Genomic DNA, 44,900 nt, shown 5'->3' on the forward strand with positions numbered 1-44,900 from the left:
GACTCCATGGTGTCGTCCACGGAGAGGATGAAGCAGGCGCTCACCTGCTGCGGCGAGGCCGTGCCGACGTTGAACCAGACCGGCGAGTTGAAGCTGAAGTACTGGTGCAGCAGCATCCAGGTCAGCTCGTGGGAGAACACCTCGGCGTCGTCCGGGGTCGCGAAGTAGGCGTTCTGGCGGCCGGCCTCGGTGTAGCTGCGGACGACGCGGTCGATGAGCTGGCGCAGGCTCGACTCGCGCTGCGGCGTGCCGACCGCCCCACGGAAGTACTTGCTCGTGACGATGTTGGTGGCGTTCGCCGACCAGGACGCGGGGAACTCGACGCCGCGCTGCTCGAAGTTCACCGAGCCGTCGCGCCAGTTCGTCATGACGACGTCGCGACGCTCCCACTCCACCTCGTCGTAGGGGTGGCGCCCCTCGGTGGTGTGCACGCGCCCGATCGACAGGCCCCGACCCGCGGTCGCGCGGCCGGCCGCTCCGTCCGCGGCACCGTCCGTGCTCGTGTCGGACCCGACGGTCTCCGTCATCCGTTCATCCCCTCGTGCTCGCGTGTGCCGGGGACGCTTCCCCACGACCCGGCATCGATGTTCCCGACCGGCCACTCCTGACGGCGTCCTCGCCGCCGGACCGATCGCTCGTCCCGTCCTCGGTGCTCTCCTCGGACCCGTCCTCGCCGTCCACGGACATCCGCCCGCGCAGGTCGGCGATCTCGGCCTCGAAGTCGGCCACACAGGAGAAATTGCGGTAGACGCTGGCGAACCGCAGGTAGGCCACCGCGTCCAGCTCGCGCAGCGGCCCGAGGATCGCCATCCCGACCTCGTTGCTCGGCACCTCGGCCGTGCCCGACGCCCGCACCGTCTCCTCCACCTTGTGGGCCAGCAGTGCGATCGCGTCCGGGTCGACCGGACGCCCCTGACAGGCCCGGGCCACGCCCCGCACGACCTTCTCGCGGCTGAACGGCTCGGTGACCCCACTGCGCTTGACCACCGCGAGGACGGCCTCCTCGACGGTGGTGAACCGCTTCCCGCACGCCGTGCAGGAGCGGCGGCGACGGATCGCCTGGCCCTCGTCGGCCTCGCGGGAGTCGACGACCCGCGAGTCGTCGTTGCGACAGAACGGACAACGCACCCTCGGCTCCTCTCCCGCGTCGAGACCCGTGCCCCCGGGTGGCTGCACCTGGGGACACACCTGTGGACCGGGCACCTCCGGCCGTGGACCGGGCGGTGCCGCCGGTGGACGGACCACCGACTCCGGTGGACTTCCCTGTGGACAGGGACTCCACCGACATTCACAACCTGTGGACTAACTACAACCATGTAACCACAAGATGTTGGGGCGGAACGCTAGCGACACCCGAGGAATCGAAGCAAGTCCGATCACGCCGTCCGGGGACGCGGGCGACGAGTGGTGCCCACACGCGCCGGGCGGGCGCGTCCCGGGCGACTGGGACGCGCGGTGCACCGGGGAGTGACACGGACGCGACACGCAGCCCTCAGGAGCCCGCGGGCACCACCAGCGGACGCCCCGGGACCACCGCCGAGCCGGAGAGGTGGTTGTCCGCGCGGATACGGGACACCACGGCGTCCGCGTCGGCCGCGGGCGCCGCGCGGTGCGCCACGTCGAGCAGGGACTCCCCGGGGGCGACCACCACGACCGCCGACCCCGCGGGGACCGGGCCGTCCGGCACCCCGGCCACGGCCGGGCCGCCGAGGCGGACCGCGAGGGTGAGCAGCCCGAGCAGCACCACGCCCAGGACGACCGTCGCGCCGGTGCGTCGCCGGCGCAGGACCGTCGCCCGGCTGCACCCGCGTTCACGACCCGCGACCGGATTCACTCGATCGGCCGAAGGCCACGGGCGGACGAGCGGTGTCGCGACCGGGCCGGGGCGCCCGGCCGGACGGCACGCGTCGCGCCTGCCCGCGGGGCGCGCGGGCACGCCGGGAGCCGGCGCGTACGCGGGCCGCACCCGGCCGGGCGACGCGACCGCGCCCACCGCCCCGCCGGCCCGCCCGACCTGGGCCGGGACATCGACCTCCTGGACCGGGCCGGAGGTCGGCCGCGTGCCCGTCACTGTGCTCGTCCGGGTCGTCATCGCCACGCATCTCCCCTCGCACACGCGTTCGATCGAACGCATGTGCGAATGTCTAGCATCGACCCCCGACAACGTCGACGGACCGCGCGGCGTGTCGTTCGAACACGTGTTTGATCCCGTCGGCCGTCGGCGCTACCTTCTGGTTCCGGGAGCACGCAGCGTCACCGGCGCCCCGGCGGCATGCCCGCCGGCCGCGGCGCCCGCTGTCGGGCCGGACGGAGGAGGAACCATGGCTGGACGCAAGCGCGACGGCGGGGCCGAGGAGCCCGCGGACGTCGCGCGGGCCGCGTCGCCCCCGCCGGGTGTCGGGGCCGAGGCAGTCGGGGTCGAGGCAGTCGGCACCGAGGCCGGAGGAGCCGCGCAGGCCGGGATGGTCACCGCGCAGGTGCACGCGTTCCCGGACCGTGAGCCGGAGCCGTCCCCCTCGGGTGCGCCCGCGCTGACCCCGCGCCAGCGCAAGGTGCTCGAGGTCATCCGGGACCACGTGGAGCGCGTCGGCTATCCCCCGAGCGTCCGCGAGATCGGGGACGCCGCGGGTCTCACCTCGACGTCCTCGGTGGCCCACCAGATGAAGGTCCTGGAGAAGAAGGGCTACCTGCGCCGCAACCCGAACCGCCCCCGGGCGCTCGACGTCCGCCTGCCCGAGGAGCTCGACCCCGAGCTCGGCGCGGCGGCCGACACCGAATCGGTGCGCGCCGACCGGCCCACACCGTCGTTCGTGCCGGTGGTCGGACGGATCGCGGCAGGCGGTCCGATCCTCGCCGAGCAGGCGGTCGAGGACGTGTTCCCGCTGCCGAAGGAGCTGGTCGGCGAGGGATCGCTGTTCATGCTCAAGGTGGTCGGCGACTCGATGGTCGAGGCCGCCATCACCGACGGGGACTGGGTGGTCGTCCGGCAGCAGCCGAACGCCGAGAACGGCGAGATCGTCGCCGCGATGCTGGACAACGAGGCCACCGTCAAGACCTACAAGCGCAAGGACGGCCACGTCTGGCTCCTCCCCGCGAATGCGGCCTACGAGCCCATCCCGGGCGACGAGGCCACCGTGCTCGGCCGCGTGGTGGCGGTACTGCGCAAGCTCTGATGCCGGAGGCGGGCCTCGGGGTCAGCGGCGGCGCGCCCTGAGCGCCAGGGCCACGCCGCCGACGACGCCGAGTACCACCACGGCGGCCACGACGACCTCCCCCACCACGACGGGGGGTCCGGAGGGGGCGTCGGCCGAGCCCGGCGTGCCGGGAGCGGGCGCCGCCGTGACCGGTGTCGTCCCGACGAGTCCCGCAGCACCCGGGACCGCGCGCAGCGATGCCCTCCCGCCCGAGTCCCCGGACTCGCCCGCGGAGAGGAGCGTCCCGTCCGCGGTGAACGCGATCGCCTCCCCCTGCGGTTCGCCCGCCAGGGGCACGCCGACGGGCGCGCCGCGCAGCCCGGCCACGACGTCGTCGGCCGTGCCGCCCGCGACGGGATAGAGCCACGCGTCGGTGTAGGTCCGTACCGCGGCGACCCGCCCGTCGGCCGAGAGCGCGCCGCCGGTGAACAGACCGCGACCGAACGGCCCGATCGGCCCGCCCTCGGTGCTCGAGAGCGGGACGACCAGCTCGCCTGCCCGCCGCAGCGGGGTCGGTGCCGCCCCGGCCGGCGGCGCGTCGGTGGTGTAGACCCCGCTGCGGCCGCCGAGATCCTTGGTGACGATCACCGGTCGGCCGTCCGCGGGCAGCAGCAGCGTCTCCGCATCGTGGGGCCCGTCGGGATAGGCCAGCCGGAGCACGGTGGCGGGCCCGCGGACCGGGAGCCGGATCAGGGCGATGCTCGCCCGACGGCGGTCGTTGTCGCCGATGTCGGCGAGCCACAGGGTGCCGTCGGAGCCACGCGCGAGGTCCTCGACGTCGCGCCCGGTCACCCCGACCCGCCGGGTCGCCGCGACCGAGCAGTCCGGGGCGAGGGTGTAGACCACGGTCGCGTTCCCGCTGTCGTTCACGACGGCGGGTCCCGTGGGCGTCACGGCGAGGCCGGACACCTCGTCGAGCCGCGGGTCATCCAGCGCGCACCGCGTCACCGGGGCGACGGGTGCTGCCACTGCCACCGGTCCGACCCCGGCGAGGACGGCGGCGGCCGCCGCGACCAGGAGCACCGTCCGCAGGCGACGGTTCACGCCGCGGACACCGGTGCGGCGAACCTCCGGGTCACGACACCGGCACGTCCGCCGACACCGACGCCCGGCCGACGGCGGCCGCGAGCTCGGCGCGGACCCGCGCCTGCAGCACCGTGCCCTGGGCGACGTGCCGTTCGGCGAGCACCTCGCCCTCGGCGTGGACCCGGGCCACGAGCGCGCCCTCGGTGTAGGGCAGCACGACGTCGATCTCGACCTCGGGCCGCGGCAGCGCCTCGGCGATCCGGCGCCGGAGGAGCTCGATGCCCTCGCCGGTGCGCGCCGAGACGAACACCGCCCCCGTCAGCGTCGCGCGCAGCTGGGCCAGGGCCATCGGATCGGCGTCGTCGACCTTGTTGACGACGAGCAGCTCCGGCGGCGCCTCCGTCCCCGAGCGCTCCGGGGAGATGTCGGCGATCACCTCGCGCACGGCGGCGATCTGATCGATCGCGGCCGGGTCCGAGCCGTCGACGACGTGCACGACGAGGTCCGCGTCGCCGACCTCCTCGAGCGTCGAGCGGAACGCCTCGACGAGCTGGTGGGGCAGGTGGCGGACGAACCCGACGGTGTCGGTCAGCGTCGCGTCGCGCCCGTCCGGGGTCTGCCAGCGGCGGGTCGTCGGGTCGAGGGTCGCGAACAGCGCGTCCTCGACGAGGACCCCCGCGTCGGTGACCGCGTTGAGCAGCGAGGACTTCCCGGCGTTGGTGTACCCGGCGATCGCGACGGCCGGGACCTCGCGACGACGCCGACGGTCGCGCTGGGTGTCCCGGACGGTCTTCATGCCCTCGAGCTCGCGGCGCAGCTTGGCGATCCGCTGGTGGATGCGCCGGCGGTCGGTCTCGAGCTTGGTCTCACCGGGACCGCGCGTGCCGACCCCGCCGCCGCCCGAACCGCCACCGCCGCCGGCGCCGCCGCCCTGGCGGGACATCGACTCGCCCCAGCCGCGGAGCCGTGGCAGGAAGTAGCGCAGCTGGGCGAGCTCGACCTGCGCCTTGCCCTCCCGGGAGCGGGCGTGCTGGGCGAAGATGTCGAGGATCAGCGCGGTCCGGTCGACGACCTTGACCTTGAGCTTCTCCTCGAGCTGGCGCAGCTGACCGGGCGAGAGCTCGCCGTCGGCGATCACGGTGTCCGCCCCGTTCGCGGACACCGTCTCCCGCAGCTCCGCGACCTTGCCGGAGCCGACGAACGTGCCCGGGTCCGGGTTGGACCGCCGCTGGACGAGGCCGTCGAGGACCTCCGAGCCCGCGGTCTCGGCCAACCGGGCGAGCTCCACCATCGAGGCGTCCGCCGCGGCCGCGCTGCCCTGGGTCCAGACGCCGATGAGCACGACGCGCTCGAGGCGCAGCTGCCGGTACTCGACCTCGGTGACGTCGGTGAGCTCGGTCGAGGCCCCCGTGAGACCCGGCACCCGTCGGAGCGAGGAGCGCTCCTCGAGGTCCAGCGTGCCGGTGGTCGGGTCGGGACCGTCGGGGGCCTCGTCGTCGTGGACCGTCGGATCGATCTCGATACGGCCACGAGCAGAGCGGCTGCCACGACGGCCGGAGATGCCGGTCTCGGACGGGGCGGAACGATCGGATGCGGGTTCTGTCATCGTGCGCTCCACTGTCCCACGGGTGACGCGCCGTCACCACGCCTTTCGGGAGCGCCGCCCAGGACCGGATCGCCCATCGTCACACGCCCGCCGTGTCCCGCAGACGGACCAGTGCCCTCATCTCGCCGGCCGAACCGGGGTCGATCGCCAGCTCCACCTCGCCGCGGGCGACCAGCACCGCGGGACCGGTCAGCGTCGTCGTCGACCCGGGCGCGGAGCCCAGGCCCGGACCCACCCCGACCCGCAGCACCCCACCGGGCGTCGTCACCGTCACGGTCCCGGAGTCCAGCTCGGCCGCGCGCAGCCCGGCGACCGCACCGGCCACCGTCCCCGTGCCGCAGGAGCGGGTCTCGCCCGACCCGCGCTCGTGCACGCGCAGCCGGGTGACTCCCTCGGGCGACAGCGGCGTCAGGAACTCGACGTTCACCCCGCCCGGGAAGAGGTCGACGTCGTGACCGGGGGCGACGGTGAGGTCGAGGGCGTCGAGGTCGGCCGTCGTCACGCAGGCCAGGTGCGGGTTGCCGACGTCCACGGACACCCCCGGGAAGGACGTCACCGACCCCGCGGGCCCCGCCGGGGACGGCACGATCGCCATCGAGTCCTCGCCCAGCCGCGCCGGGCCCATGTCCACGGAGACCTCGCCGTCGGGGTCCTCGGCCAGCTCCACGGCCCGCAGGCCCGCGCGGGTCGCGACGGCGAAGGTGCCGGCCCGGGCGAGGCCTGCCTCCACCAGGTAGCGGGCGAACACCCGCACGCCGTTGCCACACATCTCGGCGAGCGAGCCGTCGGCGTTGCGGTAGTCCATGAACCACGCCGCGCCCGGGTCCGGCGACGGTGCCACCCGCAGCACCCCGTCCGCGGCGAGCCCGCGACGCCGGTGGCAGAGCGCACGCACGGCCGCCGGGTCCAGGTCGAACCGACCCTCGAGGTCGGGCAGCAGGACGAAGTCGTTCTCGGTGCCGTGGCCCAGGACGAACTCCATGGCCCCCAGCCTACGAAGCGTCCGCCGTGTCGCGCGTCAGGGTGACGACGTCGTCGGCGAGCGTGGGCGACGACGCGTCGAACCACGTCACACGGGCGTCGCGGCGGAACCACGAGCGCTGCCGGCGCACGAGTCGGCGCGTCGCGACGACGATCCGGCGGCGGGCCTCGGCGAGCGCGTCCGGGTCGGGGTCGGTCCCGGAGTCGCCGAGGACCTCGAGCAGCTCGCGGTAACCGACGGCGCGTGACGCGGTCTCCCCGTGGGCGAGGCCCCGTGCCGCGAGCTCCCGCACCTCCTCGACGAGACCCGCCGCGAGCATCCCGTCCACCCGGGCCTCGATGCGAGCGTCGATCTCGGCGGTGTCGCGGTCGATCCCGACGAGCACCGTGCCGCGCCGTGGTTCCCCGGGCCGGGGCAGGCTCGACGCGAACGGTTCCCCGGTGATCTCGACGACCTCGAGGGCGCGCACCACGCGCCTGCCGTTGCTGGGCAGGATGCCCGCGGCGGCGTCCGGGTCGATGCGGGCGAGCCGGGCGTGCAGCGCGGCAGGTCCGTGGGCGGCGAGGTCGACGTCGAGGCGGGCACGGACGGTGGGATCGGTGCCCGGGAAGCGCAGGTCGTCGACGAGCGCCTGCACGTACAGCCCGGATCCACCGACCGCGACCGGTGTCCCGCCGCGAGCCAGGACGTCGTCGACGGCGGCGCGTGCGTCGCGCTGGTAGGCGGCGACGGTGGCGGTCTCGGTGACCTCCAGGACGTCGAACAGATGGTGCGGGACGCCGCGCCGGGCGTGCGGCGGCACCTTCGCCGTCCCGAGATCCATCCCGCGGTAGAGCTGCATGGCGTCGGCGTTGACGACCTCGACCCCGTCCAGCCGCTCGGCCAGGTCCAGCGCCAGGTCGGACTTGCCCGTGGCCGTCGGCCCGACGAGGGCGATCGGTCGCGCGCTCACGGCCCCGAGGCTAGCGGCGCGGGCCGGGCGAACCGGCCCCGCCGTCGGATCGGGATCAGCGCTCGAGCAGGGTCGCCGTGCTCGAAATGACCGTGATTGGCCGTCTCGGAGGAGGACACTGGGCGAGTCGTCGCAGGTCGGGGGTGCGACGCTGACCGCGAAGCTGTTTGAATGCCCGGACGATCCGAGCGGGAGGTGTGCGGCGCATGGCCGACGAGCAGGCCACGGGGGTCGCCGGCGCGATCCCGGGAGCGGTCGGGACGCGATCGGATTCCGCAGCGACCCAGAACGGTCCGGAGGCCGACGACACCGTGAACGGCGTGACGACGGAGAACGGTCAGCAGGACCTGCAGGTCGACGGCGGGTCCGACGACGAGGTGGCGGACGGCCACGACGGGGCGACGAACCACGTCGGGGCGACGAACCACGACGGCACCGGGGGATCCGCCACGCCGCCGGCGGACGAGCACGTCCCGGACCCGGAGCCCGACCCGCTGCCGACTCCGCCCGACGTCCCGCCGACGCCCGCGGACGAGCACGTCCCGGACCCGGCGCCCGTCCCGGACCCGGAGCCCGACCCGCTGCCGACTCCGGCGGACGTCGCCCCCGTCCCCGCACCGGCCCCGGCCCCCACGCCGGCTCCACCCGGCCCGCCCTCCGAGGCACCCGCGGCTCCGGCACCCGCGGCTCCGGGCCCCGCCGCGGCGACCCCCGCCCCGGACATGCCCGACCTGCCGACCGTCACCGCTGCCGCCGACGACCCCGACCGCTGGGGCCGCGTCGACTCCGACGGCACCGTCTGGACGGCGGCGCCCGAGGGTGAGCGCGCCGTCGGCTCGTGGCAGGCGGGCGACTCCGCGGAGGGCCTCGCCCACTACGCCCGACGGTTCGACGACCTGCGCACCGAGGCCGACCTGCTGGTCAGCCGCCTGCAGTCGGGGCGGGGCGACGCGGCAGGGGTGCTGCGCAGCGCGAGCGTGCTGCGCGAGCGTCTCGACGTGGCCTCCGTCGTCGGTGACGTCCCCGGCCTCGTCGCGCGGCTCGACGCCGTCATCTCGGCCGCCGAGCACAGCGGGCGGGCCGAGAAGTCGGCGAAGGCGGGCGCGCGCGAGCAGGCGGTCGCGCACAAGGAGGCCCTCATCGGCGAGGCCGAGACCCTCGCCGAGGAGACCACGCGCTGGAAGCACGCGGGCGACCGCTTCTCGGCGATGCTCGAGGAGTGGAAGACGATCCGGGGGATCGACCGCAAGACCGACGACGCCTTGTGGAAGCGGTTCGCCAAGGCCCGCGAGACCTTCACCCGCCGTCGCGGTGCCCACTTCGCCGAGCTCGACCGCGCCCGGACCGCCGCGAAGACCCGCAAGGAGGAGCTGGTCACCGAGGCGGAGTCGCTGCAGGAATCCGAGGACTGGGGGCCGACCGCGGGGCGCTACAAGGAGCTCATGGTCGAGTGGAAGGCGGCCGGCAGGACGTCGAAGGACGCCGACGACGCCCTCTGGGCCCGTTTCCGCGGCGCACAGGACCACTTCTTCTCGCGCCGGTCGGCCACGTTCGACGCCCGAGACGCCGAGTTCACCGACAACGCGAAGGCGAAGGAGACGCTGCTCGCCGAGGCCGCGGCCATCGACCTGTCCGACGTCGACGCCGCGCGGGCCGGGCTGCGCTCGGTCCAGGAGCGCTGGGACCAGATCGGCAAGGTGCCCCGCGAGCGCGTCCGCGAGTTCTCCACCCGCCTCAAGGAGGTCGAGGACCGGGTGCGGGGAGCGGTCGACCGGCGCTGGTCGCGCGTCGACCCGGAGAAGGAGGCCCGCGTCGGCCAGTTCCGAGAGCGTGTCGCCCAGTTCGAGGCGCAGGCCGCGAAGGCGCGGGCCGCCGGGGACGAGCGACGCGCGAAGGACGCCGATCGCCAGGCCGAGCAGTGGCGGGAGTGGCTCGCCGCCGCGGAGCGCGCGACCGGCTGACGTGGCGGCGACCGGCCGGGGTCGGGCTCACTCGCCGAGTGGGTCGGGCACCGTCGTCGCGGCGGCCGCCTCGCGGAGCAGGCGCGTGTCCTCGCCCAGGAGGGCGGGCCCGTGCCCGAAGCAGACCGCGCTCGCGCCGAGCCCGCCGAGCAGACGGAACGACTCGCGGGCCCGTGCCCGGTCGGCGTTGAACGGTCCGAGGATCACGGCGCCGTCGTGGCTCGCCGCGGTGTCACCGGTACACAGCACGCCCGAGTCGGGGAACCAGAACGCGGCACTGCCGTCGGTGTGTCCCGGCGTGGCGACGACGTGCGCTCCGCCCAGCACGGCGGCGTCGTCGAACTCCCGGTCGACCCGGGCGGGCGGCGCGTCCGGCAGCCCGGCGGCGACCTGTGCGTGCAGCACCTCCTCGGCGGGCGTGAGCACGGGTGGGTGACCGGGCTGCGTGCCGCGCACGACGGGCGCGTCCGCACGGTGGACCGCCACGTCCACACCCGGCCACCGCCCGATCTCGGCGGCGGAGCCTGCGTGGTCGGCGTGCCAGTGGGTGATCAGCACCAGTCGCAGCGCGCCGCGATCGAGCCCCCAGTCGCGCAGGGCCGCCGCGACGGACTCCCCGTTCCCGACCGCTCCCGTGTCGACGAGGACCACCCCGCGCGGGGTGCGCACCAGGTAGGCCTGGCCGGGAGCGCCCACGAGCATCCGCAGATCGGGCCGCAGGTCGACGACGTCCATGGCCGGGGAGCATCGTCTCTCCCGACGCCGGGTGTCGCCCCCTGTTCGCTCTGAGCAGGACCGAACGAACGACTCGTTCGTGCATCTAGAGGCCACGAACGAGTCGTTCGTTCCGGAGCCGTAGCCGCCGGATCGGTGGGATCGGGTCGGTGACCGTCATCGGGCCCGCCCGGCGCTCACGTCCCGGGCGGCGGCGTCACGCGCCGGAACCGGACCGCCGAGCCCGGCCGGAGCTGACCCGCGCGGTCGGTGTCGACGTCGAGGACGACGCCGATCACCGGGTACCCACCGGTCACCGGATGATCGGCCAGGAACACGGTCGGGCGACCCGACGGCGGCACCTGGACGCTCCCCCGGATCACGCCCTCGCTGGGCAGTTCGGCGCCCCGCAGCTCCGGCACGCGCTCCAGCTCCGGGCCGTCGAGCCGGAAGCCGACCCGGTTGGCGTCATCGGTCACCGTCCACGCGGTGCGCAGGAACGCGGTGACGGCCTCGTCGGCGAACCAGTCGTGGCGCGGGCCCATGACCACGCGCAGGGCCGCGACTCCCGCGATCCCGGGGGCCACGTCGACCGCGGGCACCGGCGAGGCGGGCGGCGGTCCCAGTGGAAGCTCGTGGCCCGTGCCCACGACCGGAGGGCCCAGCCCGGCGACGGTGTCGGTGGCCCGGCTCCCCAGCACCGGATCGACCGCGATCCCGCCCCGCACCGCCACGTAGGAGCGCAGGCCGCACGGCGGCGTGCCCAGCCGCACCTCCGCCCCGGCCGGCACGACGACGGCCCGGTGCAGGTCACCGGGGCACCCGCCGATCCGCACCGGTGACGGCGCCCCGGTGACGGCGACCAGGGTCGTCGTCGCCACCCGGAACGCCAGCCCGCCGAGCGTGACCTCCAGGCCCGCGGCGGCCTCGTCGTTCCCGACGAGCCGGTTGGCCAGACGCAGCGCCGCCCGGTCGGCCGCCCCGGACACCCCGACACCGAGGTCGGCGCGGCCCGGGCGCCCGTCGGGGTCCTGGACGGTGGTCAGCGGACCGGTCGCCGTGACCGTCAGCGACCCCCTCATGTCGCCCGGAACCGGATGCGCGCGCCCGGGACGAGGACGGCGGGAGGGTCGCGGTCGAGGTCCCAGAGCACGTGCTCGGTCCGCCCGATGAGCTGCCAGCCCCCGGGCGACTCCCGCGGATAGATCCCGCTGAACTCGCCCGCCAGCCCGACCGCCCCCGCCGGGACCCGGGTCCGCGACGACGTCCGCCGAGGCACGTGCAGGCGGTCGTCACCGTCGCTCGCCAGGTACCCGAACCCGGGCGTGAACCCGGCGAACGCGACCGTCCAGACCTGGCCGGTGTGGGCCGCGACGACGTCCTCGCGCGACAGACCGGTGTGCGCGACGACGTCGTCGAGGTCCTCGCCGTCGTACGTCACCGCGATCTCGGTGACCTCGCCGTCCGCCTCGCGCGCCGTCGACGACGCCGGCTCCCTGGCCCACACGTCGGCCGCGACGGCGGGCAGGTCGGCGGCCGAGCGCACGCGGAGCAGCACCGTGCGCGCGGCCGGGACCAGGTCGACGACGCCCTCGGGCGGCGCCGCGGCCAGCGCCGCGTGCAGGGCCAGGACCTCGGGGAGCGTCTCCACCTCCACGAGCAGGCCGGTGTCGCCGCAGGGCCGCACGGTGCGGGTCACGGCCACCATCCTCCGCGAGACCGACCGGCGGGGCTCATCCGAAGATCGCCGGGATGGCGGCGATCGACTCGATCCCGGCGTAGACGGTGAACGCGAAGGCCGTCACCCCGATGATCAGCAACCACACCGGCTGGCGGATGCCGGCGAGCAGGTCGCGCCGTCGCCAGGCGATCCAGAGCAGCAGGCCGAGCCCGAACGGCAGGATCAGCCCGTTGAAGGCGCCTGCGAAGACCAGCAGCGACGACGGCGCCTTGCCGATCACGAGGAACGCGATCGTGCACAGTGCGATGAACGCCGAGATCGTCAGGTTGAACCGCCGGTCCACCGCGGACGAGAGGGTGCGCAGGAACGACGCCGAGGTGAACGACGCCCCGATCGTGCTCGTCATCCCGGCCGTCCAGAGCACGACGCCGAACAGGTGCAGCCCGATCGGGCCGAGGGCGAACTCGAACGCCGAGCCCGCCGGGTCGGTCTTCGAGAGCTGCGCGCCCGCGGCCACGGCGCCGAGGATCCCGAGGAACAGCAGGACGCGCAGCACGCCGGTGACGAGGATGCCGTTGATCGAGCCGCGGGTGATCGTGCGCAGGTTCTCGGGCCCGGTGGTCCCCGACTCGATCAGCCGGTGCGCCCCGGCGTAGGTGATGTAGCCGCCGACGGTCCCGCCGATCAGCGTGAGCACCGGCAGGAAGTCCAGCCCGACCGGTGCCACCGTCCGCAGCGCGGCCTCGCCCACCGGGGGTGCCGTGATCACCGCGACGATCGCGATGAGGGCGATCTTGAGGACGCCGAGCACGATCACGGCGCGGTCGATGGTGCCCTCGAGCGCGCGGTAGTTGAACACCAGGATCGCGAGGATCGCGCTGATCACGGCCCCGAGCCGCAGGTCGAGCCCCGTCGCGTCCTGCAGGCCGAGTCCCGCCGCGCTGATGTTGCCGATGCCGAACACCAGCCCGCCGACCACCACGAGGAAGGCCAGGACGTGCCCCGACCACGGGACGACGCGGTTCGCGAGGTCCTGGGCGCGCAGGCCCGAGAGGCCGACGACCCGCCAGACGTTGAGCTGGATCGCGAGGTCGATGAGCACGCTCGCGACGATCGCCGCGGCGAATGACGCGCCGTAGCGCGCAGTGAAGGTGCCGGTCTGCGAGATGAAGCCCGGTCCGGCCGCGGACATGGCCATGAGGAACATCGCCCCGGCCACGGCGACGGACCGCTTCACGTTCACCGTCGGCGGCGAGGGGTCGGGCCCGGTGCCGTCGGGTTCGGCGGTACCGGTGGACTCGTGCGGCTGGGACTCCGGGACGTCGGACATGGGGGCCTCCTGCAGGCCTCGCTCGGCGGCAGGGGCACCGGGCCGGACGTCGTCGCACCGATCGGGCATCCCCGCAGAGTTCGTCCAACGTAGGGATCGTTCAACAATCCGTCAACGATGTGGGTGACGGAGCGGCCCGGAGTCGCTCAGTCCCGGGAGAACGCCCAGCCGGCCCAGCGACCGGCGAGCACCACCACGGCGACGAGCGCGAGCACCAGCCCGAACCCGGGCCCGTTGCCCGGCACCGTGTTCTGCGACCAGATCGCCCAGAGCCCGGTCACGGACGCCACGCAGCACCCCGCCGCCGTCACGAACACGACCACCCAGCGCCGGGTCATCACCGACGCCGCAGACGCGGCGACGCCGAACACGAGCGCGAAGATCGAGAACAGCCGCGGGAGCACGGAGATGCCGGGCGTGCCGAGGACCACCTGCCAGCCGGTGGCGCCCTGCGCGGTCCACGGCAGGATCGCCGCGACCAGCAGCACGAGGATGGCGACCGCCGCGACCAGCACCTTCGGACCGAAGTCGATCTCGCGGGAGACCGAGGGCCGCGGAGCCGGGGCCGACGGGGAGGCGCCGGCATCGTCGAACGGGCTGGGGCGGGTCATGAGCCCGAGTTCCCCACAACGCGGCCGGCCGACACAACGACGGGCTCCGGACGTCCGACGGACGGCAGGCCCAGCCCGACCCGCGGCGTCGTCGGCCGCGTCCCCGCGTCGTACGCGTCGCCCGCCCGCGTCCGGCGGTGGGCCAGGACGTCGGCGTCGGCGACGACGTGGTGCGGGGCGCCGTAGGTGGCGCGGACGGTGACGACGTCGCCGGGGCGGATCGCCTGCTCGACCGCCGGACCGGTGGGAGTGAAGTGCACGAGGCGGCCGTCCCGGGCACGCCCGCTCATCCGGCGGGTCGCGGTGTCCTTGCGGCCCTCCCCGCTCGAGACGAGCAGTTCGAGGTCGCGGCCGACCTGCTCGCGGTTGCCCGCGAGGGACATGTCCTCCTGCAGCGCGACCAGCCGGTCGTACCGCTCCTGCACGACGGCCTTCGGCACCTGGTCGCCCAACGAGGCCGCCGGGGTACCCGGGCGCGGCGAGTACTGGAAGGTGAAGGCCTGCGAGAACCGGGACTCCCCGACGACGCGCAGCGTCTCGACGAAGTCCTCCTCGGTCTCGCCGGGGAAGCCCACGATGATGTCGGTGGTCAGGGCGGCGTCGGGCATCGCCTCGCGGACCTCGGCCACGATGTCGAGGTAGCGCCGCGCGCGGTAGGAGCGGCGCATCGCCTTGAGGATCCGGTCCGAGCCGGACTGCAGCGGCATGTGCAGCTGCGGGCAGACGTTCGGGGTCTCGGCCATGGCCGTGATGACATCGGAGGTGAAGTCACGCGGGTGTGGGCTCGTGAAGCGCACCCGCTCCAGTCCCTCGACCTCGCCGCAGGCGCGGAGCAGGTCGGCGAACGCGGTGCGCCCCGTCGCACGGTCCTCGAAGCCCACCCCGTAGGCGTTGACGTTCTGGCCGAGCAGCGTCACCTCGAGCACGCCCTCGGCGACCAGGGCCTCGACCTCGCCGAGGATCTCCCCCGGTCGGCGGTCGACCTCCTTGCCGCGCAGCGACGGGACGATGCAGAAGGTGCAGGTGTTGTTGCAGCCGACCGAGATCGACACCCAGCCCGAGTAGGCGGAGTCGCGCCGCGCGGGCAGGTGCGACGGGAACGTCTCCAGCGCCTCCAGGATCTCGACCTGCGCCTCGCCGTTGTGCCGCGCGCGCTCGAGCAGCGCGGGCAACGACCCGACGTTGTGGGTGCCGAACACGACGTCGACCCAGGGGGCCTTCCTCGTGACGACGTCCCTGTCCTTCTGCGCCAGGCACCCGCCGACCGCGATCTGCTGGTCGGGGCGGGCGGCCTTGCTCGGGGCGAGGTTCCCGAGCTGGCCGTAGAGCTTGTTGTCGGCGTTCTCGCGGACGGCGCAGGTGTTGAACACGACCAGATCGGCGTCCTCGGGAGCGGCGTCCGACGGCGCGGGCTCCCACCCGGCCTCGACGAGCACCCCGGCCAGACGCTCGGAGTCGTGCACGTTCATCTGGCACCCGTGGGTGCGGATGGCGAAGGTGCGCGGGCCTGCTGCGGTCATCGCCACCAAGAATAGGCGCCCGACCTGGCACGATCCCGGGGTGCACCCCCTCCCGACCCGGCGATCGGTGCTGGCGGGCGCGGGCGGCGTGGTGGCCCTGGGCGGGCTCGGCACCCTCGCCGGATGCGCCCGCGACGCCGGGGGAGCACACGTCGCCCTGGCCACCGGAGCGGCCGCGGGGGTCTACCACCGGCTCGGGGCCGCCCTGGTCGACGTCTGGCGCACCGACCTCGGCGCGGTGACCGAGCTGCTCGAGAGCCAGGGATCGGTCGACAACGTCGGCATGCTCGCCTCCGGGCTCGCCGACGTCGCGTTCTGCGCGGTCGACGTCGCGGCGGACGGGGCCGTCGACGGTGCCCGGCCGGACCGCCCGTTGCAGGCGCTCGCGCGCGTGCACGACGACGCGATCCACGTCGTCGTCCCCGCAGGCTCCGACATCCGCCGGCTCGCCGACCTGCGGGGGCGCCGCGTCTCCGTCGGCGCGCCGAACTCCGGCGTGCTGGTCATCGCTCCGCGCCTGCTCGCGACGGTGGGCCTGTTCCCCGAGACCGATCTGGCCGCCTCGCACCTCGGGCTGGGCGACTCGGTCGCCGCGCTGCGGGCCGGCTCGATCGACGCGTTCTTCTGGTCGGGCGGGGTCCCGACGACGGGGGTGGACGAGCTGGCGCGCCAGGTCCCGGTGCGCCTGCTCGACCTCAGCGAGCAGGTCGACGCGCTGCGCCGGGGCTACCCGGTCTACGACGTCACGACGGTGCCCGCGCGCACCTACGGGATCGCCGAGCCGGTGACCACGGTGTCGGTGCGCAACGTCCTGCTCACCACCGCACGCATGGCGGTCCCGACCGCCCGCGGGCTCACGCGGGTGCTGCTCGACCGGGTCGACGCGCTCGCCGCCGCGGACGCCGCCGGGCGCAGCGTCGACCCCCGGACCGCGATCGGCACCCAGCCCGTCCCGCTGCACGACGGGGCCCGTGCGGCGTTCGCGGACAGCAAGCCGTACTAGATCCGCCCCTCGCTCACGAGGCCGGGGCCCACCTCAGGACCACCCGCAGGCCGCCGTCCGCGGGCAGCTCGAGGGCGAGCTCCGCCCCGGCCCGCTCCGCCCCGCGCGCCGCGATCGCGAGGCCGAGCCCGGACCCGTCGTCGGGCCCCGAGCCGTTCCCGTCCGAGCCCCGCCAGAACCGCTCGGTTGCTCGGGACAGCTCGTCGGGGCGCAGTCCGGGGCCGTGGTCGCGGACCGCGACCTCCACGGCGCCGTCGACCCGGGCCGTCGTCAGCTCCACGGCGCCGCCGGGCGGGGAGTACTTGACGGCGTTGTCGAGGACCGCGTCGAGGACGGTGGTCACGGTGACCGGGTCGGAGTGCACGACGAGGCCCCCCGGCCCCGCGCGCGACAGGCGCAGGCCCTCGTGCTCGGCGAGCACCTCCCAGGTCTCGACCCGCTCGTCGAGCACGGTGTCGACGCGCATCGCGACCGGCGGCGCCACCCGCCCCTCGGTGCGGGCGAGGGCGAGCAGCGCCTCGAGGACGACGGTCAGCCGGTCGACCTCCTCGACGGCGGCCCGGTGGCCGTCGCGGACGTCGTCGGGGGCGGGCAGGTCATCGAGGTCCTCCCCGAGGGTGGCCAGCCGCAGCCGGAGCGCGGTCAACGGGTTGCGCAGCTGGTGGCCCGCGTCGGCGACGAACGAGCGCTGGGCCTCGAGCGTGGCCGAGACCGTCGCGGCCATCACGTCGAAGTGCCGGGTCAGGCGGCGCAGCTCGGGTGGACCGCGCTCCTCCCCCACCGGATCGGCCGGTCGGCCCGCGCGCACCGACGCGGCCACCCGCGCGGTCCCGGCGTCGAGGCGCTCGACCGGGGCGAGGATCCAGCGCACCAGGGGCAGCGCCGCCAGGGCCGCCGCGCCGAACGCGATCACCCCGGCGGCGGCGAGCACCAGCCACTGCGCCAGGACGTCGCGGCGCAGCCCGCCGGTCGGCGAGATCGTCAGCGCCGCGCCGCGGACCTCGCCGCCCACCAGGACCGGCTCGGCCAGCAGCATGGGCCCCGGGTCCCAGGGCCAGATCGTCTCCGGCGGGGGCGAGCGCCGTCCGGCCAGGGCGAGGCCGATCCGCGTGCTGTCCTCCCCGACCTCGGCGAGCGGGTCCGGGCGCGAGGCGACGAGCACCCGGCCCTGCCGGTCCAGGATCGCCGCGGGGGCGCCGAAGAGCTCGTCGTAGCGGGCGATCTCGGCCTGCAGCGCCGAGGTGTCCGAGTCGGTGACGGGGCGCTGGGCGAGCGCGGCGAAGCGCGTGGTGTCCCCGAGCCGGTCGGTGAACATCTCCGCGGTGGACGCCGACGCGCCGGCCACACCCAGCGGCAGGCCGAGACCGACGACGACCGCCGCGACCAGCACGGTCACGACGACGAGCAGGCGGGCGCGCACGTGGTGTCCTCGCCCCGGTCAGGCCCGGGCGAGGCGGTAGCCGACCCCGCGCACCGTCGCGACCAGGTCCGGTCGGCCGAGCTTCGTGCGCAGCGTCGCGACGTGCACGTCCAGGGTGCGGTTGGCGCCCGGCCAGGTCCGGCCCCAGACCTCGGCGACGATCCGGTCGCGGGTGCACACCGCCCCGTCGGCCCGCGCGAGCAGGGCGAGCACCGCGAACTCCTTGCGGCTCAGGGCCACCGGCGATCCGTCGTCGCTGACCTCGCGGCGGGCCAGGTCGACCACCAGGCCGTCGGCGACCGTGACGACGTCGTCGGTGGGCACGTCGGGTCGGCGGCGGCGCAGGACGGTGTGGATGCGCGCGAGCAGCTCGCCGGCGTCGTAGGGCTTGACCATGTAGTCGTCGGCGCCGGAGTGCAGGCCGAGGATGCGGTCGTCCACCTCGCCCCGGGCGGTCACGACGATGACCGGGGTGTCGCCGGCCTCGCGGATGCGGCGACAGACGTCGATGCCGTCGATGTCGGGCAGGCCGAGGTCGAGCAGCACGACGTCGATCCCGGCCAGGTGGGCCACGACCTCACGGCCCCGCGCCAGGCGTTCGACCTCGATCTGCTGGCGGGCGAGCGCGGTGCGCAGGGCCGCGGCGACGCGGTCGTCGTCCTCCACCAGCAGGATGCGCACGTCCGTCACCCCGTCTCGTTCGAGTAAATCCAACCCTAAGCCTTCCTCAAGAGACCTGGTCGGTTCGCGCGGACCACGGCACCGTCTCCCGCCATCAGCTCGATGTGGGGAGGGCCACTGCGATGGACCCGGGAACGACGAGCACGCCGATGGTCCGGATGGCCGGGGTGCAGAAGCACTTCGGTGACCTGCACGTCCTGCGCGACATCGACCTCGAGATCGCGTCCGGCGAGGTCGTCGTCGTCCTCGGCCCGTCGGGGTCCGGCAAGTCGACGCTCTGCCGGGCGATCAACCGGCTGGAACCGATCGACACCGGGACTGTCGAGATCGACGGCACGCCCCTGCCCGCGGAGGGCCGCGATCTCGCCGCGCTGCGCAGCGACGTGGGCATGGTGTTCCAGCAGTTCAACCTGTTCGCCCACAAGACGATCCTCGAGAACGTCACCCTCGCGCCGATCCGGGTACGGAAGGTCTCGAAGGGAGAGGCCGAGAACCGCGCGACGACGCTGCTCGAGCGCGTCGGCATCGCCGACCAGGCCCACAAGTACCCCGCCCAGCTCTCCGGCGGACAGCAGCAGCGCGTGGCGATCGCCCGGGCGCTCGCCATGGACCCCAAGGTCATGCTCTTCGACGAGCCCACCTCGGCACTCGACCCGGAGATGGTCGGCGAGGTCGTCGAGGTGATGGCCGGCCTCGCCCGTGACGGCATGACGATGGTCGTCGTCACCCACGAGATGGGCTTCGCCCGCCGTGCGGCGCACCGCGTGGTGTTCATGGCCGACGGCGAGATCGTCGAGGACTCCACCCCCGCCGCCTTCTTCAGCCGCCCCTCCTCGGAGCGGGCCCGCGACTTTCTCGGCAAGATCCTGACTCACTGAGGAGTGTTCTGATCATGAGACGCGTACGGGTGGTCGGCGTCCTCCTGGCGATCGCGGCGCTGCTGTTCGGTGCCGCCTGCGGTCGCGAGGGCGCGCCGGGCGCGGCCCCGAGCGAGCAGCTGTCGTTCCCGGTCGCCGCGAACGTGACGGTCCCGGGCTCGGCGACCTTCGCGAAGATGCAGCAGACCGGCCGGGTCCGGATGGGCGTCAAGAACGACCAGCCCGGGCTCGGCGTCCAGGACCCCACCACGGGCCAGTACTCCGGCTTCGACGTCGAGATCGGCCGCATGATCGCGGCCGGTCTCGGGTTCGCCCCGGACAAGATCGACTACGTGGTCGTCCCGTCGGCGGCCCGCGAGGACGCCATCTCGCGCGGCGACGTCGACTACTACGTCGGCACCTACACGATCAACGACAACCGCAAGCAGCGCGTCGGGTTCGCCGGCCCGTACTTCCAGGCCGGTCAGGACCTCCTCGTGCGCGCCGACGACCCGTCGATCACCGGGCCGCAGACGCTGCAGAACAAGAAGGTCTGCTCGGTCACCGGCTCCACCCCGATCCAGCGCGTGCGCCAGCAGAACCTGACCCAGCCGCAGAACGTGGTCGAGTTCCAGAACTACTCGCAGTGCGTGGACCAGCTGGTCGCCAACCAGGTCGACGCGGTGACCACCGACGACGCGATCCTCAAGGGCTTCGCCGCCCAGGACCCGCAGCGTCTCAAGGTCGTCGGCCAGGTCTTCTCCCAGGAGCCGTACGGCGTGGGCGTCCCCCGTGACGACGTGGCCTTCCGCAACAAGGTCAACGACCTGATCCAGCAGTCGGAGACCGACGGCACCTGGCAGCGCATCTACGACGCGACGCTCGGCAAGTCGGGCTCCCCGGCCGCGCCGCCCGCGATCCAGAGGTACTAGACCGACGGCCGGGTGGGCGGATGTCGTCGCCCCGGCGACGACATCCGCTCCCGCGGCCCGACGAAGGAGGGCCTCTCCCGTGAACGTGCTCCTCGACAACCTCGGCGAGTTCGGCATCCGCTTCCTCGGCACGATCGAGCTGTTCGTCATCTCCTCGATCGCCTCGCTCGTGCTCGGCACCCTGCTCGCCGCCATGCGGGTCAGTCCCGTACCCGCCATGCGGATCGCGGCCACGACCTACGTGACGTTGCTGCGCAACACTCCGCTGACCCTGCTGATGTTCTTCTTCGCGTTCGGGTTCCCGCGCCTGGAGATCGTCGACCTCGACTACTTCACCCTCGCCGTCATCGCGCTGTCGCTCTACACGGCGGCGTTCGTCTGCGAGACCATCCGGGCCGGCATCTCCACGGTGCCCCCGGGCCAGGCCGAGGCGGCGCGAGCCCTCGGACTCGGCTTCGGCCAGTCGCTCGGCCTGGTGATCCTGCCGCAGGCGATCCGGGCGGTCGTGCCGCCGCTGACCAGCGTGCAGATCGCGCTGATCAAGAACACCACGGTGGCCGCCGGCTTCTCGGTGGTCGAGGCGGGCGGCATCTACTCGACGCTGTCCGAGCGCGGCTACTCCACGCTCGGCGGCCTCCTCTGGGTCGCCCTCGGGTTCCTCGTGCTCATCACGCCGATGACCCTGCTGCAACGGTCGCTGGAACGACGGTGGTCGGCGTCCTCCGGCGGGACCCGGGTCGGGGCGGGTGCCCGATGAGCGCCCCCACGGCCGTCCTGTTCGACGTCCCCGGGCCCCGGGCACGCGCCCGCAACGGCGTGCTCGGCGTCGTGGCGGTGCTCGTCGTCGCCGCCCTGCTGGCGTTCGTCATCGTCCGGCTGGCCGCCACCGGTCAGTTCGACAGCACCGTGTGGGAGTGGATCCTCTACGAGAACATCCAGCTCGCGCTGCTCGAGGGCCTGGTCAACACCCTCCGGGCGTTCGCCCTCGGGGCCGTCCTGGCGCTGATCTTCGGGGCGGTGTTCGCCCTCGGCCGGCTCTCCGAGCACGCGTGGCTGCGCCGGGTCTCGACGGCGGTGGTCGAGTTCTTCCGGGCCGTGCCGCTCGTCGTGATGATGTTCATCTTCTACTTCGGCATGCCCTCGGTCGGGATCACCGTCTCGACCTACGTCGCCGTCGTCGCGGCCCTCACGCTCTACAACGGGTCCGTCCTCGCCGAGATCTTCCGATCCGGTGTGCAGGCGGTGCCGCGGGGCCAGTCGGAGGCGGCCTACGCGCTGGGCATGCGCAAGTCGGCGGTGACGCGGTTCGTCCTGCTCCCCCAGGCGGTCCGCTCGATGCTCCCGACGATCGTCAGTCAGCTCGTCGTCCTGCTCAAGGACTCCGCGCTCGGATTCCTGATCCTCTACCCGGAGCTGCTCTTCCAGGCACGTCTGCTCGGCAGTTCCGGCCAGCTCGGGCGGCCGCTGCTGCCGGTCGCGTTCGTCGTCGCGATCGTCTACATCACGCTGTGCCTGCTGCTCACCGCGCTGGCCACCTACCTGGAACGACGGACGCGGCGGTCCTCGGCGGGCACGCCCGCCCTCGTCGAGGACGGAGCCTGACCCTCCCGACGGCGGGGTGACGGGCAACGCGCTCCCGCTCCCCGGCCGTCAGGGGCACACCACGCATGCGTCCGGCCCGTCCGGCCTGCCTGGTGTGCTCCTGATCTTCCTGGACGGCGGGTACGGGCACCCCCCGACACGAGCAGAGGGCACCTCCGGCCACTCCTGGTGGCCGAAGGTGCCCTCCGGTCGACGGCGAACCCGTGAACACCTCAGCTGCCGATGTGCCCGATCGAGTCCGCGGGCAGCGGCGAGCCGTTGTCGGCGCCCGCGTCGTCGAGCGACAGCTTGCCCGTGGCGTCCCGCTGCTCGAGCTCCTCGCGCTTGAAGATCTTCTTACCGAGCCACACCAGCGGGTCGTACTTGCGGTCGACCACGCGCTCCTTCATGGGAATCAGGGCGTTGTCAGTGATCTTGATGTGCTCGGGGCACACCTCGGTGCAGCACTTCGTGATGTTGCAGTACCCCAGGCCGTGCTCCTCCTGGGCGTCCTCCTTGCGGTTGCGGACGTCCAGCGGGTGCATGTCGAGCTCGGCGATCCGCATCAGGTAGCGCGGCCCGGCGAACTCCGTCTTGTTCTCCTCGTGGTCACGCACCACGTGGCAGGTGTTCTGGCACAGGTAGCACTCGATGCACTTGCGGAACTCCTGCGAGCGCTCCACGTCGACCTGGGTCATCCGGTACTCGCCCGGCGCCAGATCCTCCGGGGGCGCGAACGACGGGATCTCGCGCGCCTTCACGTAGTTGAAGTCCACGTCGGTGACGAGGTCCCGGATCACCGGGAACGTCCGCAACGGCGTGATCGTGATCGTCTCGTCCTCGGTGAACGTCGACATCCGCGTCATGCACATCAGCCGCGGCCGGCCGTTGACCTCCGCGCTGCAGCTGCCGCACTTGCCGGCCTTGCAGTTCCAGCGCACGGCGAGGTCCCCCGCCTGCGTCGCCTGCAGCCGGTGGACGATGTCGAGGACGACCTCGCCCTCCTCGACGTCCACGTCGAAGTGCTGCAGCGAGCCCTCGCCGGTGGAGTCGCCGCGCCACACCTCGAACTTCGCCTGGTAGCCCATGCTCACGCTCCCTGGCCCGCGCGGTGCCCGCCGAGCTCGTCGCCGGTGTAGTACTTCTTCAGCTCGTCGAGCTCGAAGAGGTCGAACAGGTCAGAGCGCATCGCGGTCTGGTCCTGGTGCTTCAGGTCGACCTTGATGCCCTCGGACTCCGGGGCGAATGTGAGGGCCAGCAGCTGCTGGCGCCAGTTCTCGTCCATCGTGGGGTAGTCGTCGCGGGTGTGGCCGCCACGGCTCTCCTGGCGCTCGAGCGCGGCCATCGCGACGCACTGGCTGACCAGCAGCATGTTGCGCAGGTCGAGCGCGAGGTGCCAGCCCGGGTTGTAGGCGCGTCCGCCGACGACGCCGACGCGGGGGATGCGGTCGGTCAGCTCGGCGAGCCGCTTGAGCGCCATCTCCATCTCGTCGGCGCGGCGGATGATGCCGACCAGGTCGTTCATCGTCTGCTGCAGCTCGTGGTGCAGCGTGTAGGCGTTCTCGTCGCCCTGCACCGTGAACGGCCGCTCGGACTCCTCGAGGGCCGAGTCGACGGCCTCGGTGGTGACCGCCGGGGTGCTCGGGAGCGCGTCGAGGTACGCCGCCGCGCCCGCGCCGGCCCGGCACCCGAAGACGAGCAGGTCGGACAGCGAGTTGCCGCCCAGGCGGTTCGAGCCGTGCATGCCGCCCGCGACCTCACCCGCCGCGAAGAGTCCCTGGACCGAGGTGGCCGCGGTGTCGGGGTCGACCTCGACCCCACCCATCACGTAGTGGCAGGTCGGCCCGACCTCCATGGGACCCGCGGTGATGTCGACGTCGGCCAGCTCCTTGAACTGGTGGTACATCGACGGGAGCCGCTTGCGGATGGTCTCGGCGGGCATGCGGCTCGAGACGTCCAGGAACACGCCGCCCGCCGGGGAGCCGCGCCCCTCCTTGACCTCGTTGTTGATCGCGCGCGCGACCTCGTCGCGGGGCAGCAGTTCGGGGGGACGGCGGTTGTTGTCCGCGTCGGTGTACCAGCGGTCGCCCTCCTCCTCGCTGGTCGCGTACTGCTCGCGGAACACCTCGGGGATGTACTCGAACATGAACCGCTTGCCCTCGGAGTTGCGCAGCACGCCGCCGTCACCACGGACCGACTCGGTGACGAGGATGCCCTTCACGCTGGGCGGCCAGACCATCCCGGTGGGGTGGAACTGGACGAACTCCATGTTGATCAGGGTGGCGCCCGCGCGCATGGCCAGCGCGTGCCCGTCGCCGGTGTACTCCCACGAGTTGCTGGTGACCTTGAACGACTTGCCGATGCCGCCCGTCGCCAGCACGACCGCCGCGGCGTGGAAGCAGACGTACTCCCCGGTCGGGCGTCGGTAGCCGAACGCGCCCGCCACGCGGTCGCCATCCTTGATCAGCTCGGTGACCGTGAACTCGTGGAAGACCTTGAGGTCCGACTCGTAGTCCCCGGTGCGGGCGTGGTCCTCCTGCTGCAGCGACACGATCTTCTGCTGCAGGGTCCGGATCAGCTCGAGGCCCGTGCGGTCGCCGACGTGGGCGAGCCGGGGGAACTGGTGCCCGCCGAAGTTGCGCTGGCTGATCTTGCCCTCGGGCGTGCGGTCGAAGAGCGCCCCGTAGGTCTCGAGCTCCCACACCCGCTGCGGCGCCTCCTTGGCGTGCAGCTCGGCCATCCGCCAGTTGTTGAGGAACTTCCCGCCGCGCATGGTGTCGCGGAAGTGCACCTCCCAGTTGTCCCGGGAGTTGGCGTTCCCCATCGACGCGGCGATCCCGCCCTCGGCCATGACGGTGTGCGCCTTGCCGAACAGCGACTTCGAGATGATCGCGACCCGCTTGCCGCGCATCCGGGCCTCGATCGCCGCACGCAGGCCGGCTCCCCCGGCCCCGATGACGAGCACGTCGTAGGTCTCGTGCTTGACGTCCGGCGTGATCGACGGGTCCTGGGGGGTGTTGCCCGAGTCAGTTCCAGGGGCCATCAGTTCACGATCCTCAGGTCGGAAATAGTGCCGCTCGCGACGAGCATGATGTAGAGGTCGGTGAGGATCAGCGTCCCGATGGTGATCCACGCGAAGAGCATGTGGCGCGTGTTGAGCTTCGAGACCGCCGTCCAGATCTTGTACCGGACCGGGTGCCGCGAGAAGTGCTTGAGCCGACCGCCGGTGATGTGGCGGCAGGAATGGCACGACGCGGTGTAGAGCCAGAGCCCGATCACGTTCGCGAGCAGGATGATGTTCCCCAGCCCGATCCCGAACCGGGAACCGTCGGGCCCCTCGCTCTGGAACGCGACCACCATGTCGTAGGTGTTGATGACCGAGATGACGAACGCCAGGTAGAAGAAGTACCGGTGCGCGTTCTGCAGGATCAGCGGGAACCGCGTCTCCCCGCTGTACTTCGCGTGCGGCTCGGCCACGGCGCACGCCGACGGCGACGCCCAGAACGCCCGGTAGTAGGACTTCCGGTAGTAGTAGCAGGTGAGCCGGAAACCGAGCAGGAACGGCAGCGACAGGACCGCCAGCGGGATCCACGGCGGGAACGCCGGCAGGAACGTCCCGAAGTGGCTCGAGCCGGGGACGCAGCTCGCCGAGAAGCACGGCGAGTAGAACGGCGAGAGGTAGTGGTATTCGGCAACGAAGTACGCCGAGCCCCAGAAGGAGCGGATCGTCGCGTAGACGACGAACGTGGCGAGCCCCAGCGCGTTCACCAGCGGCGAGAGCCACCAGCGGTCACGGCGCAGGGTGCGTGCCCGGATGTCGGCGCGCCCCGGTGCGATGGGGGGGCTGGCGCCGTGGTCGCGTGCTGTGGTGGTCACTCGCACCTGTCCTCGTCGACGGAGCCGGACGGCGCCCGCGGAGATCCTCCCGCCGCGTCCTGTCGCGATCGTGGTGGGGACCGCGCACAGCCGGGGAACGCTCGGCGCCGAGCCGAGTAGTGCGAGGCAGAATACGACGCTTATTCCCGCCCTGTCGTCCGGGTCACAGGTGATCTTTCCGTGATCCCGGTCACCGGTGCGTAATGGGGCCGTCGCTGCAGGTCACGGACGTTGCCCGGGAATCGATTCTTCGTCCTCGAGGTCCGGTCCGGCGTCGTCGAGCGCGGCCCCGCGAGCGGCCATCTCGGTCCGCACGACGTCATACGCCATCCCGCCGCCGTAGCCCTTGCGAGCGAGCATCCCGACCAGCCGTCGGGCGGCCGCCTGGGACTCGATCCGGTCCAGCGAAGGCAGCCGGCGCCGGACGAGCTCACAGGCCTTCTCCCGCTCCGCGGCGGCGTCGAGGCCGGCGACCGCCTCGCCCGCGGTCTCGGAGTCCACGCCCTTGCGCCGCAGTTCCTGCGACAGCGCCCGGCGCCCGAGTCCCCGGTGGCGATGGCGGGAGTCGACCCATTGCTCGGCGAACGCGGCGTCGTCGAGCAGCCCCACCTCGACCAGGCGGTCGAGCACGAGCGTGGCGATGTCGTCGGTGAACTCCCGGCGCTCGAGCTCTGCCGCCAGCTCGGCACGCGTCCGGGCGCGTGTGGTGAGCAGGTTCAGACAGACCGTCCGGGCCGCCGACTCCGGGTTCGCGGGCGGATCGGCCTCACGGTCACGGGGTCGGCCGTCCGCGGAGTGGCCGTCGGCGTCCGGGGGTTCGGGTGCCCGACGCCGCGGACGCCTGCCGAAGCCGCCACCTCCGAGTGCTGCCACCCGCGTCAGAAGTCGACGGGGGCGGGCGTGGTCTCGTCGGCGTCGAGCTTCGGGCCGACGCCGAGCTTCTCCTTGATGCGCTTCTCGATCTCACCGGCGACGTCCGGGTTCTCCTTGAGGAACTTCCGGGCGTTCTCCTTGCCCTGGCCGAGCTGGTCGCCGTCGTAGGTGTACCAGGCGCCCGACTTGCGGACGAGGCTCTGCTCGACGCCGACGTCGATGAGCGAGCCCTCGCGGGAGATACCGAATCCGTAGAGCATGTCGAACTCGGCCTGCTTGAACGGCGGCGCGACCTTGTTCTTCACGACCTTGACGCGGGTGCGGTTGCCGACCGCGTCGGTGCCGTCCTTGAGCGTCTCGATCCGGCGGATGTCGAGGCGGACCGATGCGTAGAACTTCAGCGCCTTGCCGCCCGTCGTCGTCTCCGGGGAGCCGAACATGACGCCGACCTTCTCGCGCAGCTGGTTGATGAAGATCGCCGTGGTGCCGGAGTGGCTCAGCGCTCCGGTGATCTTGCGCAGCGCCTGGCTCATGAGCCGGGCCTGCAGCCCGACGTGGCTGTCGCCCATGTCGCCCTCGATCTCGGCGCGCGGCACGAGAGCGGCCACCGAGTCGATGACGATGATGTCCAGGGCGTTCGAGCGGATCAGCATGTCCAGGATCTCGAGCGCCTGCTCGCCGGTGTCCGGCTGGGCCACCAGGAGGCCGTCGGTGTCGACGCCCAGCGCCTTCGCGTACTCCGGGTCCAGTGCGTGCTCGGCGTCGATGAACGCCGCCACGCCGCCCGCGGCCTGCGCGTTGGCGACCGCGTGCAGCGCCACCGTCGTCTTACCGGAGGACTCCGGGCCGTAGATCTCGACGACGCGGCCGCGGGGCAGACCACCCACGCCGAGCGCCACGTCCAGGGCGATCGAGCCGGTGGGGATGACGCTGACCGGCGCGCGGCCCTCGTCACCCAGCCGCATGACCGAGCCCTTGCCGAACTGCTTGTCGATCTGCGCGAGCGCGAGCTCGAGCGCCTTGTCGCGGTCCGGTGCCTGAGGCATTCGGGGTTCCCCCTCGGGACGGGTGTTCGGATCCGGTGGTCGGTCCGGTGTCATGTCAGGACGCTAGGCCGGGGGTCCGACATCGTGGGTGCCTGCGGTGTTCGGCTGTGGACGGATCGGACGGTCGGTGCCGCTGTGGACGACCGCGTCGGACGTTCAGCGTAGACGAACAGATGTTCGATCCCCCAGGGGGACACGCCGGGAATTCGCCTCATCGACGGTCGGCGGGCACCTCGAACTCGGCGCAGACCGCCCGCCAGACGTCACGCGGCTCCGCGCCGCCCTCGAGCGCCTGCGCGGCGGTCCGGCCGTCGAGTGCGGAGAACACGTGGTCACGGCTGATCGACCCGGCGCGCACCGCGCCGAACTCGTCCTCCATCAGCCGCCGGAAGTGGGTCAGGCGCACCCGTCCGAGGGTAGGGACCGGATTCCCGGAGGGAACCCGGGGGACGGCCTCACGACGGAGGGCGCCCACGGGCCGGCGCGCCGGGTAGCTTCGGTCGTGTGGACCCCCTGACGCTCGCGCTCGACCTGCACTCCACGGGTCCGGCCTGGCTCTGGCAGGTCGTCTCGGTGCTGGCCCTGATCTCGGTGCTCGTCGTGCTGCTGCGGTGGTGGTTCTCGCAGCGCCGGCGCTGATCGCGGGCGTCGCTGTCGGACCCCGCGGGCACCATGGGGGCGTGACCATCCCCGAGGGCGTGCTCGAGCGCTTCTCCCCCGCCACGCGTGACTGGTTCTCCGGCGCGTTCGGGGAGCCGACGCCGGCGCAGGCATGCGCCTGGGACGCGGTCGCCGACGGCGAGCACGCGCTGGTCGTCGCGCCCACCGGGTCGGGCAAGACGCTCGCCGCGTTCCTCTGGGCGCTGGACCGGCTCGCGGGCGCTCCGGTCCCCGAGGAGCCGCAGCGCCGTTGCCGCGTCCTCTACGTCTCCCCGATGAAGGCGCTCACGGTCGACGTCCAGCGCAACCTGCGCTCGCCGCTGGCCGGTCTCCGCCAGGCCAGCCGCCGGCTCGGGCGCCCGGAGCCGGACATCCGGGTCGGCTCGCGCACCGGCGACACCCCGGCCGACGAGCGGCGCTCGTTCGCGCGCACCCCGCCCGACGTCCTGGTCACCACCCCCGAGTCGCTGTTCCTCCTGCTCACCTCGGCCGCGCGGGAGTCGCTGCGCGGGGTCGAAACGGTGATCGTCGACGAGGTGCACGCCGTGCTCGCCTCGAAGCGCGGCGCACATCTCGCGCTCTCGCTGGAGCGCCTGGACGCGCTGCTCGACACCCCGGCCCAACGCATCGGCCTGTCGGCCACGGTGCGCCCGGTCGAGGAGGTCTCGACGTTCCTCGCCGGCGGCCGTCCGGTGCGGGTCGTCCAGCCGAAGACGCCGAAGACGGTGCAGGTCAGCGTGATCGTGCCCGTCGAGGACATGAGCGCGCTCGGCGAGGGTGACGGCAACCAGAGCGGACCGGGCGCCGAGGAGGAGGTCGAGGGATCGGCGGCCGGGGCGGCCCAGCGGGCCTCGATCTGGCCCGCGGTGCAGGAGAAGGTGCTCGACCTCGTCGAGAGCCACCGCTCGACGATCGTGTTCGCCAACTCCCGCCGTCTCGCCGAACGTCTCACCGCGCGGATCAACGAGCTGGCCACCGAGCGCGCGGCGGCGAAGGAGGCCGAGCGGGAGCCGATCGACCTCGGCGACGAGGACGAGGACGACGAGGCCCCCGACGACGCGGGTGCGGCGCGCGGCAGCGGCGTCGCGCGCAGCAGCGCGGTCGGGCCGTTCCCCGCCGAGGCCGTCGGCCAGTCCGGCGTCGCCGAGCCGGCCGAGGTGATCGTCGCGCGCGCCCACCACGGCTCGATGAGCCGGACCCAGCGCACCCTCGTGGAGGAGGCGCTGAAGTCCGGGCAGCTGCCGTGCGTGGTCGCGACGTCGAGCCTGGAGCTGGGCATCGACATGGGCGCGGTCGACCTGGTCGTCCAGGTCGAGGCCCCGCCCTCGGTGGCGAGCGGGCTGCAGCGGGTCGGGCGCGCGGGCCACCAGGTGGGCGCGGTGTCCGAGGGCGTGGTGTTCCCGAAGTACCGCGGGGACCTGGTCTCGTGCGCCGTGGTCGCCGAGCGCATGGCCGGCGGCCAGATCGAGGCGATGCGCTACCCGCGCAACCCGCTCGACGTCCTCGCCCAGCACGTCGTGGCCATCACGGCGATGGAGAACTGGTCGCTGTCCGACCTCACCGCCCTCGTCCGCCGGGCCGCGCCGTTCTCCGGCCTGCCGGACTCGGCGATGACCTCGGTGCTCGACATGCTCGCCGGGCGCTACCCCAGCGAGGACTTCGGCGAGCTGCGTCCGCGCATCACGTGGGACCGCATCACCGACGAGCTCGCGGGCCGCCCGGGAGCCCAGCGGCTCGCCGTCACCTCCGGCGGCACCATCCCCGACCGCGGCCTCTACACGGTGGTCACACCGGGGTCCGGCGAGAACGGCACGGGCGGCTCCCGGGTGGGCGAGCTCGACGAGGAGATGGTCTACGAGTCGCGCGCGGGCGACACGTTCCTGCTGGGCTCCACCAGCTGGCGGGTCGTCGACATCACGCGGGACCGCGTCATCGCCGAGCCGGCTCCCGGGGTGCCCGCGCGGATGCCGTTCTGGAAGGGCGACGCGCCCGGCCGCCCGCTGGAGCTGGGCCGGGCGCTCGGCGCCTTCGTCCGGGAGGTCGCCGCCGCCGACGAGCCCGACGCGCGCGCCCGGGCAGAGGAGGCCGGGCTCGATCCATGGGCGGTGGACAACCTGGTGTCCTACCTCGGCGAGCAGCGCGAGGCGACGCGTCACGTCCCGAGCGACCGCACGATCGTCGTGGAGCGCTTCCGCGACGAGCTGGGCGACTGGCGGATCGTCGTGCACTCGCCGTTCGGGGCGCAGGTCAACGCGCCGTGGGCGCTCGCCATCGCCGCGCGGTTCCGGGAGCAGCGCGGCCTGGAGATCTCGGCCGCCTCGGCCGACGACGGGATCGTGCTGCGGCTGCCCGACACCCTCGACGACACCGGCGCGGAGATCCTGCCCGGCGCCGAGGACATGCTGCTGGACCCCGACGAGGTCGATCAGCTGGTGACGGCGGAGGTGAGCGGCTCGGCCCTGTTCGCGGCACGGTTCCGGGAGTGCGCGGCCCGTTCGCTGCTGCTCCCGCGCCGCGACCCGACCCGCCGGACCCCGTTGTGGCAGCAGCGCCAGAAGGCCTCGCAGCTGCTCTCGGTGGCCTCGAAGTACGAGCAGTTCCCGGTGGTGCTGGAGACGTTCCGCGAGTGCCTGCAGGACGTCTACGACGTGCCCGGGCTGGTCGAGCTGATGCGCGACGTGCGGTCACGGACGGTGCAGGTGGTGGACGTCGCGACGACGTCGGCGTCGCCGTTCGCGCGCACGCTGATGTTCGGCTACGTCGGGATGTTCCTCTACGAGATGGACGCCCCGCTGGCGGAGCGGCGGGCGGCGGCGCTGTCGCTGGACTCCAACCTGCTGGCGGAACTGCTCGGCTCGGAGGCCATCCGGGAGCTGCTCGACGCCGAGGTCGTCGCCGAGATCGAGGCCGGGCTGCAGCGCACCGACCCGGAGCGCCACGTCCGCGACGCCGAGGGCACCGCGGACCTGCTGCGCTTCGTCGGCGACCTGACGACCACCGAAGCTGCCGCGCGCGGGGTCCGCGAGGAGTGGCTGACCGGCCTGGAGTCGGCCCGCCGGGCGATCCGCGTGAAGATCGCGGGCGAGCCGCGGTGGGTCGCGATCGAGGACGCGGGCCGGTTGCGGGACGCCCTCGGCGCGGGCCTGCCCGTGGGTGTGCCCGAGGCGTTCACCGAACCCGTCGCCGACCCGCTGGGCGACCTGCTCGCCCGCTACGCGCGCACCCGCGGGCCCTTCCCCGCCGCGGCCGCGGCCCGGCGCTTCGGGCTCGGGGTGGCGGTGGTGACCGCGGTGCTCGAGCGGATGACCGGCGCCGGGCGGCTCGTCCGCGGGGAGCTGCGACCCACCGACGCGCCCGTGGTGCCGGGCGAGGGCGGTGCCGCCGACGCCGGGGACAACGCGCAGCGGAGCTCGACCCCTGGCTCGGGGATCGACTTCTGCGACGCCGAGGTCCTGCGCCGGATCCGGCGCGGCTCGCTGGCGCGACTGCGTGCGGAGGTCGAACCGGTCGAGCCGGCGGCCCTCGGCCGCTTCCTGCCGCCCTGGCACGGGATCGGAGGGCGCCGCAGGCGGGCACCCGGACCCGACGACGTTCTGGGTGTGGTCGAGCAGCTCGCGGGCTCGCCGATCCCGGCGAGCGCGTGGGAGTCGCTGGTGCTGCCCGCGCGGCTGCCCGGCTACCAACCGGCCCTGCTCGACGAGCTGACCAGCGCGGGCGAGGTGACCTGGACGGGCTGCGGGACCCTCGCCGGCGGCGACGGCTGGCTCGCGGTGGCCCCGACCGACGTCGCCGATCTCATGCTGCCCGACCCCGAGGACAGCCTCGTCGACACCGCACTGCACCGGGCCCTGCTCGACGCCCTCGGGCCGGTCGAGGGCGGCGGGGCGCTGTTCTTCCGCCAGCTCGCCGACCGCTCCGGGACGATCCTGCGCGACGCGGGCGAGACGGTCCCCGACGACACCACCGCGGTCGAGGCGCTGTGGGATCTCGTCTGGGCGGGGCACGCCACGAACGACACGCTGGCCCCGGTCCGGTCGCTGGTCTCCGGGGGCGGCGCCCGGTCGGCCGGGAAGAGCCGGGGTGCGGCCCACCAGCGACGACGCGCCCCCTCGCGCGGGCGGTACGCCCGGGTGGGGCGCCCGCAGATGCCCTCGCGGGCCGGGCCCCCGACGGCGGCCGGCCGGTGGTCGCGGGTCCCGCCGCGGGAGTCCGACACCACACGGCGGGCGCAGGCACGGACCGAGTCGTTCCTCGAGCGGCACGGGGTGCTCACCCGCGGGGCCCTGGAGACCGAGCGGATCGGCGGCGGGTTCGCGGGCATCTACCCCGTCCTGCGGGCGATGGAGGAGTCCGGGCGCTGCCGCCGCGGCTACGTCGTCGAGGGGCTGGGGGCGGCGCAGTTCGCGGTGCCCGGCGCGATCGACCGGCTCCGCGCGACATCGCACGACGACGACGCCTCCGCCCGCGGGCAGGGCGCGATGGTGCTCGCGGCCACCGACCCCGCCCAGCCCTGGGGCGCCGCGCTGGACTGGCCACCGACCCGCGCCGCGCAGGACGGCACCACCGGGCACCGGCCGGGGCGCAAGGCCGGGGCGCTCGTCGTGCTGACCGACGGCGAGCCGACGATCTACGTCGAGCGCGGCGGGAAGTCGCTGCTCTCGTTCACCGACGACCTCGGAACCCTGACCGGAGCCGCCAACGCACTCTCCGCGGCGGTCCGCGACGGCTGGCTGGGCGGACTCTCCGTGGAGCGGACCGACGGCTCGGGCGCACTCGACGGGGTCCTCGCCGAGGCGCTGTCCGAGGCCGGGTTCCGCAACAGCCCGAAGGGCCTGCGGCTGCGGGCGTGAGGGAGCCGGACCCGCCCCGCGACGCCCGCGGCGGCCGGGCATGATGGGACCCGGCGGGGCGACGAGGGGAGACCGATGGCGCTGGCGTGTCCCAGCTGCGAGGCCGCGGCCGCGGAGTACGTCGGGATGGCGGACGACGGGCGCAACGAGATGAAGTGCGGGTCGTGCGACCACCACTGGATGCTCGGCGCGAAGCCCGTGTCGCCGCGGGCCGTGGTCCCCAAGCCGGCGAAGGCGGCGACATCGCGGGCGACGCGCACGACCGGAAGCGGCTCGGCGGCCTCACGGCCGGCGGGCACGACCCGGTCGGCGGCGGCCACCGCCCCGGCGCCTGCGCCCGTCGTCGTGAGGTTCCCGACGCTCGACGACATGCCCGGCGCGTCCCTCCAGCGCCTGGCCTCGCTCAAGGCGGCGTGGCCCAGGCAGCGTCAGCGCCCGGACCCGTACGCCGCGGACTTCCGCCGGCTGCACGAGCTGATGTTCAGCAGCGCCGGCCTGCCGCACACCGAGCCGGGTCAGCTCAAGGACTTCGTCACCAGTGACGTCCTCGCCCTCTCGGGGAACACGACATCGTTCTCCCGGGAGTGGAACCGCCTCGGCGACCGGGACGCGACGGAACGGTTCCGCAGCGTCGTCGAGTACCTGCTGCGCGGCGAGAGCGGCGACGACGAGGACAGCCCGGCCGACCCGGCCCTGGAGGACCGCTTCACGGCCCTCGCCGAGCAGCGCTCGCCCTACGCGATGGCCGGGGTCCGCGAGCCGATCCTGACCCACGTGCTGACGGTCGCCCGTCCGGAGCGTTTCCTGCCGCTGCTGCGCGTCGACAGCGGCTCCGGCGGCGAGGGCAAGCGCGACATCGCCCGCTCGGTGCTCGGCGTCGAGCTCCCGGACGTGGACCGTTCCCGCCACACCGTCGGCAAGCTCGCGTGCGGGTCGAACGACCTGCTCCTCGACGCCATCGGCGCCGGGTTCGCGGACGTCGACGACGCCGCAGCGTTCCTGCTCTGGGCGCACGCCCAGGGCTGAGCCCACGCCCGCTCCCGGGGGATCGGTCAGGCGCCGGCCCAGGCGGCGACCTCGGCGCGCAGCTCGGTCCGGCGCGCGTCGTCGACGAACGCGGCCTCGACCGCGTTGTCGGCGAGGGTCCGGACCTGGTCCCGGGTCAGGCCGAGTGCGTCCGCGACGGCCCGGTGGTTGTCGTCGACGTAGCCGCCGAAGTAGGCCGGGTCGTCCGAGTGGACGCTCACGGCGAGCCCGGCCTCGAGCATGCGCGGGAGCGGGTGGTCGGCGAGGGTGTCGACCGCCCGGAGGCGCACGTTCGAGAGCGGGCACACGGTCAGCGGCACCGCTTCCCGGGCCAGCCGCTGCACGAGGGCGGGGTCGTCCAGGCTGCGGATGCCGTGATCGACGCGCTCCACCCCGAGCAGGTCGAGCGCGTCCCGGACGTAGGACGCCGGCCCCTCCTCCCCCGCGTGCGCGACCAGGCGCAGTCCCTCGGCCCGGGCCCGGGCGTACACGTCGGCGAACCCCACGGGCGGGTACCCGATCTCCGCCGAGTCGAGCCCGACGCCCAGCAACGGGGTCCCGGAGCGCACCAGCGCCTCGAGGACCTCGGCGGCCTCGTCCGCCGGACGGTCGCGCAGGAAGCACGGAATCAGCCCGGTCGTCATGCCCGCCGGGGCCGCGGCGAGCGCCCCCGACACGCCCTCGAGCACCGCCTCGAGCGGGACTCCGCGGGCGAGGTGGGCCTGCGGGTCGACGAACAGCTCGACGTGGCGGACCCCGCCCGCCGCCGCCCGCTCGAGGTAGGCGCCGGTCATCGCGGCGAAGTCCTCGGCGGTGCACAGCACGGCCATGTTCGCGTAATAGAGGTCGAGGAAGTCCGGCAGGTCGGTGAAGGCGTAGCGGGCGCGCAGGTCGTCGAGGTCGGCGTACGGCAGCGCGACACCGCGGCGCTCGGCCAGCTCCAGGATCAGCTCGGGCTCCAGGGTGCCCTCGACGTGGACATGCAGCTCGACGGCCGGCGGGGTGTCCTGCGTGCTCATGGGGGCGCATCCTCGCTCACGGCACCGCAGGCGTCCCCCGCAGCGGGGTGTACCGGGCCGCGCCCGGCCGGTGGGGTTCGCATCCCACGTGATGGAGGCGGTTGAGCACGCCGCCGGTGGTCCGTTCGAACCGCGCGGCGAGCTCGCCCATCAGCGCGGCCCGGTCGGTGTCCGGGGCCGCGGCGATCCAGGCCTCGCGCAGTGCCGCGTCGTCCTCGACCGACCACGGCAGCCCCGACCTCGCCGGCCGGTCGCGCCACGACGGCGGAGGCCACGGCACCGCGCGGGGGTACGGCACCGCGGGGTAGGGCACCGGGGGGTACGACGCCGTGCCGGGGAACGGCACGAGGGCACCGTCGGACCAGGTCCCGTCGGGCCAGTCGTCACGCCACCCGAACCGCAGCCGCTCCTGCCGGTACGGGTCCTCCTCGGGCTCCGGACCGTCCGGGGGCTCGTCGGAGGGCCGCAGCGGCGGATCCAGCGGGCCGACGGCGCCGTACTGGTCGTCGGCCCAGGCCGCCCGCAGCAGGGCGTGGAGCCGACGGGCCGGCAGCGACACCGCGCGCGACCACGCCTCGGCGTCCTCGGACCCGTCGGCCGCCACGATCGCGACGTAGGCCCGCCCGTCCAGCACCTGGACCCGCAGCTCGTGGTCCGCCCCGCGGACCCTGATCATCTCGCGCATGACGGCCACGGTCGCCGGGTCCCCGGGCCAGGCACAACGTCCGCCGCGCTCACCTGTGGACAACTCCGGCCGTCCACAGGGGACGTTGCGCCGAACGGCAGGAGCTCCCCCGTCAGCGCACCTCCCGCGACACGACCCGCGCGGGCAGCCGGCGGCCGAAGTACTCCACGGCCAGCTCGGTGCCCTCGGCGGCGAGCGCGGTCGGTACCGCCGCCAGCGCCAGCGACACGTCCTCGGCGTGCGAGACCTCCGCGGCCGCGACCCGCCCGACGCACTCGTCCCCGGCGAGGACGGGCTCGTCGCCGACGACGACCTCGCCGGCGTCGTCGAGCGCGAGGCTCACCAACCGGCGGCGAGGCGCGGCCAGCGCACCCGCCCGGCCGATGAAGAGGCCCTTCCCGGCGTCGACGAGATGGCCCAGGCCCGCCTCGGCGGGGGTGAGCTCCGCGTCCAGCCCGAGCCCGACGGTCCGGTGCCCGGCCTCGACGAGCAGGCTGGTCACCGCGCGGGCCCCCGCGGCCACCACGCCGAGGGTGGCGCCGGCGTCCCAGAGCACGTCCCAGAGGGCGGCGCCCAGATCGGCGCCGGTGCGCAGTTCCACGCCGTCGACACCGGCGGGCGTACCGCGCAGCGCGAGGACCGGCACCGGGCCGACGTGCATCTCGACCGCGTCGGCGGTCCGCGCCCGCCCCGACGGGTCGCCCAGCCGCGAGAGCAGCACCCCGGCGGCGGGCCCCCACAGGCCGAGCGCGCAGGTGCCCGCGGAGACGTCACGGATCTCGACGACGCCGAGGGCGTGCTCGGCGAGCCACCGGGCCTCGAGGCGGGTCGCCACACCGACGGCGAACCGGTCGGCGGCCAGGCGCGCGACGTCGAGGTCGGCGCGGATGCGTCCGGCCCGGTCGAGGGCCAACGCGCGGGTACGGGTCCCGATCGGCCGGTCGAGGTCGGCGGTGGCCAGGTGCTGGAGCAGCCCGAGCGCATCCGGGCCGGTGACCTCCATGCGGTGGCGGCTGGTGAGGTCGACGAGCGCGACGGCCCGGTGGACCACCAGCGCCTCGGCCCCGGCGATCGGCGACCAGTGCCGCCCGGCCCAGGCGCGGCGCGGGCGGACCTCGCAGACCTCCGGCAGATCGGCGTTGTCGCCGAACCACGCGGGGACGGCCCAGCCGTCGAGCTCGGCCACGACGGCACCGAGCTCCCGATGGCGCGCCTCGAAGGGCCCGGTGCGCAACGGCCGCGACGTGGTCGAGAGCCGCTGCGGGTGCCCGATGTCCTCGACCTCGTCGAAGGCCCGGCACGCCCGGCTGCGCACGGTGGTGGGGGCGAGCAGGGCCGGGTCGAAGCGGTCGTGGTGCGCGGCGGACACGTCGACGGGCTCGGCGTCGCCGACCGAGCCCGTGCCGGCGTCCGCGCCGGCGTCAGCATCGGCGCCGGCACCCGGCAACGACGGCACCCCGTCGACCATCCAGCTCGCGAGGGCCTGCGCCACGCCCCCGGAGTGGGCGATCCCGACGGCCTCGGCGAGCCAGAGGCCGGGCACCCGCGTCTCCCCGAGCAGGGGCATCCCGTCGGGGGTGAACGAGAACAGGCCGTTCACCCCGCGCTCCACCTTGGCCTCGGCGAGCGCGGGGAGCAGGGCCTGGGCGGCGTTCCAGCTGGGCTCGAAGTCGAGGTCGGTGAAGGTCCGCTCGCTGGGCATGCCGCCGCGGTCGGGACCCGGGCGGTCCAGGCCGGCGGGGTCGGCGGGCATGGCGCGGTGGCCGCACGCGCCGACGCCCAGGCGGTCGCCGTGCTCGCGGACGGAGACCTCGGCGTCCGGGTGGCGCAGCATCGGGAACACCGCGCCACCGGGGTCGACGAGGCCCCGCAGCTTCTGGAGGAGGTCGAGCTCGCGCACCGGGGTCGTCCAGGCGTACTGGTGGGCCATCGGCGTGAGCGGCACCGTGACCCCGGCCATCGCGCCGATCAGCGGGCCCCACATCCCCGCCGCGGAGACGACGACCTCGGCGGGAACGGGGCCGTGATCGGTCTCGACCCCTCGGACCCGCCCGCCGGTGGTGTCGATCCCGGTGACCCGCACGCCGTGGCGGAACTCCGCGCCCCGCGCGGTGGCCGCACGGGCCTGGGCCTGGGCCGCCCCGAGCGGGACGACCACCCCGTCCGACGGGACGTGCAGACCGCCGAGGACGACCTCCCGGTCGATCAGGGGGTGCAGGGCGGCGCACTCCCCCGGGTCGAGCAGGTGGCTCTCGATGCCCGCCGCGGTGGCCCAGCCGTGGCGGCGGCGCAGATCCGCCAGACGCTCCCGGCCTGCGGCCACCTCGAGCCCGCCGACCGGCCGGAAGCAGGGCCTGCCGTCGAGCCGCAGGGAGCCGTACTTCGCGGCGGTGGCCCGGGCGAACCGGGTCATCGTCGGGTGGCCCGCGGTCTGGAACACCAGGCCCGGGGCGTGCGAGGTCGAGCCGCCCGTGCGGACCGGCTCGCCCTGCTCGAGCACGGTGACCCGGGTCCATCCGCGCGCCGTGAGCTCGTCCGCGAGGGAGCACCCGACGATGCCTGCTCCGACGATGACCACGCGAGGTCCCATGGCGTCTCCCGCTCGGGCGAGTCATCCGAATCGTGTTGCGCATCACACAACATGTTCTGTTTACTGCAACACCGTGGGACGCCGCTCGAAGTCGTGTCAAGGGTTCGACGTAGGCGCGTAACCAGGACGTTCCCGGGCGCCGGGGGTCGTCAGGCCGGATGCCGGTACGAGGGGCGATTCGCTGCGCCGATCAGCGCAGCGACCCACCGCCGGCGGGCTCGACCCATCCGAGCTTGGCCGAGAGCTCCCGGGCCGCGTCGCGCATGTCCGACACGACGGCCCGCGCTCGGCGGCGCGGCAGCCGGTAGGACGGTCCGGAGGCGGACAGGGCGGCCACCACGTTCCCGTCGTGGGCCCACACCGGGACCGCCACGGCGTGCATCCCGACCTCGAGCTCCTCGAAGGAGCGCGCGTAACCCTCGTCGACCACCCGGGCCAGCTCGGTACGCAGGGCCGCGGCCTCGGTGATGGTGGCCTCGGTGTAGCGGGGCAGACGGCGCCGCAGGAGGGTCCGCTGCTCGGCCTCGTCCATGTGCGCGAGCAGAACCTTCCCGGCGGACGTGGCGTGCAGCGGCGTGCGGCGGCCCACCCAGTTCTGTGTGCTCACCGCGGCGGACCCGAACTCCTGGGCCACGTTGATCGCCGCCTCGCCGTCGGAGACCGCGAGGTTCACCGTCTCGCCGATGATCTCCGCGAGCGCCTGGCAGGTCGGCTGCCCCAACCGTGCCAGGTCCATCCGGCCGGTCGTCGCCGCGGCCAGACGGACGATCCCGAAGCTCAGGGCGTACTTCCCGCGGTCGCCGAGCTGCTCGAGCAGACCGCGACGCTGCAGCGCCGACACCAACCGGGAGGCCGTCGACTTGTGGACGCCGAGCTCCTCGGCGATCTCGGTGATCCCCGCCTCGCCGCGCGCGGCGAGGATCTCCAAGATCGTGACCGCCCGGTCGACGGACTGGACCGAGGAGCGGTCGTTGCGCTCTCCGTCGGCCCTCGACATGGCGAAAAGTGTAGCCAACCCCGGCGTCGCCGACCTCACCCCCGACGACGACCTCTTGACGGGATCCCCGCATCGGCCCCACGCTGTTGCGTATTGCGCCCAATGTTCCTCAGTGCGCAACAAACACGTCTCTCCCGCGGAGCGCCTCATGCTCGTCCCCGTCCGTCCCCTGTCCGACCTGGCCCCCGGCGACGCCGTCCGTCTGGAACCCGAGCACACCCTGGAGCCGTCCGGGCCCGGTGTGGCGGTCTTCCGGACCGAGGACGGGCTCCACGCGGTCGACGACTCGTGCACCCACCAGGACACCGCACTCTCCGACGGATATCTCGAGGGCTGCTTCGTCGAGTGTCCGCTGCACGCCGCCCTGTTCGACCTCCGCACCGGCGTCCCTGACGGCCCACCGGCCCGCACGCCCGTTCGGGTGCACCCGGTCGTCGTCATCGACGGGATGATCCACGTCGAGCTCCCCGAGGTGGCCGCCCTGCCCGCCGAGGTCGCCGACGCCGCCGAGGTCGCGGCCTGAACCGGGCGTCCGGGTCCTGCGGGCCGGGGCTCGAACGGGCGGCCGAACGTGACCGACCGTGTGGTCCAACGCGCAGCCGCCCGATCGGTCCTCCGGGCGGCAGTGGTCCAGACTGGTGAGCGTGTCGGAGACGCGGGTCGAGCGCGACGACCCCGGCTCCACCCCGGAGCCCGCCGGAGGCGACACCACCACGACCGACCCGCCCACGCCGGCCGGCGCGCCGGTGCAGGGGCCGCGCCCCCGGCCACCCGCCGCCCACGTCGTCCACCGCGGGCCGGGGCCCCTCGACCGTCGCGGCCTGCGGTGGCTGCGGGTCGACGCGCTCGGGTTCACCCTCGCCGTCGCCGCAGGCGCCCTGTCGATGACCCCGTCGCTGATCCCCCGCACCTGGTGGGTCCAGGGCCTGGCGACCGGCCTCTCGGCGGCCGTGGGCTACGGCATCGGGACGTCGATCTGGTTCCTGCTGCGCCGCACGCACCACGGGGTCCGGCTGATCGCGCACGCCCGCGGCTGGATACCGCGGCGAGTCCGGCAGTCCGCCTGGCCGATCCTGCTCGTCGCGGCGGCCGTCGTCGTGCTCGTGATGCTGATCGCCGGGGCGCGCTGGCAGCGCGAGCTCGCCGGCCTCGTCGGGATCGAGCCTCCCGGCTACCTCGGTTACCTCCGCGCCGCGCCGACGGGCGTGGCGGTGGCCGCGGTGCCCGTCGCGGTCCTGCGGATGGTCCGGCACGCCGACCACGTCCTCGTCCGGGGCCTGCGCCGGTTCACGCGCCTGCCCCGGCGCATCGCCACCGTGGTGGCCGTCGTCGTGCTCGGCGTCGTCATCGCGGCCGTCGCGAACAACGTCGTGCTGGCGGGCACCCTGGCCGTCGTCGACCAGGCGTTCGGCGGCGTGAACGACCAGACCTACCCGGGGGTCACCCAGCCCCAGCGGCCGACCCGCTCGGGCTCCCCGACCTCGCTCACGCCGTGGGCCACGCTCGGCAAGGAGGGCAGGCGCTTCGTCGCCGTCGGCCGGGACCCCGCCGACCTGTCCGCCGCCTCGGGCCGGCCCGCCGTGGACCCGGTGCGCGCCTACGTCGGCCTGGAGTCCGCCCCCGACCCCCAGGCACGCGCCGACCTCGCCGTCGCCGAGCTCGACCGCGAGGGGGCGTTCTCCCGCCAGGTGGTCGCGGTGGTGACGACGACGGGCACCGGCTGGGTGGACGACCCGGTCGCCGACTCGCTCGAGGCGATCTGGGGCGGCGACTCCGCGATCGTCGCCACCCAGTACTCCTACCTGCCCAGCTGGCTGTCCTTCCTCTTCGACGGGTCACGCGCGGAGGAGGCCGGTCGGCTGCTCATCGACGCCGTGCACGCCCGCATCGAGGCGATCCCCCCGGGGCAGCCCCGCCCGAAGATGATCGTGTTCGGCGAGAGCCTGGGCTCGCAGGGCTCGGAGGCGGCGTTCAGCTCGCTCGCCGACGTCCGCGCGAACACCGACGGTGTGCTCTGGGTCGGCCCGCCGAACACCAACCGGCTCTGGTCGCAGCTCGTCGCCCGCCGCGACCCGGGCAGCCCGGAGATCCGGCCCACCTACTCCGACGGGCTCGTCGTGCGGTTCACCGGCGGTGACGCGACCCGGACCGTGGCCCGCACGCCGGCCACCCCGTGGATCGCGCCGCACGTGCTGTACCTGCAGCACCCGTCGGATCCGGTGGTGTGGTGGTCGCCGGACCTCCTCTGGAGCCGCCCGGACTGGCTCGTCGAGCCCCGCGGCTACGACGTCCTCGGGGCGATGAGCTGGTATCCCGTCGTGACGTTCTGGCAGGTCTCGATCGACCTCATGAACTCGGTGGGCGTGCCGCCCGGGCACGGTCACGTCTACCAGGGCGAGATCCTCGACGGCTGGGCCTCGATCGCCGCACCCCCGGGCTGGACCTCCGCCGACACCGAGCGTGCCCGGCACGTCCTCGCCGGTGACGGGTGACACGTGTCACCTGTCGTCGCCGGTGGGTATGACCTCGGTGACACCCCACCGGGACCCTCACGGTTCGCTCACGGGTGGTGATGGCACGGTGGTGTGTCGAGACCCGGCCCCGGCCCGAAGGTGACATGACCTCTCCGACGCTCCGCGCGCCCGCTCCCGGCGCCGCACCTGCGCCCGCCGGGACCGCGGCTGACGGGACCGCGGCTGACGGGACCGTGGCTGGCGGGATCGCGCCACGCCGGGTGCCCGCCGTGGTCGTGCTGTCGGTGGTGGCGGTCGTGGTCGCCGCGGGCCTGGTCGCCTGGAACAACCTGCTCGTCCCCGCCCTGCCCGCGGACCCGGTCGTCCGGATGATCGCGAACGTCGCCGGGGTGCTCGTGCTGGTGCTCGCCGCCCGCGCCGGCGGCCTGACGTGGCGTGACCTGGGCCTGTGCCCGACGACGTGGTCGGCGGGGCTGCGATGGGGCGGCGCGGCCGTGGGGGTCGCCGCGCTCGGCTACGCGGTGGCGTTCCTGCTGCCCGCCACCCGCCCCCTGCTGGAGAACCCGGGGGTCGCCTCGAGCCCGGCGTCGGCGGTGGTGCTGCGGGCGCTGCTGCTCATCCCGGTCGGGACGGTGCTCTGCGAGGAGCTCGCGTTCCGCGGGGTGCTGCACGGGCTGACCGAACGGGCCTGGGCCGGGCGCTGGTGGGCGGGCCGCGGCGCGGTGTTCGCGGTGGCCTCGGCGTTCGCGATCTGGCACCTCGCCGGGGCCGTGGCGGCGCCCGCGGGTGGGATCCCGGTGCTGGGCGTGCTCGTCGTCCTGGTCGTCACGGCCATCGGCGGGGTCGTCATGTCGGTGGTGCGCCGCCGGACGGGCAGCATCTTCGCCTCGATCGGCATCCACCTGGGCACGAACGTCGTCGGCCTCGTCGCCGTCATCCTCGCCACCCGGTAGTCGCACCCGTCCGCCACCGTGGACGCCTGCCGCGACCAGGGCGCGGAAGGAATGTGAGGAGCCGGACGTTGCCCTCTTCGTGGGCAACCGTCGTCCTAGTGTGACGTCTCGTTGTTGAGCACACGAAACGGACAGCACGGAGGCCTGGTGGCGCGAGCGGTCGTGGACGAGAGCTCGATCGAGCCCTCCGGCTCGGGGCGGGCGCCCGCGAGCCCCGCCAGTCCCGGTCTGGTCGTCGCCGTCCTGTCCTCCGTCGGCCTCATCGCGTCGCTGTGCATGACGCTGGTCGTGCCGGTGGTCCCCCAGCTCCCCACGCTGCTGCACACGACGACGGCGGACGCCTCGTGGGTCATCACCGCCACGCTGCTCGGCGGCGCCGTCGCCACGCCGATCGCCGGACGCCTGGGCGACATGGTCGGGAAGCGGCGCGTGCTGCTCGCGACCCTCGCGCTGCTCGTCGTGGGCGCCGTCATCTGCGCGCTGACGTCGTCGCTGGTGCTGGTCATCGTCGGGCGCTCGCTGCAGGGCGTGGCGGTGAGCGCCGTGCCGCTGGGCATCAGCCTGATGCGCGACGCCCTGCCCCCGGAACGGCTCGGCTCCGGCATCGCGCTGATGAGCGCCACGCTGGGCATCGGAGGCGGGCTCGGCCTGCCGCTGTCCGCGCTGATCGTGCAGGTGGCGGACTGGCACGCGCTGTTCTGGGTCGCCGGCGCCCTCGGGGTCGCGGGGATCGCGGTCATCCTGCTCGTCATCCCGGAGTCGCCGCAGCGCTCGGGCGGGCGGTTCGACGCCGTCGGCGCAGTCGGGCTCACGGTCGGGCTGGTGCTGGGGCTGCTCGCGATCTCGAAGGGCGGGCAGTGGGGCTGGGGGAGCGCCACGACGCTGGGCGCCGTCGCGGGCTCCGTCGTCGTCCTGCTGGCCTGGGGTGCGTGGGAGCTCCGGACCCACGACCCGATCGTCGACCTGCGGATCTCGGCCCGCCGTGCCGTCCTCGTGCCCAACCTGGTGTCGGTGCCGGTGGGCGTCGCGATGTTCACCGGGATGATCACCTTCCCGCAGCTGCTGCAGGCCCCGATGTCGTCGGGCTACGGCCTGGGGCTCTCGTTGATCATGGCCGGGCTCGTGCTCGCCCCCAACGGCATCGTCATGATGCTGATGTCGCCGGTGACGGCGCGGGTCTCGGCGCGTTTCGGCCCGCGGACCTCGCTGCAGGCCGGGCTGGTCATCATCGTCATCGCCTACGGGATCGGGACGATGCTGCTCTCGCAGGCCTGGCACGTCGCACTGGTGATCTCGCTGGTGGGCGCAGGCGTGGCGCTGGCCTACGGCTCCCTGCCCGACCTGATCATGCGGGCCGTCCCGACCGACCGGACGGCGGCCGCCAACGGGCTGAACACCCTGATGCGCTCGGTCGGCACCTCGACGGCCTCCGCGGTGGCGGCCGTCGTGCTCTCGATGATGACGATCCGTGTCGGCGACGCCGTGCTCCCCTCGCTCGCCGGACTGCGTACGACGCTGCTCATCGCGGCCGGGGCGGGGCTGGTGGCGCTCGTGGCGACCGCCGCGATCCCGGTGCTCCCACGATCGCGCTCGGTCGACGAGGTCGTCATCGACACCGGGATCCCGGAGCCCGCCGACGACGAGCCGCGCTCGGCCGTCCACGGACGGGTCCGGCTCGCCCACGGCGCGCCCGCCCCGGACGCCCGCGTCACGCTCGTCGACCTGCACGGACGCCAGCTCGCGGTGGTCCCGGTGGGCACCGACGGGACGTTCTGCGCGCCCGTCGACAACCCGGAGACC

General features: G+C 74.0%; 38 protein-coding genes and 1 pseudogene. 14 read left to right on the top strand and 25 right to left on the bottom strand.

Annotation, left to right across the window (positions count from 1 at the left end; all coding sequences use genetic code 11):
• From VGI02_RS26330 to VGI02_RS26340, 3 genes and pseudogenes are all read right to left on the bottom strand, one after another.
• Positions 1-527, bottom strand: a pseudogene (locus VGI02_RS26330) (vitamin B12-dependent ribonucleotide reductase); the annotation flags it as partial.
• A gap of 4 nt (positions 528-531) precedes the next feature.
• The gene (nrdR, locus tag VGI02_RS26335) at positions 532-1,128 is read right to left on the bottom strand and encodes a transcriptional regulator NrdR (RefSeq protein WP_331632557.1); all 597 of its coding nucleotides are present in this window, start codon (positions 1,126-1,128) and stop codon (positions 532-534) included.
• 364 nt (positions 1,129-1,492) lie between these two features.
• Positions 1,493-2,092 carry a hypothetical protein gene (locus VGI02_RS26340; protein ID WP_331632559.1) on the bottom strand — a complete coding sequence of 200 codons (600 nt, stop codon included), beginning with the start codon at positions 2,090-2,092 and terminating at the stop codon, positions 1,493-1,495.
• A 370-nt stretch (positions 2,093-2,462) separates the two neighbouring features.
• Between VGI02_RS26340 and lexA the strand changes: the two genes are divergently transcribed.
• A complete protein-coding gene (gene lexA / locus VGI02_RS26345; RefSeq protein WP_414638386.1) occupies positions 2,463-3,173 on the top strand; it encodes a transcriptional repressor LexA in 711 nt (236 codons plus the stop codon).
• Positions 3,174-3,194: 21 nt separating this feature from the next.
• Here the strand turns inward: lexA and VGI02_RS26350 are convergent, their stop codons facing one another.
• From VGI02_RS26350 to miaA, 4 genes are all read right to left on the bottom strand, one after another.
• The gene (locus VGI02_RS26350; RefSeq protein WP_331632563.1) at positions 3,195-4,238 is read right to left on the bottom strand and encodes a YjiK family protein; all 1,044 of its coding nucleotides are present in this window, start codon (positions 4,236-4,238) and stop codon (positions 3,195-3,197) included.
• A gap of 31 nt (positions 4,239-4,269) precedes the next feature.
• Positions 4,270-5,826, bottom strand: coding sequence for a GTPase HflX (gene hflX, locus VGI02_RS26355; protein ID WP_331632565.1), 1,557 nt, complete (start codon positions 5,824-5,826; stop codon positions 4,270-4,272).
• Between the two features lie 79 nt (positions 5,827-5,905).
• Positions 5,906-6,808, bottom strand: a complete 903-nt coding sequence (dapF, locus tag VGI02_RS26360) for a diaminopimelate epimerase (protein WP_331632567.1) — start codon at positions 6,806-6,808, stop codon at positions 5,906-5,908.
• 10 nt (positions 6,809-6,818) lie between these two features.
• Complete coding sequence (miaA, locus tag VGI02_RS26365) at positions 6,819-7,760, bottom strand: tRNA (adenosine(37)-N6)-dimethylallyltransferase MiaA (protein ID WP_331632569.1); 942 nt, start codon at positions 7,758-7,760, stop codon at positions 6,819-6,821.
• Between the two features lie 722 nt (positions 7,761-8,482).
• On the opposite strand from miaA, the gene VGI02_RS26370 reads away from it, so the two are divergent.
• On the top strand, positions 8,483-9,721 hold the full coding sequence (locus VGI02_RS26370) for a DUF349 domain-containing protein (RefSeq protein WP_414638387.1): 1,239 nt from the start codon (positions 8,483-8,485) through the stop codon (positions 9,719-9,721).
• Between the two features lie 27 nt (positions 9,722-9,748).
• On the opposite strand, the gene VGI02_RS26375 is transcribed toward VGI02_RS26370, so the two are convergent.
• The 6 genes from VGI02_RS26375 to miaB form a co-directional block, all read right to left on the bottom strand.
• Positions 9,749-10,456, bottom strand: a complete 708-nt coding sequence (locus tag VGI02_RS26375) for an MBL fold metallo-hydrolase (protein WP_331632571.1) — start codon at positions 10,454-10,456, stop codon at positions 9,749-9,751.
• 176 nt (positions 10,457-10,632) lie between these two features.
• A complete protein-coding gene (locus VGI02_RS26380) occupies positions 10,633-11,517 on the bottom strand; it encodes a 5-oxoprolinase subunit C family protein (RefSeq protein ID WP_331632573.1) in 885 nt (294 codons plus the stop codon).
• Complete coding sequence (locus VGI02_RS26385; RefSeq protein WP_331632575.1) at positions 11,514-12,134, bottom strand: 5-oxoprolinase subunit B family protein; 621 nt, start codon at positions 12,132-12,134, stop codon at positions 11,514-11,516. Before VGI02_RS26385 ends, VGI02_RS26380 begins: the two co-directional genes overlap by 4 nt.
• Positions 12,135-12,168: 34 nt before the next feature.
• A complete protein-coding gene (locus VGI02_RS26390; protein WP_331632577.1) occupies positions 12,169-13,446 on the bottom strand; it encodes an NRAMP family divalent metal transporter in 1,278 nt (425 codons plus the stop codon).
• A gap of 146 nt (positions 13,447-13,592) precedes the next feature.
• Complete coding sequence (locus VGI02_RS26395; RefSeq protein WP_331632579.1) at positions 13,593-14,057, bottom strand: Rv2732c family membrane protein; 465 nt, start codon at positions 14,055-14,057, stop codon at positions 13,593-13,595.
• Positions 14,054-15,577 (bottom strand): tRNA (N6-isopentenyl adenosine(37)-C2)-methylthiotransferase MiaB, encoded by a 1,524-nt coding sequence (miaB, locus tag VGI02_RS26400; protein WP_331632581.1) that lies wholly within the window; start codon positions 15,575-15,577, stop codon positions 14,054-14,056. Before miaB ends, VGI02_RS26395 begins: the two co-directional genes overlap by 4 nt.
• Before the next feature lie 40 nt (positions 15,578-15,617).
• Between miaB and VGI02_RS26405 the strand changes: the two genes are divergently transcribed.
• Positions 15,618-16,580 (top strand): TAXI family TRAP transporter solute-binding subunit, encoded by a 963-nt coding sequence (locus tag VGI02_RS26405; RefSeq protein ID WP_331632583.1) that lies wholly within the window; start codon positions 15,618-15,620, stop codon positions 16,578-16,580.
• A gap of 13 nt (positions 16,581-16,593) precedes the next feature.
• Here VGI02_RS26405 and VGI02_RS26410 read toward each other — a convergent pair whose 3' ends face one another.
• Positions 16,594-18,000: a sensor histidine kinase gene (locus tag VGI02_RS26410; RefSeq protein ID WP_331632585.1), complete on the bottom strand. Its 1,407-nt coding sequence runs from the start codon at positions 17,998-18,000 to the stop codon at positions 16,594-16,596.
• Positions 18,001-18,018: 18 nt separating this feature from the next.
• Entirely contained in the window at positions 18,019-18,681 is a 663-nt protein-coding gene (locus VGI02_RS26415) for a response regulator transcription factor (protein WP_331632628.1), read from the bottom strand.
• Positions 18,682-18,830: 149 nt separating this feature from the next.
• Here VGI02_RS26415 and VGI02_RS26420 point away from each other — a divergent pair, with 149 nt between their 5' ends.
• From VGI02_RS26420 to VGI02_RS26435, 4 genes are all read left to right on the top strand, one after another.
• Complete coding sequence (locus VGI02_RS26420; RefSeq protein ID WP_331632630.1) at positions 18,831-19,559, top strand: amino acid ABC transporter ATP-binding protein; 729 nt, start codon at positions 18,831-18,833, stop codon at positions 19,557-19,559.
• A gap of 14 nt (positions 19,560-19,573) precedes the next feature.
• Entirely contained in the window at positions 19,574-20,470 is an 897-nt protein-coding gene (locus VGI02_RS26425) for a glutamate ABC transporter substrate-binding protein (RefSeq protein ID WP_331632587.1), read from the top strand.
• A 79-nt stretch (positions 20,471-20,549) separates the two neighbouring features.
• A complete protein-coding gene (locus VGI02_RS26430; RefSeq protein WP_331632589.1) occupies positions 20,550-21,227 on the top strand; it encodes an amino acid ABC transporter permease in 678 nt (225 codons plus the stop codon).
• Positions 21,224-22,072: an amino acid ABC transporter permease gene (locus VGI02_RS26435; protein WP_331632591.1), complete on the top strand. Its 849-nt coding sequence runs from the start codon at positions 21,224-21,226 to the stop codon at positions 22,070-22,072. Before VGI02_RS26430 ends, VGI02_RS26435 begins: the two co-directional genes overlap by 4 nt.
• A 212-nt stretch (positions 22,073-22,284) precedes the next feature.
• On the opposite strand, the gene VGI02_RS26440 is transcribed toward VGI02_RS26435, so the two are convergent.
• From VGI02_RS26440 to VGI02_RS26465, 6 genes are all read right to left on the bottom strand, one after another.
• Positions 22,285-23,139, bottom strand: coding sequence for a succinate dehydrogenase/fumarate reductase iron-sulfur subunit (locus VGI02_RS26440; protein WP_331632593.1), 855 nt, complete (start codon positions 23,137-23,139; stop codon positions 22,285-22,287).
• Positions 23,140-23,141: 2 nt separating this feature from the next.
• The gene (locus VGI02_RS26445; RefSeq protein WP_331632595.1) at positions 23,142-25,094 is read right to left on the bottom strand and encodes a fumarate reductase/succinate dehydrogenase flavoprotein subunit; all 1,953 of its coding nucleotides are present in this window, start codon (positions 25,092-25,094) and stop codon (positions 23,142-23,144) included.
• Positions 25,094-25,927: a succinate dehydrogenase subunit SdhC gene (gene sdhC, locus VGI02_RS26450; protein ID WP_331632597.1), complete on the bottom strand. Its 834-nt coding sequence runs from the start codon at positions 25,925-25,927 to the stop codon at positions 25,094-25,096. Before sdhC ends, VGI02_RS26445 begins: the two co-directional genes overlap by 1 nt.
• 222 nt (positions 25,928-26,149) lie before the next feature.
• Positions 26,150-26,800 (bottom strand): regulatory protein RecX, encoded by a 651-nt coding sequence (locus VGI02_RS26455; RefSeq protein WP_331632599.1) that lies wholly within the window; start codon positions 26,798-26,800, stop codon positions 26,150-26,152.
• A 5-nt stretch (positions 26,801-26,805) separates the two neighbouring features.
• The gene (gene recA, locus VGI02_RS26460) at positions 26,806-27,846 is read right to left on the bottom strand and encodes a recombinase RecA (RefSeq protein ID WP_331632601.1); all 1,041 of its coding nucleotides are present in this window, start codon (positions 27,844-27,846) and stop codon (positions 26,806-26,808) included.
• A gap of 211 nt (positions 27,847-28,057) precedes the next feature.
• Positions 28,058-28,252 carry a DUF3046 domain-containing protein gene (locus tag VGI02_RS26465; protein WP_331632603.1) on the bottom strand — a complete coding sequence of 65 codons (195 nt, stop codon included), beginning with the start codon at positions 28,250-28,252 and terminating at the stop codon, positions 28,058-28,060.
• A 98-nt stretch (positions 28,253-28,350) separates the two neighbouring features.
• On the opposite strand from VGI02_RS26465, the gene VGI02_RS26470 reads away from it, so the two are divergent.
• The 3 genes from VGI02_RS26470 (at position 28,351) to VGI02_RS26480 (ending at position 34,382) form a co-directional block, all read left to right on the top strand.
• Entirely contained in the window at positions 28,351-28,485 is a 135-nt protein-coding gene (locus tag VGI02_RS26470) for a hypothetical protein (protein ID WP_331632605.1), read from the top strand.
• Positions 28,486-28,544: 59 nt separating this feature from the next.
• Positions 28,545-33,356: an ATP-dependent helicase gene (locus tag VGI02_RS26475; protein WP_422653114.1), complete on the top strand. Its 4,812-nt coding sequence runs from the start codon at positions 28,545-28,547 to the stop codon at positions 33,354-33,356.
• A 75-nt stretch (positions 33,357-33,431) separates the two neighbouring features.
• Positions 33,432-34,382 (top strand): hypothetical protein, encoded by a 951-nt coding sequence (locus tag VGI02_RS26480; RefSeq protein ID WP_331632609.1) that lies wholly within the window; start codon positions 33,432-33,434, stop codon positions 34,380-34,382.
• 26 nt (positions 34,383-34,408) lie between these two features.
• On the opposite strand, the gene VGI02_RS26485 is transcribed toward VGI02_RS26480, so the two are convergent.
• The 4 genes from VGI02_RS26485 to VGI02_RS26500 form a co-directional block, all read right to left on the bottom strand.
• Positions 34,409-35,401, bottom strand: coding sequence for an adenosine deaminase (locus VGI02_RS26485; protein ID WP_331632611.1), 993 nt, complete (start codon positions 35,399-35,401; stop codon positions 34,409-34,411).
• Positions 35,402-35,417: 16 nt separating this feature from the next.
• A complete protein-coding gene (locus VGI02_RS26490) occupies positions 35,418-36,086 on the bottom strand; it encodes a hypothetical protein (RefSeq protein WP_331632612.1) in 669 nt (222 codons plus the stop codon).
• Between the two features lie 112 nt (positions 36,087-36,198).
• Entirely contained in the window at positions 36,199-38,676 is a 2,478-nt protein-coding gene (locus VGI02_RS26495; RefSeq protein WP_331632614.1) for an FAD-dependent oxidoreductase, read from the bottom strand.
• Positions 38,677-38,866: 190 nt separating this feature from the next.
• Complete coding sequence (locus VGI02_RS26500) at positions 38,867-39,673, bottom strand: IclR family transcriptional regulator (protein WP_331632616.1); 807 nt, start codon at positions 39,671-39,673, stop codon at positions 38,867-38,869.
• Between the two features lie 148 nt (positions 39,674-39,821).
• On the opposite strand from VGI02_RS26500, the gene VGI02_RS26505 reads away from it, so the two are divergent.
• The 4 genes from VGI02_RS26505 to VGI02_RS26520 all read left to right on the top strand — a co-directional run.
• The gene (locus VGI02_RS26505) at positions 39,822-40,196 is read left to right on the top strand and encodes a bifunctional 3-phenylpropionate/cinnamic acid dioxygenase ferredoxin subunit (RefSeq protein WP_331632618.1); all 375 of its coding nucleotides are present in this window, start codon (positions 39,822-39,824) and stop codon (positions 40,194-40,196) included.
• Between the two features lie 121 nt (positions 40,197-40,317).
• On the top strand, positions 40,318-42,165 hold the full coding sequence (locus tag VGI02_RS26510) for an alpha/beta hydrolase (protein ID WP_331632620.1): 1,848 nt from the start codon (positions 40,318-40,320) through the stop codon (positions 42,163-42,165).
• Positions 42,166-42,290: 125 nt separating this feature from the next.
• On the top strand, positions 42,291-43,100 hold the full coding sequence (locus tag VGI02_RS26515) for a CPBP family glutamic-type intramembrane protease (protein ID WP_331632622.1): 810 nt from the start codon (positions 42,291-42,293) through the stop codon (positions 43,098-43,100).
• Positions 43,101-43,247: 147 nt separating this feature from the next.
• Positions 43,248-44,900: MFS transporter (locus tag VGI02_RS26520; protein WP_331632624.1), on the top strand; the 1,653-nt coding region annotated here is incomplete at its 3' end.

The sequence above is a fragment of the Actinomycetospora sp. genome (genome assembly GCF_036497245.1).
GTDB lineage: Bacteria > Actinomycetota > Actinomycetes > Mycobacteriales > Pseudonocardiaceae > Actinomycetospora.

What these genes read in the sequence shown, in the direction of transcription:
- VGI02_RS26340 (WP_331632559.1), bottom strand. Translation starts at nt 2,092, where the DNA reads ATGACGACCCGGACGAGCACAGTGACGGGCACGCGGCCGACCTCCGGC.
- lexA (WP_414638386.1), top strand. Translation starts at nt 2,463, where the DNA reads ATGGTCACCGCGCAGGTGCACGCGTTCCCGGACCGTGAGCCGGAGCCG.
- hflX (WP_331632565.1), bottom strand. Translation starts at nt 5,826, where the DNA reads ATGACAGAACCCGCATCCGATCGTTCCGCCCCGTCCGAGACCGGCATC.
- dapF (WP_331632567.1), bottom strand. Translation starts at nt 6,808, where the DNA reads ATGGAGTTCGTCCTGGGCCACGGCACCGAGAACGACTTCGTCCTGCTG.
- VGI02_RS26370 (WP_414638387.1), top strand. Translation starts at nt 8,483, where the DNA reads ATGCCCGACCTGCCGACCGTCACCGCTGCCGCCGACGACCCCGACCGC.
- VGI02_RS26375 (WP_331632571.1), bottom strand. Translation starts at nt 10,456, where the DNA reads ATGGACGTCGTCGACCTGCGGCCCGATCTGCGGATGCTCGTGGGCGCT.
- VGI02_RS26380 (WP_331632573.1), bottom strand. Translation starts at nt 11,517, where the DNA reads ATGAGGGGGTCGCTGACGGTCACGGCGACCGGTCCGCTGACCACCGTC.
- VGI02_RS26390 (WP_331632577.1), bottom strand. Translation starts at nt 13,446, where the DNA reads ATGTCCGACGTCCCGGAGTCCCAGCCGCACGAGTCCACCGGTACCGCC.
- VGI02_RS26395 (WP_331632579.1), bottom strand. Translation starts at nt 14,057, where the DNA reads ATGACCCGCCCCAGCCCGTTCGACGATGCCGGCGCCTCCCCGTCGGCC.
- miaB (WP_331632581.1), bottom strand. Translation starts at nt 15,577, where the DNA reads ATGACCGCAGCAGGCCCGCGCACCTTCGCCATCCGCACCCACGGGTGC.
- VGI02_RS26420 (WP_331632630.1), top strand. Translation starts at nt 18,831, where the DNA reads ATGGTCCGGATGGCCGGGGTGCAGAAGCACTTCGGTGACCTGCACGTC.
- VGI02_RS26425 (WP_331632587.1), top strand. Translation starts at nt 19,574, where the DNA reads ATGAGACGCGTACGGGTGGTCGGCGTCCTCCTGGCGATCGCGGCGCTG.
- VGI02_RS26435 (WP_331632591.1), top strand. Translation starts at nt 21,224, where the DNA reads ATGAGCGCCCCCACGGCCGTCCTGTTCGACGTCCCCGGGCCCCGGGCA.
- VGI02_RS26440 (WP_331632593.1), bottom strand. Translation starts at nt 23,139, where the DNA reads ATGGGCTACCAGGCGAAGTTCGAGGTGTGGCGCGGCGACTCCACCGGC.
- VGI02_RS26445 (WP_331632595.1), bottom strand. Translation starts at nt 25,094, where the DNA reads ATGGCCCCTGGAACTGACTCGGGCAACACCCCCCAGGACCCGTCGATC.
- recA (WP_331632601.1), bottom strand. Translation starts at nt 27,846, where the DNA reads ATGCCTCAGGCACCGGACCGCGACAAGGCGCTCGAGCTCGCGCTCGCG.
- VGI02_RS26480 (WP_331632609.1), top strand. Translation starts at nt 33,432, where the DNA reads ATGGCGCTGGCGTGTCCCAGCTGCGAGGCCGCGGCCGCGGAGTACGTC.
- VGI02_RS26485 (WP_331632611.1), bottom strand. Translation starts at nt 35,401, where the DNA reads ATGAGCACGCAGGACACCCCGCCGGCCGTCGAGCTGCATGTCCACGTC.
- VGI02_RS26490 (WP_331632612.1), bottom strand. Translation starts at nt 36,086, where the DNA reads ATGCGCGAGATGATCAGGGTCCGCGGGGCGGACCACGAGCTGCGGGTC.
- VGI02_RS26495 (WP_331632614.1), bottom strand. Translation starts at nt 38,676, where the DNA reads ATGGGACCTCGCGTGGTCATCGTCGGAGCAGGCATCGTCGGGTGCTCC.
- VGI02_RS26500 (WP_331632616.1), bottom strand. Translation starts at nt 39,673, where the DNA reads ATGTCGAGGGCCGACGGAGAGCGCAACGACCGCTCCTCGGTCCAGTCC.
- VGI02_RS26505 (WP_331632618.1), top strand. Translation starts at nt 39,822, where the DNA reads ATGCTCGTCCCCGTCCGTCCCCTGTCCGACCTGGCCCCCGGCGACGCC.
- VGI02_RS26515 (WP_331632622.1), top strand. Translation starts at nt 42,291, where the DNA reads ATGACCTCTCCGACGCTCCGCGCGCCCGCTCCCGGCGCCGCACCTGCG.